The organism is Rhizobium sp. Root149 (genome assembly GCF_001427345.1).
Lineage (GTDB): Bacteria > Pseudomonadota > Alphaproteobacteria > Rhizobiales > Rhizobiaceae > Neorhizobium > Neorhizobium rhizoryzae.
Map to the genome: position 1 here is coordinate 633,130 of NZ_LMGD01000023.1, position 57,671 is coordinate 690,800.

The 57,671-nt window shown below is 58.8% G+C and carries 50 protein-coding genes (1 of these 50 running past the window's edge); 33 read left to right on the forward strand and 17 right to left on the reverse strand.

All coding sequences use genetic code 11. The features are described 5' to 3' along the window. On the forward strand, positions 1 to 994 hold the 3' portion of the coding sequence (locus ASD54_RS22710; protein WP_062556820.1) for a saccharopine dehydrogenase family protein. The gene continues 110 nt to the left of window position 1, outside the view; the window shows 994 of its 1,104 coding nt (coding positions 111-1,104); its start codon lies off the left edge, out of view; the stop codon is at positions 992 to 994. 127 nt (positions 995 to 1,121) lie between these two features. On the opposite strand, the gene ASD54_RS22715 is transcribed toward ASD54_RS22710, so the two are convergent. From ASD54_RS22715 to ASD54_RS22725, 3 genes are all read right to left on the reverse strand, one after another. Further along, complete coding sequence (locus tag ASD54_RS22715; RefSeq protein ID WP_062556821.1) at positions 1,122 to 1,697, reverse strand: DUF1349 domain-containing protein; 576 nt, start codon at positions 1,695 to 1,697, stop codon at positions 1,122 to 1,124. 84 nt (positions 1,698 to 1,781) lie between these two features. Continuing rightward, positions 1,782 to 4,187 (reverse strand): DUF2309 domain-containing protein, encoded by a 2,406-nt coding sequence (locus tag ASD54_RS22720; protein WP_062556822.1) that lies wholly within the window; start codon positions 4,185 to 4,187, stop codon positions 1,782 to 1,784. A gap of 4 nt (positions 4,188 to 4,191) precedes the next feature. Continuing rightward, the gene (locus ASD54_RS22725; RefSeq protein WP_062556823.1) at positions 4,192 to 5,775 is read right to left on the reverse strand and encodes a proton-conducting transporter membrane subunit; all 1,584 of its coding nucleotides are present in this window, start codon (positions 5,773 to 5,775) and stop codon (positions 4,192 to 4,194) included. A 124-nt stretch (positions 5,776 to 5,899) separates the two neighbouring features. On the opposite strand from ASD54_RS22725, the gene ASD54_RS22730 reads away from it, so the two are divergent. Further along, positions 5,900 to 6,775 (forward strand): LysR family transcriptional regulator, encoded by an 876-nt coding sequence (locus ASD54_RS22730; RefSeq protein WP_062556932.1) that lies wholly within the window; start codon positions 5,900 to 5,902, stop codon positions 6,773 to 6,775. 131 nt (positions 6,776 to 6,906) lie between these two features. Here the strand turns inward: ASD54_RS22730 and ASD54_RS22735 are convergent, their stop codons facing one another. The 10 genes from ASD54_RS22735 to ASD54_RS22780 form a co-directional block, all read right to left on the reverse strand. Further along, on the reverse strand, positions 6,907 to 8,166 hold the full coding sequence (locus ASD54_RS22735; RefSeq protein WP_062556824.1) for an MFS transporter: 1,260 nt from the start codon (positions 8,164 to 8,166) through the stop codon (positions 6,907 to 6,909). 78 nt (positions 8,167 to 8,244) lie between these two features. Further along, positions 8,245 to 9,021 carry an alpha/beta fold hydrolase gene (locus ASD54_RS22740; RefSeq protein WP_062556825.1) on the reverse strand — a complete coding sequence of 259 codons (777 nt, stop codon included), beginning with the start codon at positions 9,019 to 9,021 and terminating at the stop codon, positions 8,245 to 8,247. A 3-nt stretch (positions 9,022 to 9,024) separates the two neighbouring features. Further along, on the reverse strand, positions 9,025 to 10,149 hold the full coding sequence (locus ASD54_RS22745; protein ID WP_062556826.1) for an FAD-dependent monooxygenase: 1,125 nt from the start codon (positions 10,147 to 10,149) through the stop codon (positions 9,025 to 9,027). Continuing rightward, positions 10,142 to 10,996 carry a 2,3-dihydroxyphenylpropionate 1,2-dioxygenase gene (locus ASD54_RS22750; protein WP_062556827.1) on the reverse strand — a complete coding sequence of 285 codons (855 nt, stop codon included), beginning with the start codon at positions 10,994 to 10,996 and terminating at the stop codon, positions 10,142 to 10,144. Before ASD54_RS22750 ends, ASD54_RS22745 begins: the two co-directional genes overlap by 8 nt. Further along, entirely contained in the window at positions 10,984 to 11,295 is a 312-nt protein-coding gene (locus ASD54_RS22755; RefSeq protein ID WP_062556828.1) for a subunit of meta cleavage enzyme, read from the reverse strand. Before ASD54_RS22755 ends, ASD54_RS22750 begins: the two co-directional genes overlap by 13 nt. A 16-nt stretch (positions 11,296 to 11,311) precedes the next feature. Then, positions 11,312 to 12,454 carry an alpha/beta hydrolase gene (locus tag ASD54_RS22760; protein ID WP_062556933.1) on the reverse strand — a complete coding sequence of 381 codons (1,143 nt, stop codon included), beginning with the start codon at positions 12,452 to 12,454 and terminating at the stop codon, positions 11,312 to 11,314. Positions 12,455 to 12,489: 35 nt separating this feature from the next. Then, positions 12,490 to 13,344, reverse strand: coding sequence for a 3-keto-5-aminohexanoate cleavage protein (locus ASD54_RS22765; protein WP_062556829.1), 855 nt, complete (start codon positions 13,342 to 13,344; stop codon positions 12,490 to 12,492). A gap of 384 nt (positions 13,345 to 13,728) precedes the next feature. Further along, complete coding sequence (locus ASD54_RS22770) at positions 13,729 to 14,385, reverse strand: TetR/AcrR family transcriptional regulator (protein ID WP_062556830.1); 657 nt, start codon at positions 14,383 to 14,385, stop codon at positions 13,729 to 13,731. Positions 14,386 to 14,628: 243 nt separating this feature from the next. Next, complete coding sequence (locus tag ASD54_RS22775) at positions 14,629 to 15,528, reverse strand: transporter (RefSeq protein WP_062556831.1); 900 nt, start codon at positions 15,526 to 15,528, stop codon at positions 14,629 to 14,631. Between the two features lie 351 nt (positions 15,529 to 15,879). Continuing rightward, positions 15,880 to 16,806, reverse strand: a complete 927-nt coding sequence (locus tag ASD54_RS22780; protein WP_162249603.1) for a LysR substrate-binding domain-containing protein — start codon at positions 16,804 to 16,806, stop codon at positions 15,880 to 15,882. 184 nt (positions 16,807 to 16,990) lie between these two features. On the opposite strand from ASD54_RS22780, the gene ASD54_RS22785 reads away from it, so the two are divergent. The 9 genes from ASD54_RS22785 (at position 16,991) to ASD54_RS22825 (ending at position 25,246) form a co-directional block, all read left to right on the forward strand. Beyond that, the gene (locus tag ASD54_RS22785; protein WP_062556833.1) at positions 16,991 to 18,154 is read left to right on the forward strand and encodes a prolyl oligopeptidase family serine peptidase; all 1,164 of its coding nucleotides are present in this window, start codon (positions 16,991 to 16,993) and stop codon (positions 18,152 to 18,154) included. Positions 18,155 to 18,209: 55 nt separating this feature from the next. Beyond that, positions 18,210 to 19,157 carry a VOC family protein gene (locus ASD54_RS22790; RefSeq protein WP_062556834.1) on the forward strand — a complete coding sequence of 316 codons (948 nt, stop codon included), beginning with the start codon at positions 18,210 to 18,212 and terminating at the stop codon, positions 19,155 to 19,157. Positions 19,158 to 19,187: 30 nt separating this feature from the next. Next, positions 19,188 to 19,583, forward strand: coding sequence for a Rieske 2Fe-2S domain-containing protein (locus ASD54_RS22795; protein ID WP_062556835.1), 396 nt, complete (start codon positions 19,188 to 19,190; stop codon positions 19,581 to 19,583). Further along, positions 19,580 to 20,710 (forward strand): FAD-dependent oxidoreductase, encoded by a 1,131-nt coding sequence (locus tag ASD54_RS22800; RefSeq protein ID WP_062556836.1) that lies wholly within the window; start codon positions 19,580 to 19,582, stop codon positions 20,708 to 20,710. The genes ASD54_RS22795 and ASD54_RS22800 overlap by 4 nt, the downstream gene beginning before the upstream one ends. An 83-nt stretch (positions 20,711 to 20,793) precedes the next feature. After that, complete coding sequence (locus ASD54_RS22805; RefSeq protein ID WP_062556837.1) at positions 20,794 to 21,939, forward strand: MFS transporter; 1,146 nt, start codon at positions 20,794 to 20,796, stop codon at positions 21,937 to 21,939. Further along, positions 21,936 to 22,517, forward strand: coding sequence for a cupin domain-containing protein (locus ASD54_RS22810; protein WP_062556838.1), 582 nt, complete (start codon positions 21,936 to 21,938; stop codon positions 22,515 to 22,517). The genes ASD54_RS22805 and ASD54_RS22810 overlap by 4 nt, the downstream gene beginning before the upstream one ends. A 63-nt stretch (positions 22,518 to 22,580) precedes the next feature. Continuing rightward, positions 22,581 to 23,558 (forward strand): fumarylacetoacetate hydrolase family protein, encoded by a 978-nt coding sequence (locus ASD54_RS22815; protein WP_062556839.1) that lies wholly within the window; start codon positions 22,581 to 22,583, stop codon positions 23,556 to 23,558. Then, positions 23,558 to 24,475: an NAD-dependent epimerase/dehydratase family protein gene (locus ASD54_RS22820; protein WP_062556840.1), complete on the forward strand. Its 918-nt coding sequence runs from the start codon at positions 23,558 to 23,560 to the stop codon at positions 24,473 to 24,475. Before ASD54_RS22815 ends, ASD54_RS22820 begins: the two co-directional genes overlap by 1 nt. Positions 24,476 to 24,478: 3 nt before the next feature. Beyond that, positions 24,479 to 25,246 (forward strand): cyclase family protein, encoded by a 768-nt coding sequence (locus tag ASD54_RS22825; protein ID WP_062556841.1) that lies wholly within the window; start codon positions 24,479 to 24,481, stop codon positions 25,244 to 25,246. Between the two features lie 209 nt (positions 25,247 to 25,455). On the opposite strand, the gene ASD54_RS22830 is transcribed toward ASD54_RS22825, so the two are convergent. Both ASD54_RS22830 and ASD54_RS22835 read right to left on the reverse strand, forming a co-directional pair. Beyond that, positions 25,456 to 27,675: a methyl-accepting chemotaxis protein gene (locus ASD54_RS22830; RefSeq protein ID WP_062556842.1), complete on the reverse strand. Its 2,220-nt coding sequence runs from the start codon at positions 27,673 to 27,675 to the stop codon at positions 25,456 to 25,458. Between the two features lie 286 nt (positions 27,676 to 27,961). Further along, positions 27,962 to 28,888 carry a LysR family transcriptional regulator gene (locus tag ASD54_RS22835; RefSeq protein WP_062556843.1) on the reverse strand — a complete coding sequence of 309 codons (927 nt, stop codon included), beginning with the start codon at positions 28,886 to 28,888 and terminating at the stop codon, positions 27,962 to 27,964. A 131-nt stretch (positions 28,889 to 29,019) separates the two neighbouring features. Here ASD54_RS22835 and ASD54_RS22840 point away from each other — a divergent pair, with 131 nt between their 5' ends. From ASD54_RS22840 to ASD54_RS22870, 7 genes are all read left to right on the forward strand, one after another. Then, the gene (locus ASD54_RS22840; RefSeq protein WP_062556844.1) at positions 29,020 to 29,946 is read left to right on the forward strand and encodes an ABC transporter substrate-binding protein; all 927 of its coding nucleotides are present in this window, start codon (positions 29,020 to 29,022) and stop codon (positions 29,944 to 29,946) included. A gap of 58 nt (positions 29,947 to 30,004) precedes the next feature. Further along, positions 30,005 to 31,750 carry a thiamine pyrophosphate-binding protein gene (locus ASD54_RS22845; RefSeq protein WP_062556845.1) on the forward strand — a complete coding sequence of 582 codons (1,746 nt, stop codon included), beginning with the start codon at positions 30,005 to 30,007 and terminating at the stop codon, positions 31,748 to 31,750. Position 31,751: 1 nt separating this feature from the next. Beyond that, complete coding sequence (locus ASD54_RS22850) at positions 31,752 to 32,579, forward strand: ABC transporter ATP-binding protein (RefSeq protein ID WP_244484825.1); 828 nt, start codon at positions 31,752 to 31,754, stop codon at positions 32,577 to 32,579. Next, positions 32,576 to 33,346 carry an ABC transporter permease subunit gene (locus tag ASD54_RS22855; protein ID WP_062556846.1) on the forward strand — a complete coding sequence of 257 codons (771 nt, stop codon included), beginning with the start codon at positions 32,576 to 32,578 and terminating at the stop codon, positions 33,344 to 33,346. The genes ASD54_RS22850 and ASD54_RS22855 overlap by 4 nt, the downstream gene beginning before the upstream one ends. Further along, a complete protein-coding gene (locus tag ASD54_RS22860; RefSeq protein ID WP_062556847.1) occupies positions 33,343 to 34,110 on the forward strand; it encodes an ABC transporter permease in 768 nt (255 codons plus the stop codon). Before ASD54_RS22855 ends, ASD54_RS22860 begins: the two co-directional genes overlap by 4 nt. 27 nt (positions 34,111 to 34,137) lie before the next feature. Further along, on the forward strand, positions 34,138 to 34,575 hold the full coding sequence (locus ASD54_RS22865; RefSeq protein ID WP_062556848.1) for a heme-binding protein: 438 nt from the start codon (positions 34,138 to 34,140) through the stop codon (positions 34,573 to 34,575). Positions 34,576 to 34,642: 67 nt separating this feature from the next. Continuing rightward, on the forward strand, positions 34,643 to 35,587 hold the full coding sequence (locus ASD54_RS22870) for an alpha/beta hydrolase (protein WP_062556849.1): 945 nt from the start codon (positions 34,643 to 34,645) through the stop codon (positions 35,585 to 35,587). A gap of 13 nt (positions 35,588 to 35,600) precedes the next feature. On the opposite strand, the gene ASD54_RS22875 is transcribed toward ASD54_RS22870, so the two are convergent. After that, the gene (locus ASD54_RS22875) at positions 35,601 to 36,326 is read right to left on the reverse strand and encodes a GntR family transcriptional regulator (protein WP_062556850.1); all 726 of its coding nucleotides are present in this window, start codon (positions 36,324 to 36,326) and stop codon (positions 35,601 to 35,603) included. A gap of 121 nt (positions 36,327 to 36,447) precedes the next feature. Between ASD54_RS22875 and ASD54_RS22880 the strand changes: the two genes are divergently transcribed. The 9 genes from ASD54_RS22880 (at position 36,448) to ASD54_RS22920 (ending at position 45,986) form a co-directional block, all read left to right on the forward strand. After that, the gene (locus ASD54_RS22880; protein WP_062556851.1) at positions 36,448 to 37,497 is read left to right on the forward strand and encodes an amidohydrolase family protein; all 1,050 of its coding nucleotides are present in this window, start codon (positions 36,448 to 36,450) and stop codon (positions 37,495 to 37,497) included. Positions 37,498 to 37,499: 2 nt separating this feature from the next. Continuing rightward, the gene (locus ASD54_RS22885; RefSeq protein WP_062556935.1) at positions 37,500 to 38,393 is read left to right on the forward strand and encodes a VOC family protein; all 894 of its coding nucleotides are present in this window, start codon (positions 37,500 to 37,502) and stop codon (positions 38,391 to 38,393) included. A gap of 34 nt (positions 38,394 to 38,427) precedes the next feature. Continuing rightward, a complete protein-coding gene (locus tag ASD54_RS22890) occupies positions 38,428 to 40,005 on the forward strand; it encodes a bifunctional 3-(3-hydroxy-phenyl)propionate/3-hydroxycinnamic acid hydroxylase (protein WP_062556852.1) in 1,578 nt (525 codons plus the stop codon). Between the two features lie 41 nt (positions 40,006 to 40,046). Continuing rightward, entirely contained in the window at positions 40,047 to 40,892 is an 846-nt protein-coding gene (locus ASD54_RS22895; protein WP_062556853.1) for a fumarylacetoacetate hydrolase family protein, read from the forward strand. A 33-nt stretch (positions 40,893 to 40,925) separates the two neighbouring features. Then, positions 40,926 to 41,717 carry an alpha/beta hydrolase gene (locus ASD54_RS22900; protein WP_062556854.1) on the forward strand — a complete coding sequence of 264 codons (792 nt, stop codon included), beginning with the start codon at positions 40,926 to 40,928 and terminating at the stop codon, positions 41,715 to 41,717. 19 nt (positions 41,718 to 41,736) lie between these two features. Continuing rightward, the gene (locus ASD54_RS22905) at positions 41,737 to 42,747 is read left to right on the forward strand and encodes a quercetin 2,3-dioxygenase family protein (protein WP_062556855.1); all 1,011 of its coding nucleotides are present in this window, start codon (positions 41,737 to 41,739) and stop codon (positions 42,745 to 42,747) included. Positions 42,748 to 42,813: 66 nt separating this feature from the next. Then, on the forward strand, positions 42,814 to 43,800 hold the full coding sequence (locus ASD54_RS22910; RefSeq protein ID WP_062556856.1) for a tripartite tricarboxylate transporter substrate binding protein: 987 nt from the start codon (positions 42,814 to 42,816) through the stop codon (positions 43,798 to 43,800). A 33-nt stretch (positions 43,801 to 43,833) separates the two neighbouring features. Next, the gene (locus ASD54_RS22915; RefSeq protein ID WP_062556857.1) at positions 43,834 to 44,484 is read left to right on the forward strand and encodes a tripartite tricarboxylate transporter TctB family protein; all 651 of its coding nucleotides are present in this window, start codon (positions 43,834 to 43,836) and stop codon (positions 44,482 to 44,484) included. After that, on the forward strand, positions 44,484 to 45,986 hold the full coding sequence (locus ASD54_RS22920) for a tripartite tricarboxylate transporter permease (protein ID WP_062556858.1): 1,503 nt from the start codon (positions 44,484 to 44,486) through the stop codon (positions 45,984 to 45,986). The genes ASD54_RS22915 and ASD54_RS22920 overlap by 1 nt, the downstream gene beginning before the upstream one ends. 106 nt (positions 45,987 to 46,092) lie before the next feature. On the opposite strand, the gene ASD54_RS22925 is transcribed toward ASD54_RS22920, so the two are convergent. Next, positions 46,093 to 47,226, reverse strand: coding sequence for an ROK family transcriptional regulator (locus ASD54_RS22925; protein WP_062556859.1), 1,134 nt, complete (start codon positions 47,224 to 47,226; stop codon positions 46,093 to 46,095). A 264-nt stretch (positions 47,227 to 47,490) separates the two neighbouring features. Here ASD54_RS22925 and ASD54_RS22930 point away from each other — a divergent pair, with 264 nt between their 5' ends. From ASD54_RS22930 to ASD54_RS22955, 6 genes are all read left to right on the forward strand, one after another. Continuing rightward, the gene (locus tag ASD54_RS22930) at positions 47,491 to 48,582 is read left to right on the forward strand and encodes an ABC transporter ATP-binding protein (RefSeq protein ID WP_062556860.1); all 1,092 of its coding nucleotides are present in this window, start codon (positions 47,491 to 47,493) and stop codon (positions 48,580 to 48,582) included. Next, a complete protein-coding gene (locus ASD54_RS22935) occupies positions 48,579 to 49,439 on the forward strand; it encodes an ABC transporter permease (protein WP_062556861.1) in 861 nt (286 codons plus the stop codon). Before ASD54_RS22930 ends, ASD54_RS22935 begins: the two co-directional genes overlap by 4 nt. Positions 49,440 to 49,442: 3 nt before the next feature. After that, positions 49,443 to 50,285 carry an ABC transporter permease gene (locus tag ASD54_RS22940; protein WP_062556862.1) on the forward strand — a complete coding sequence of 281 codons (843 nt, stop codon included), beginning with the start codon at positions 49,443 to 49,445 and terminating at the stop codon, positions 50,283 to 50,285. Between the two features lie 44 nt (positions 50,286 to 50,329). Beyond that, complete coding sequence (locus ASD54_RS22945; protein WP_244484826.1) at positions 50,330 to 51,451, forward strand: extracellular solute-binding protein; 1,122 nt, start codon at positions 50,330 to 50,332, stop codon at positions 51,449 to 51,451. Between the two features lie 85 nt (positions 51,452 to 51,536). After that, positions 51,537 to 52,319, forward strand: a complete 783-nt coding sequence (locus ASD54_RS22950) for a glycerophosphodiester phosphodiesterase family protein (protein WP_200958481.1) — start codon at positions 51,537 to 51,539, stop codon at positions 52,317 to 52,319. A 45-nt stretch (positions 52,320 to 52,364) separates the two neighbouring features. Beyond that, a complete protein-coding gene (locus ASD54_RS22955; RefSeq protein WP_062556938.1) occupies positions 52,365 to 53,177 on the forward strand; it encodes an inositol monophosphatase in 813 nt (270 codons plus the stop codon). Positions 53,178 to 57,671 lie beyond the last annotated feature (4,494 nt).

Genomic DNA, 57,671 nt, shown 5'->3' on the forward strand with positions numbered 1-57,671 from the left:
GCTGGCAAACCTGGACAAGCATCCTGCGATTGCCCCGATTAGGCTCGACATTTCGGACCGGGCGGAACTTATAGGAGTTCTTACCGGCAAATTCGCTGTGCTCTCTGCCGCTCCTTTCAATCTCACGGGCTTGATCGCCGAGGCTGCCAAGGCGAGCGGCGTCCACTATCTCGACCTTACCGAAGACGTCGCCACGACAAAACGGGTGGAGCAACTGGCGCAAGACGCCGACGTCGCATTCATACCGCAATGCGGGCTCGCACCGGGTTTCATCTCCATCGTCGCAAATGACCTTGCGAAGAATTTCGATAGTCTGGACAGCGTACGCATGCGCGTTGGTGCGCTGCCACAATATCCTTCGAATGCGCTCAACTACAATCTTACCTGGAGCACGGACGGGCTGATCAACGAATATATCGAGCCTTGCGAAGCGATCGTCGAGGGTAAATTCGTCATGGTTCCCGCCATGGAGGAGCGCGAAGAGTTTTCCCTGGATGGCGTGACTTACGAAGCCTTCAATACATCCGGAGGGCTCGGCACACTCGCCAAAAGCCTCGAGGGACGCGTACGTACCATGAACTACCGGACGATACGGTATCCGGGTCACCAGGCGATCATCAAGGCGCTGCTCAACGACCTCAACCTGAAAAATCGACGCGATGTTCTGAAGGATCTTTTCGAGAATGCGCTGCCTGCCACAATGCAGGATGTGGTGGTGATTTTCGTGACTGTGTGCGGCTGGAAGGACGGAAGATATCTGCAAGAGAGCTATGCCAACAAGGTGTATGCTGGCGTCGTGGCCGGAAAGAGAATGAGTGCAATCCAGATCACGACCGCCGCCGGCATCACGACCGTCCTGGATCTGCTGGCGAATGGCAGGCTTCCTCAGCGAGGCTTCGTGCGCCAGGAAGAAATTTCGCTCGAGGATGTGCTCAATAATCGCTTTGGCCGCGCCTACGAACCGAAGACCATGGATTTGAAAAAGGCGGTCTGAACAGTTGAGCGCAGGACTAGCGGAGGGCGACTGCCCCTCCGCTGGCTCGGTCAGGCCATGTAGGAACGCCTCTGCTTCAAAATAATCGCTTCGACAGAACATGAAGCAGGGCTGACTGCAATCCTAGTCAGGTCAGATCGTGGAGATCCTTGCCGAGCGGCGGGCCGACCCGGAACTCGGAAAAGCTCACGTCCAGCCCTTCCCGCTCCGGCGTGCAACACATGGGGCCCACTGTGTATGAGCGAGCAAGGGGAAACGGGCACAGGCGCATCAACTGCCAGCGATGCCCATTATCCGACATCTGAAGCTTCAACACACCTGCATCAACGGTCACACGCAGATGTATGTCCGTGGCATCTCCGGCGTAGATCGCTGTCGACCAGTCCGACTGGTCGACAGTCAAGACGCTACCGATACACGCTGCTCCATCTGTCCATTCGATCCCGGCCTTGATCCAACGCGCTTCGTCGATGCGGACCATGATTCCTGCCTGATCGTAGAGAGACTCGTAGCGAGCCTTCACGCGCAATGAGGCGGAAAAGCTGCCCTCGCATGTGGCCCCGAAAAAATGCCCACTGTCACGCGTGAAGCCATAGTGCGTCTGCCGCCAGAAATCACTTTTGCTGTCAGTCGTTACGTGAAGCGTTTCTCCGGTGAGAGACCACACTTTCGGCTCGTTGAGCCACGTGCATGTGGTAAACATCAAGTGAATCCTTTCCGACCATCGGGGCGAGTTTTGCAAGATGTATCAGCAGCGGCAAGCCCCTTGATCCTCCGAGAATTCATCTCAACCGACCAGCCGTCGCTGCGAATGGCTGTCAACCTGCACCGAATTCCAGATCCCATCTCTCTCATAGCGCCAGCCGAGTTGACCTTGGTCGTCAATCGCAAAGAGAGAAAGCCAACCATTGTCGAAAAGCGCACGAACCTGTGGATGGCGACGCAGGATGTCGGAAATCGCTTCCTTTGGCGCCTCGACGGCAACGGTCAGCCGCAGTGGTTCGTGCACAAAACCTTCGCCATCATGCACCGACTGCCAGGGAAGGCCAGCGCGCAGATTGCCGCCATTGCCCTCGACGACACCGATTCCGCCGACGACATTGTGCAACAGTTTGTTTCCGGCGCCAAACAGCGAGGGGGCGACCGACGAACCGAAATACTGGAGGCTGATCCAGCTGGCCACGACGACCGGGGCCGTGAGGATAAGCTCAAGCACCTTGAAGCCTTCGTCCCTGCTCCAGACATAATCATGCAGGAAAGCCTGCCCCTCCAGCGACCGCCCAGCTGTACGCGCCCGGGGAGCGGCAATGAAGGCGCGGCACCCGGCTAGCCCGAGTTCAGGCCGAACTTCGGACCAGTCCTTTGCGCGTGCCATGACGTTTTCGGCTGTTGCCCGTGGAAGACGCCGCGCCCGCTCTGCCCGGGTCAGTTGGCCCGCTTGCCGCAGCCACTGCCGGATCCGCACCAGATCCTCGGCCCGGATATCGTGAGCCAGATCCTCCTCGAACAGCGTGATACTATCGGTCGTCGTATCGTGCAGTCCGCCGATGAAAACAGTGTCTGCCGGAACAGTGATACCCTTCTCGACAAGCTTCCGGCGAACCTCGGCGTCATTCAGGAGATCGGCAAGGAGGCGCGCATTGACATCCCCCGCATAGCCGCCGCAGGCGCCGCAATGCAGCGCGCTGGCATAGGGATTGTTGACCACATTGGCGCCGTGGCCCGAGATCAGAACATAACGCGCGAAACCCTCGGTCAGAGACATGGCCTTCAGCACCGTTTCGGCAAACACCGCCCGTGTATCAAGATCCAGACCCGCAGCAAAACGGGGCTTTGCCTTATCTGGCCCACGGCCTTTGCCAAAGCCCAGACCGTCGCGCAGGAGCTTGCCGGCATAGACAGGCCCCATGGCTTCGACAAAGGCGAAGGATGAGACGGCGGCAAGCTTGAACCGGCCCCATGCACGCACGGCGCGGGCACCAAACCGGGCTTGCCGATCGACCTCCTCATCGTGATCGACCGCGCTGCAGGTGAAGACGGACGGCTTCAGCAGGACCGGCAAGCGCTGCTCGGACACATCAGACGCAAAACCCTTGTGACTTGCGCCAAGCCCGAAGAAGCCAGCAAAGCCCAGCGTGCGGATTGCGGGATCAATGCTCTCAAGCGAACAGCGGAAGACCTCCGAACGCACATCGATGCAGAAGGCCGCCTGAAGCATGGGCCGCAGTTCCACAACCTTAGCAGCAGACGGTGCGGCCAGCGTGGCAGAAAGCCGCCGTTGAGCGGCACGCTCCGCAGCAAGCTGCAGAATGCCATCGATCACGGTGTTCCGTTCGATCAAAATCGGCTCGGCATGAATGCGGCGGATCCGCTGCCATTGTCCTTCGATGGCCGCCTTGTGACGGGCATAAAGTGCCTCTTCAAAAACGAGCCGGATCGCCAGCAGTTCGAGCGCCGTCGTATCCGTGCGACCTTCCACCTCTGCCTTGAAGTGGATATGACGGGCGTATTGCGCCCAGCCGCCGAGGGTTAGCAGTAATTGATGGAAATAGGTTCCCGGCTCAGCCCCAAGGCCGAGAGAGACGGCTGCCCGCTCGATCGCACCCTGCGGCGTTTCCGGCGTTTCATCGACATGGATGCTGAAGCCTTTCAAGCCAAGGATCTCCGGTGTCAGGTCATGGGTCGCAAAGGCGCGCCATGCGGCATAGAGACCATTGCGCCGCGACGCGGCCCAGAGCGCCTGTCCCTGATCGAAGAAACCGGCAGCAAAGGCGCCGATCCGCTCGCTCACCAGACCCGGCCAATCTTTCCCCGTTGCCTGTGCGGCAAGCTCGGCAATGGTGGGCAGCGATACAGCAGGTTGCGGCTCCGTTGTCAGCGCCAACTTGAGCGCCGACAGATCGAGCCCCTTGGCGGCAGCACTCGATTGCAGAGCCGCCATGAGATCTTCGTCCGTGATCTCTCCCTTGTTTATCTTTTCGGCATAATGGGCACGCGGCAGCGCAAGGCGCACGCCGCAAATGCGCGCCAGCCGCGCGGAGGTCTGCTCGAAGGTCTCACTGATCTGGCCGAGGAATGGATTGACGGCAACAGTCGCCGTCAGAGGCCAGGCCGGGGGGATGGCGCGGACAGCCTGATCTGCCGCCTTTGCAAGCGCTTCACCGTGGAGCGTATCAATTGTCGTCTCGGTCATCGGTTTATTCCTTGATGGCAGCAGGCGTTGCGGAAACAGGGCGAGTAAGGGTCCAGCCGCCGAGCAGGCGATCGAAAATGGCATTCACATAGAGGCCATTGGCAAGGTGGACACGCAGGCCCGCCGCTGCCGGATGATAGGCCCAGAGCGGAAACAGAGACTGGGCCACGGCCACAATGCCGAAGGTGACGACAGCGAGCAGCATCAGGGTCCACTCAAGCGGGCCGGGTTGGGGCGTTGCAGGCAGCGTGCCATGCATCATCTGGTCGGAGATGCGCTGTAGAGCGAAGTAGGCCGTGGCCGCGGACATGGAATAGAGCGATGTGCGCCAGGTGAGCGCCCAGGGTGCGGCATCTGCCAGACCCTGGGCGATCAGATAGGCGACGCCGAAGATGAGGATTGCGCCGAGCGCCAGTGCCTGCGGTGGCTTGTCCGCAAAGCCGAAGAGCACGCCAATCACCGCATAGATGGCAAGCGCCAGCAGGAAGGCCCGGCCCACGGCCTTCGCATTCGGGATCGCGACCGGCCCCGGCCGACGGATGGAAGCAACCGTTTCCACCGCCGAGCCGGACCCCAGGAAAGCATGGGCCTTGTAAAGCGAATGGGCGACAATGTGCAGGAGGGCGATGGGGAAGAGTGCCAGACCACATTGCAGGATCATGAAGCCCATCTGCGCCACCGTGGACCAGGCGAGCGATGTCTTGACCGCCGACTGGGTGAGCATGACCAGACTGCCGAAGAGCGCGGTGAAGCCGCCGACCATGACCAGAACTGCCAGCACGATTGGCGCCTGCAGCATGACATCCGCAAACCGGATCAGCAGGAAGCCACCGGCGTTGACGACGCCCGCATGCAGGAGAGCGGAGACGGGCGTGGGCGTTTCCATCACTTCCGTCAGCCAGCCATGCGTGGGGAATTGGGCGGACTTCAACAGTGCCGCCACGGCAAGGAGTGCAGCGCCAGCTACGGTCAGTGGCAGGCCAGCGCCTTCCCGCGCGGCAGCAAGGATGGTAGCTATGTCACCTGTCCCGAAGGAAATGGCGAGCAGGATGACCGCGCCGACCAAAGCGACATCGCCGATGCGGGAAATGATGAACTTCTTGCGCGCGGCACGACGGGCCGCAATGCGGTCCGGATAGAATAGGAGAAGCTGGTGCAGCAGCAGGCTGGTTCCGACCCAGCCGAGCACCAGTTGCAAAAGCGTGCCGGACTGGACAAGCAGCAGGACTACTGCAAGCGTTGCCGTCATCCAACCGGTAAAGGGCCCTTGCCTTTCCTCGCCATCGAGAAAGGTGCCAGCATAGCGCAACACCACCCAGCCGATGAAGGAGACAAGCAGCAGCATGACGAGGCTGACGAGATCGAGCCTGCTTGCCAGCGCAACATAGCCGTAACCGATCGCCGGACTGGTGCCGGGACCATAAGCGTAAAGCGCGACGCCAGACAGGATCGCAACCAGGATGGCGGCGAGAGCGGCAAGCTCGGCCAAACGAATGGCGCGGCGTGGACGAAGGCCGGGCGACCGGAAGGCATACCAGGAGGCACCGGCCAGAAAGAGCGGTGCGAGAAGCGGCAGAGCATGGATCATGGCATTTCTCCGATCGTTGCCCCCTGTTTGGGAGGTCACAGGGGCGGCTCACAGAGGAGTTATCAGGCACGTGATCGCAATAAAAATACATTGTTTCTTCATAAACGTTCTATAAAATAGAATGATGTCTGACCTGAACTATCATCACCTTCGCTATTTTCGTGCTGTCGCCCATGACGGCAACCTGACGCGCACAGCCGAGCGGCTGAACCTTTCCCAGTCGGCATTGTCAATTCAAATCAAGCAGTTGGAGGAAAGGCTCGGGCATGCGCTTTTCGAGCGGCGGGGGCGACAACTCTATCTTACAGAGGCAGGGCGCATCGCGCTTGACCGTGCCGACACCATTTTTGCGGCTGGCGAAGAACTGGTCGAGACGCTGAAAGAAACCGGCAGAAATCGCCGGGCCATCCGCATTGGCGCGTTGGCGACGCTCTCTCGCAACTTCCAGATCGAATTCCTTCGCCCGATTCTTGGACGTGCGGATGTCGATATGATCCTGCGTTCGGGAAGCACCGCAGAACTCTTGCGCGCACTGGAGACGCTGAACCTCGACATCGTACTTCTGAACCAGCCACCGATGGCCGATTCCGTCACGCCATTTATCGCGCAACACGTCTACCAGCAACGTATCGGCCTGATTGGCAAACCCTCCTACGGGCAACCGGGTGCAGGCCTGGCGGATCTGCTGGAAACACATCCCGTCATCCTGCCGACGCTGGAAAGCGGCGTCCGCGCACAGTTCGAAGCGCTTGTTGCGCGGCTTGGTATCACGCCGCAAATCGCCGCCGAAGTGGACGACATGGCAATGATGCGACTTCTGGCACGCGAGGGAGCAGGCCTTGCCGTACTGCCACCGATTGTCGTCAAGGGCGAGTTGGAGGCAGGCACGCTGGTGGAGTTCGATGCCTTGCCCGGAATGGTCGAATCCTTTTATGCCGTGACCATCAAGCGGCGCTTCCCCAATCCACTGATCCAGCCTTTGCTCAGCATACCGATTTAAGCCTTGTCCGATCCGTTGTTTCTCGCACGGTGACAAGATCGAACATTAGAGCGGCGGGCGACGCCCACCGCTCCTTGCCTGGTTAGAGAAACACCTACAGAACTATGCCCCTGCCAATCGCAACCGGACGGTCAGGCGACAGCCTTTTCAGAGCCGACACGATCCTTGAGGACAACGAACAGGATGCCGCTGAGAACAAGGACAGCGGCGTAGACCGCAAGGCCTGGACCATAACTCTGGAACTGCGTGCGGCTCAGCGGCAGGAGTGTGGCACCCAGAGCGGCGCCAAGCTGGAATACCGCGAAGATGGTGCCGTAGACGCGCCCGAAGGAGGCAAGACCAAAACTACGCTTGATGATGTAGCTTAACACATCGAACTCGGCACCATAAACCATGCCAATCAGGATGGCGCAGAGATAGACGATCGCACCCGCGGGACCCATGGCGTAAAGCAGGCAGGCGGCCGCGCCACCAATGCAGACCACGCTCATTAGGCGTTTGGCGGAAACATAATCCAGAAGAACGCCAGTCAGGAAGCGGCCGATCAACACGGCAAGTCCGAAGACGGCCTGCACGAAGGCGGCCTGTTGGGGAGTTGCACCACCATCGATCAGCAGCGAGATCTGATTGGTGACAAGACCGGTGTTGACAAAACCGAGGAAGAAGAAGGCAAGTGTCAGAACAATAAAGGTTTGAGTTTTGATCAGGCTCTTGAAGTCCTCGTTGGAAGCGCTCGCAACGCCGCGCGCCGGACGGGTTTCCGGAGATTCGTATAGCAGCAGGGCATTGATCGGCAACACGACCAGCAAAACGATCACACCCAGGCTGACATAGGCCCATTGCACCGAGCCATTCAGGATAATGTAAGTGAGAATGGGCGGCAGCATGGCGGCGCCAAGGCCAATACCGCCATTGGCAATCCCGATTGCGAGCCCCAGCCTCTTCTCGAACCATGTGGAGACGACGCGAAGATAGGATACAGGCCACAGCCCGATGGCCAACAGCGGCAGAAGGCCATACATGATGTAGAAGCTGCTGATATTGCTGCTCAGGAAATACATACCGCCCAGGCCCAATGCGAAGGCGAGGCAGGAGGATAGAACGATGGGTCGCGCCCCAAAGCGATCGATGAGATAACCCTGCAGGGGAGATACGACCATGATCATCAGTGAGACTATGGTCGCCGCAAAGAGAATGGAAGGCTTGGACCATCCAAAGGTCTTTGACAAAGGCTCGACAAACACCCCGAAGACGAAAAGCAGGAATGTGCTGGGCCCGAAGACAAGGCCCACGGTAGCAGCAAAGGTTGCACCAATCGCAGGACGGTTTGATGCGTCCAGAACACTAGGCGGCTTTTGGCCCGCCGCGGCAGCGACGATATTGTCGGTCATTTGTTTCCCTCCCGATGACCATGCATTCATCAATGTGCGGACCGGACAAGACGCCAGTCCGCGGTGAAAGTCTGCGGCTCAGCCTCCCTCGACCGAACCGCGCAAGATCGCATTCACTGCATTTGCCCGCTCAAAAAGCGGGATATGCGCAGCACCCTCGATGATCTCAAAACGCGCACCGACAATGGCTCCGGCCAAGGCTTGTGCAGCTTGCGGCGGCGTAGCCTCGTCAAACTCTCCCACCGCGACAGTGACAGTCATGGTGAGGCTTGCGGCGCAGGTACGACAATCGGCAAGCGCCAGTGCGTCACAACCGGCGGCATAGCCTTCGGATGGGGTTCGGGCGAGCATCATGGCGAGGCCTCGTCCCTCCTCGCTGCGCCTGCCCTGCGGCGTGGTCCAGCGTGAGAGAACCGCCTCCTCGATTGCGGCAAGTCCCTCGGCTCGAACCTTGGCAGCGCGATCTTTCCACATTTGGGGAGCGAGGCTGACAATGTTGGAATCCAGCAAAGTCAGAGTCCGCACCTCTTCCCGCAATGTTGCTGCCACTCGTTGCGCCACGAGCCCGCCGATCGATATTCCCGCCAGATCGAACCGGTTGACGCCGATCGCGGCAAGAATGGCAACCACGTCCTCCGCCAGAGCCTCGACAGTCACAGGTGTCCGTGAAACCTCGCTCAGACCGTGCCCCCTGAAATCGGGACAAATAACGAAATGCGACTTGCTGAAGGCCCTGATCTGGCGCTCCCAGACCGCGTGACAGGTTCCAAGCGAATGCAGGAGCACCAGCGCTGGATGGTTTTCTGAACCATAGAGGGCAACGTGCTGGCAATGACCATCAATATCGAGGAACATGGCTCAGAACTCCTCGCTAAGCGCGGCGAGCGCCTTTTCCACAATGGCGGTCTGTGCCTGCGGTGCTGCCCGCTCTCGCTCCAGCCGACTGATTTCGAGAGAGGAGTCCACCACCAGCTTGCAGCGGTCGTAGCGTCGACGCATGAAGTTTTGCAGCGCTGTCGGCACATGGTCGTGCCGTGCAATTTCCTCCCCGAGGACAAGCCCATCTTCAATGCCCATGCCTGCACCGGATGCCAGCTGCGGTGTGGTGGCATGGGCCGCATCGCCGATGAGTACGGCGTTGCCGAAAACCCAGCTTTCACCGGCCAACACTGTTTCCAGCGGACGGCAGATAATGTTGGAGGTCCGCGTCAACCCCTCCGCAATCTCCTGCAGCACACCGCCATAGCCTTGCATAAGTTCACGCAGAACCTCATGCAGGTTCTCCTCTTCGCGCCAGACCGGCTGCGCCTGGGCTTCCAGGTAGAACATGTACATCTGGTCCGGTGCGACCGGATTGAGCCCAACCTTCGCGGGGCCACCGAGAAAAAACGTCCGGCGCTTGATATCGGGATGGCGCGGCATCATGAGACGCCAACACATCTGGCCCGCGTAACGGGGAACCGGTGCGTCTTGGAACATCTGCTGCCGGGTACGCGAATAGATGCCATCGGCTCCGACGACGAGATCGTATGTCGCAGAGGCACCATTGCTGAAGCGCACAGTAGCAAGGTCGCCATGCCATTCTATCGAGTCCACGGTGACCCCCAGCATGACCGTGGGGGTCAGAGCCAGCAGGCGTTCCGACATGATCTTATGCAGGACCGGGCGCAGGATCCCACCGGCACTCGGTATCGCGCCAAGCGCCTTGCTACGGGTATCCAGTTGGAACAGAAGCCTGCCCTCTGCCGAACAGATGTCTATCCCGTCTGCCGCATAGCCCTGCTCGAGCACGGCGTTCAGGATGCCAAGCCGTCCCATCGCCCGCAGAGTAGGACCGGTAATCGTGATGCCCGCTCCGTAGACCCGCCAGTGCGGATCCTGATCGCAGAGGTGAACCTCCAGGCCGGCTTCGCGCAGGGCGATTGCAGCCGACATGCCCGCGATGCCGCCGCCGATGATGAGAGCCTTGCGACGATCAGCCATGACCGCCCGCCGATGCTGCCAGTTCGCTTTGGCCGAAATGACCGATACCGATACCCGTGTACCAATCATTGACCGCACGGTAGTAAGCGCGGCGGAATGGCAAGCCATTCGCGGCTCCCATTGCCGCCATCCACATACGGATTTCTTCAGCGCCATTTCCGGCCGTATGCACCTGCTCGGTAGCAAAGTTCACCACCGCATCCGGATCGCCTGCTTCCAGGAGCAGTAGCAGGTTTTCATCAAACTCCCGATTGACCATCCCCATACGAGGCGTTGCGATATCGTGGCTGATGCCGCCGGTGGCGAGGATTGCAACGCGCTCCACCCCGTCGTAACGGCGGATGGCATCACCCAAGAACTTGCCGAACTGGTAGCAGCGTCTCATGGTCGGCATCGGGGGCTGCACGCAGTTGAACAAGATTGGCACGATGGGCAAATCCGGATCGAGCCCTGCAAGCTCCAGCGGAGTCAGGGAACCGTGATCGAGCACCATTTCCATGGAAAAGCTCGGATCGAAATCAGCCTTGAGAGCTTCCTGGAGCAGATAGGCGCCGAAGGCCTGATTGCCGGCAAAGACGCGACGCTTCGCCTTCAGCCAATGCTCGATCGGGCTTTCATAGCTTTCGCCAACCCCGATGCAGAGGGCCGGGAAATTATCGAGAAAGAAGTTATGCAGGTGGTCGTTGGATAGCACCACCAGGGCATCCGGCTTTCCCGCCTCGAAATCGCGACCCATGGCCTCATAGGCACCGAATATTTCCGTCCGCAACTCGGCTGGAATCCGGTCCGGAAAGTTCAGCATCACAGGAGTATGACTTGCGGTGTAAATGCCCGTCAGTTCAGCCATTTGTCGTCTCCTTCTTTCATCAGGCTGCGAAGTGCCGCAAGCGATACGTCTTCGGGAATGCGCACGCCGATGCAGTGCGCGCGCAGCAGATATGGATTGACGCCTGCCTCATAGAGGCCAGCAACGTCGTTGCCGCTGATCTTCGCGGCCATGTCAGGGCTGAGGTTGAAGCGCGCCAGATAGGCAGCCTTGTCCTGATTGTAGGCCGCGAGATCATCAGGCTTGTGATGAAGTTCGTAGAGAACCTTATCGAGCAGATAGGCCTCGGTCGTCGGCATCATCAGCCGCCAGTTGCTCATGGGGTGTTCCTCCTCCTCAGGTCAGATGGTTGCGAACCCACGAGACAATCGTGGGGACGGTATGCGGGCCAAAGCCCATGTGTCCGCCGGGGAAAAGCCGGACGGACTTCGGGCTGCCGTGTTCGAGAAGCAAGTGGATATCGGCAATGGGGCACTGCTTGTCTTCCTTGCCATTGACCAGCAAAAGCGGCGCACAAGGCTTCGACAGCAGCTCTTGGTCGAGAAGCGACAGAGCCCGAAAACCCTCGACGTATTCGGCGTCGTTCTTCGCGCCCAGCATACGGCTGCGGGTTTCCACCAGTTCCATCAGATAGCTGTCTGGATAGCGGGAGGCCTCCACCCATTCCGGCTGAAACATGTAATGGACGCCACCGCCCCAGTTGACGGCGCAGCGCAACTGCTCCGGAATAAGATGGGCCAGCTTCGTTGCCCAATGCCCCCCGAAAGAGCGACCGATAAGGCCGATACGGTTGCCATCGAGGTCAGCGCTCGCTCGCACCCATTCGATGACCGGCAAGAACTGGATTTCGCCGTTCCGCCGAGCTTTCAACGGCGATTGACCGGTGCCGACATTGTCCATGGCGATCGTCGCGATGCCTTGGGCGACCAGTGCGTTGGAGAGTTCCGTCATCTCCTCCTTCCAGGCATCGACGCCGCCCCACATGATCAGGACCGGCGGCTTTTCCACACCCTCAGGTTTGCGAAGATAGAAGCGGATCTCGTTGGAAAGCGCGTTTTCCGCCTCGAACGGCACTACGACCGGCACGATTGGCGGCTCGGCAAGCGCGCCGAACTTCTCATAGGCCGCGAGTTCCAGGCGATAGGCCTCTTCCTTGGCGGGATGGTTCGGACAAGGAAAACGGCCCAGGAAAAAGAAACCGTAGGCCTGATAATAAGCGTCACGGGCCGCGGCCGTGTTTCCTTCCGCCATCTGCGTTTCGGCCTTCTCGAGAAAGCGATTGGCAGTACCGATCCAGGCGCTTGCCCAGCTGTCGCCGTCCAGACCACGCAGCGACTCAATGGTGTCGAGAGTCGCCTGCGGATCGGTCAATCCCAAGGGATGGATACGTTTGGCGAGACGATCGCGCATCCACTCCTTGGCGTTTTCCAATGATCGTGGTCCGGCAAGTTCTCCACCGGCCTGCACTGTGATCGGCATCGACAATTCTCCATTCGTTTCGGTTTTCGCCACCATCACCAGATCGCTTCCAAGGAGGCGCGCTGGCTTTCGGCCGTTTCGAGAGTGCGTCCAAGATGTTGCAACGCTCCCGCAACCGGGCGAAGCAAGTCCGCATTTTCAGCTGCGACCGTGCCATCTGGCAGGTGAAAGTTGTTCTCGAAGCCGACGCGGACGTGACCGCCCAGCAGCGCCGCCGCAACTGCGCAGGCCGCCTCGTCGCGACCGAAGGCGCAGACTGTCCAGTGCGCAAAGGGAGACTGCCGCGCCACTGCCATGAATTGGCGCAGATCTCCGGGTGCAGATTGCTGACCGGCCGTATAACGTCCGAGCACGAAGAGGACCGGGATATCAGACGCCGGAATGAGTCCTCTCTGGCGCATCCCCTGCAATCGAACCACATCGGTTGCATCGTACAAAATGATCTGCGGAAACACGCGCTCGCGTCGCATCCATTCCAGAAGCGATGCAAATCCAATTTCATGCGCCGCATCCGGGGCGATCTCCCGCAGAGCAATCGAACACGCCTCCGGCCGCAGGGTACGGATGAGTTCGATCTGGTCGACCGGCTGATACAAACCGAGGGATTCCGTTGTGATCTGGGTGATGAGCCGGTCGCCTACCCGCGTCCGCACCGCATCCAGCGCAGCCCTGTAGCGGTGAACGTCAAGACAATGCCTGCCCGCCTCGTTGCGCACATGAAGGTGGATCATGCTGGCTCCCGCGAGCAGGCAGGCCTGGGCACAGTCTGCAAGCTCCATCGGCGTGATGGGGAGCGCAGCATGATCTACTTTCATGTGCCGGCCACCGTTTGGCGCCACGGCGAGCGCAACGCCTCGCCGGCCATTGGCCGTCGTTAAAGTCTCGGTCATCGAATAGTCCTCCCGATGTCCGCGCAATGGAATCCACGGACGAAACCGGCCTCACATCCGGTTGCTCAGAGACTGACCTCCATCAGCAAATTGAGCATGATCAAAAATTGCATAGAGTGTACGCTATGTCAATTTGATCATGCTCAATTTTTTGCGTGCTGTTTGAAATTTCGTCCGCAGGATCTAGCGGGGCGATGGGCAGCGGCAAATTAGTGGGTCTTGTGGCAGATTACTGCCTGAAGGCGGCGCATTAGGGGACCGCCCGGACAGGTGACGTCCGGCAGAGCCTTTTCTGGCATCGGCTAATGTGTAAGCAGGCGTCGAGCGTCAGCTCGTTTCGGGAGACGCGCCCCCTGATGACGATGAAGAAGATTCAGCCCTGGATCACACCGGACCGAGCGCATCCGCGTTGATCACCAAGGCAATGGGTGCAGGAGAGAGACCGTTCAGGACGACCTCGATCTGACGCCTCAACCTGTCCCCTCCACTGTCCAGGTCCAGTTCCGCCTCAGAAAGCCAGATACGGAGGTCCACCTGGTAAATGGCGAAAATGACCTGGGCGATGATGTCCGCCGGCTCGGATGATGAAATGACTTTCGCTCTAAGGGCATCTTCTATCAGTTCGAACAGGAGATGACGCAGACTTTGCCTCGTCCTGTTGAACCGTTCCGCCTGCTTGCCGGATTGATAGAAGTACATCTCACGCAACGCCGCTCGCGACAATACCGGGTTCTCGGCGAAATAGTGATAGTGCCGCCTCAAGATTATCAGGAGATTGGTCAGCAGAGAGTTGTCAACGCTGATCCGGGCGCGAGAATCTTCGATGCATCGCTCGAGTCCATCGTTGACGATGAGAAACAGCAAGTCTCTCTTGGTCTCGGCATAGACGAATACGGTGCCCATGCCGACGCCAGCACGTGCCGCAATCTCGCGCGTTGTGGTATCGTCGAAGCCTTTGGACAGGAAGAGGTCGAAAGCGGCATTCTTGATGCGCAGCAGCTTGTCTTCCTTGTTTTTCTCCCGCAAGCTTTGACGCTTCATTGTCACTCTCGATTCCAGTCTCTGGCGGGGTTACCGCCTGACCAGTATGCGATCGTGCGCCGGATGATCAAGAGGGCGGGCAAAAAAGCGAGGGAGACACAGCCCGCCATCCCCAGCAGCTGTTTCTTGAAAATTGCTAAGCTGGTTCGTCCCAGCGCAGGATGCGAGGACCATACGGTTGTCTTGAGATCAGCTCAAGACGGATGCAGGCCCGGACAACGTCAACCGGGCCTGTCAAGAAAATCAGAACTTGGTCGCGAAGTTCAGCCAGATCGTATCACCCTGCGATCTGTTCTCCGCCACGATGTCATGCTGCCAGGATGCACTGATCTGCATTGCAGGATTGAACGTGTAGGTAATGGACGGGCCGATGGCAAAGCCCTTGCCTCTGTGACCGTCAGCGGCCGCACGAGGCCCCTTGTCGTCCGTCAACTGCTGCAGGTAGTAGCCGACAGCGCCAACCCGCCACTTATCGAAGTTCCAGCCAATCGCATAGTCCCAGACAAATTCGGTACCCGTCCGGTAATCCGTGCTTTCATTCTCAGTATTGAAAATGAGGCGAGCCGTCGTTCCAATTTCAAGACCCTGAGGATCGAGATAGTGATAGCCGATCGTTGGTTGGAACGACCAGTGGTTCAAACCGACGTTCGCGAGGTTCGAAGAGCTGTAGGGGCCTGTCGGCATGGCAACGTCGAGACCGATCAGGAAAGTATTGGCACGATCGAGATGCCAGGCAACACCGACCGTCGCGGTCATATCCGCAAGCGTGAAGGTCTTGTCACGACCGAACGGCAGCGTCAGATCGAGTCGAACCAGCGGAACGACCAACTGCCCCCAGACGTCACCACCGGCAATCTTGAGATCGCTGATGTAGAGAAAACGCATCGTCTCAGCGAGCGAATTGACCTTGAACTTGATCGGCACCTCGTTTCCATTGGAATCGTTTGTCCGGTCGGATGTGTAGTAACTGGTCTGGGACAGGAAATAGAGCCCCGGGAAGGGAGGAATACCACCGGCGTAAAACTGGGGCGAACCCGGTGCATACTGCGTATTACCATTCTCCGCCGCCTTCACCGCGCCGACCGCCGAACTCGACATCAGGGCAGCAAGGGCGAGGCATTTGAAGATATGTCTTTTGCTCATTCCATTCCTCCTCAACAAAACAATGGATGATCACGCCACGTAACTGCGTCGACAGTGGTAGACGCACTGACCATTCCGGCCACGAAAACGAAAAAGCGCATGATTGAACGCCGCAGCGCATAGCATTGCGCGCACGGCTCCAAGTCCTGTCATGACTTGCAAATCATGTTACCTTCACAGTTGCCACAAGCAACGATTCCGGCACCACTAAATTACGTCCCCGATACACATACAATTGAGAATCAGTACGTGCTCATCCCTCTACCTTGCCTATTTAATTTGGTATAAATTGTAAAATCCACATTTGTAATGCTTGGTATTTTTTAGATGAATACATTAATACTCTAATTTTCACCCTGTTCCATTTGCTCTTGCAGTCATGGCCTGTACTGCGGAATGCAGTTGTTCCCGCAACCAGACAAGAGCGGGATCGCGGGTTCGGTAACTGTGCCACTGCAAGGACTGTTGCAGTTTTGGGAGAGCGACAGGCGACGGCACGATCCTCACATCACCCATTGATGCGAACGCCTCACCCAGACGCCGTTGCACGATCGCAAATCGGCTGGAGCCAGCAACAAGCAGTGGAATCGACGCAAAGGAATAGGTGGATACCTCGACCCGGATCTTGATGCCGGCCTGCGTGCAGACGCGCTGCGCAAAGCTCTCGCCTCCGTTCGGCGGCTGCATCACCACCTGCCCCTGGCTCTGAAAAATCTCTTCCGTCAGATCAGCGGTGGCAAATGGACCATTGGTTGCGACCAGACACACAAGATCATCCTCGAGCAAAACCTCCGACGGATGGTTGGTCGAACAGAAAAGCGTCGGAGCGATCAGCAGGTCAGCCTCCCCCCGTTCGAGCAGCACATGAGGATAATTCTGCTGCGGCTTGAACTGAAACTGCATGAACGGCGCTGATCGGGATGCCAGTCTCAGGAATTCCGGTATGATGGTGCTGAGAGAATAATCCGAAACGATCAGGCTCATGATGCGCGTAGATTCACCCGCGACAAAGGATGGGGTGGAGACGACTGCAGCCTCTATCCTGACGATGATATCCCGCAACGGTTCCGCAAGCGACGTCGCCAATGGCGACAGTTCCATCGTGCGACCGACCTGTATCAACAACGGATCATCGAAGTAATCCCGAAGTCGTCCGAGAGCATTGCTCATGGCTGATTGGGTGATGAACATCTCTTCGGCAGCCCGGCTCACATTCCGGACCTGTATCAGCGTATCGAGTGCAACAAGCAGGTTTAGATCGAGATTCTTGAATCGCATGACGCCCTCCCAGACATTCACAACGTAAATACAAATCATTCAGAGAAGCAATTTTGTAAACAGTTTATTTTTCGCTACATCTCGGGCCGGGAGGATAAGTGGTCGCTGCGCTGCCGTGTGCATCGCGGCTCGACTGCCCTCCTGCAGATGGGTGCGCCGCACTTCGCGCTTTCGAGGAGATGATATGTTCAAGTACTTTCCGACCAATTACGTGTGGAACCTTTCGGTCAATCTTTCGATCGAGATGGGTGCCCGTATGGGAGAGATCGAAGAAATGTGCGCGCCGCTGCAGGAAGCAGCAAAGGCGCCTGATGCAGCCGGCACACAGGCCTTTCGCGAGACCTGGATCAAGATGGCCGACAAGCTCGTTTCCCTTGCGGAGGAGGACGAGGTACGCGGGCGACTGATCTCGGCCGGTGACAAGCTCATCCGCGCATCGAACTACATGCTGACCGCCGAACGACTTCTTGCCCATGGGACGGAGGGCCGTCTCGCCCTTTACCAGCGTTTCCTTGCCGCTTTCGAGAAGGGGCTCAAGCTGTCCGGGTCCACCTGTCGGCGCGTGGAAATTCCCTACGAAGGCAAGCATCTTTCAGCCCTCTATGTGCCTGCTGAAGGTGTGGAGGGGCCGCAGCCGCTGCTTGTCCAGGTCAACGGCCTCGACAGTACAAAGGAGATGAAACTCCTTGTGGGTCTTCCGGCCTGGCTGGCCAAGCGTGGCATTGCCTCTCTGATCGTGGATCAGCCGGGCACGGGCGAGGCCCTGCGTCTGCATGACATGACAGCGCGTTTCGACAGCGAACACTGGGCAAGCCGCGTGGTAGACTGGTTGGAGACCCGACCGGAAGTGGATGCCAAACGTATCGGCATGGAAGGCGTTTCCCTTGGCGGTTACTACTGCCCGCGCGCCGTGGCTTTCGAGCCCCGCTTCGCCTGTGGCGTCGTCTGGGGTGCCAACCACGACTGGCGAGATGTCCAGAAGAAGCGCCTTGCTCGCGAAGGCAATTTTCCTGTTCCGCATTACTGGAGCCACGTGATGTGGGTCTGGGGCGCAAAGGACATCGATGATTTCATGGCGATTGCCGAAAACGTGCACCTGCACGGGATTCTCGACCGGATCCGGGTGCCTTTCCTCGTCACCCATGGCGAAAAGGACAGCCAGATCCCGCTTCAGTGGGCGCACGCAACCTATGATCAGCTGGTCAACAGCCCAAAGCGCGAGTTGAAGATCTTCGATGAGCGGACCGGTGGCGTCCAGCATTCCAGCTTCGATAACTCAGCCAATGCCGGGGCCTACATCGCCGACTGGGTCGCGGAAGTCCTTGGCGGTTCCACGACCGCCGGCTGAGCATCTGCAACATCTACAGGGCGGACTTCAGGTCCGCCAACGGGGAGTGAGAAGAATGAATATTGTGGGTCCTGATTATCTGGTCTTCGGAGTCGACGACGTTGCAGCTGCCACCGAATTTCTGACGGCATGGGGATTGAAGCCGGTCGATGTGACCGAAAAGGGCGGGCTTTTTGAAACACTTGATGGCACCGGCGTCATTGTTCGGCATAAGTCTGACCCGTCATTGCCGCCACCACTTCCGACGTCCAACATGCTGCGCCAGCAGGTCTATGGCGTAAAGTCTACCGAAGATCTTGACGCCATCGAGGCAGAGCTTGGGAAGGATCGGCGCGTAACCCGACTGTCGAATGGATCTATCGAAGTAAAGGATGATCACGGCTTCGAGCTCAAGTTTCAGGTTACGGTCCGCCGCGAACTAGACATGCCTGCAGAGAAGATCAACGCACCCGGTGCGCCTGCGCAGCGCGGACCGAATGAACTGGGCGTCTGGGAAGAAATGCCGGCTCTCCCACGCACGCTAAGCCACGTCGTGTTGTTTGTACCGGATATTGAAATCGCTGAGAAATTCTACTGCGAGCGCCTGGGTTTCGTCGTGACGGACATTCTCACCGGCGCTGGCCCCTTCCTTCGACCAAAGGCAAATGATGACCATCACACACTCTTCTTCATCCGGACACCGGACTATATGAAGGGTTGCGAGCATCTCGCCTTCCACATGGGCGGTCCCACCGAGCTCATGGTGGCCGGTACGCGCTTCGTGAAGAAGGGTTTCCAAAGCTTCTGGGGTCCGGGGCGTCACAAGTTCGGATCGAACTGGTTCTGGTACTTCAACAGTCCGCTGGGCTGTCATTTCGAATACGACGCCGACATGGACAAGCACGACGATACCTGGGTTGCGCGCGAAGCCCAGAACGGAGCGGAGGCATCGCAGATCGTCCTGTTCGAATATCGTGAGAAATGGGCACCGGGCGGCGGCCCTCCTCCCGGTGCCAAGCTCTGAGCGGCACGAGAGGACAACGCGGGTATTTCCATGCCGATTGCCACGATCCAATCACAGGACACGCCCGAAGGCCTGCATCTTTGCAATTCAGCAGCGGTGCAGGAGGGGGAGGCAAAGGGCTTTGGTCCTTTGACGGGCTTCAGACGCAAGATCATCGTCGTGAGACGAAACGGAACCCTGCATGCCTGGCTTGACGCTTGCCCGCATTATTCCACCGGGACGCCCATGGCCTGGAAAATCGACGCATACCTGAATGGCGAGCGCACCCATCTCACCTGCCATTCTCACAACGCATTGTTCGAGATGGACACGGGAGAATGCATTCTGGGCCCATGTCTGGGACAGAGGCTGACACGCATTGAAATCGCGGTGGACCAGGCCGGTGACGTTTTCGTCATCCCGCCACGCGAAGGAGGAGAAACATGAATTCCGGAATCAAGAAGATACTGGTCATCGGCGGCGGTTTTGCCGGAATGACAGCCGCGCTGCAGCTGTCCCGTCACGGCTTCGAGGTCGATCTGGCCGAAATTGACGCTGGATGGCGTTCCTACGGCGCCGGCATCAGCCTTCACGGCTCGACCCTGCGTGTCCTTAAGGATCTTGGCCTGATCGAACGCTTCCTGGAGGAAGGCTATGCCAGCGATGGCCTCGCCATTTGGGGAGCCGATGATAGCGTTATCATGCGCATTCCGACCCCTCGCGTGGCCGGTGCGGATATTCCAGGCAGTGGCGGCATCATGCGTCCTGCGCTTGCCGGTATCCTTTCCGCAGCGGTCCGTTCATCATCGGTCAATGTCAGGCTCGGGGTAACCTTCACCGAGTTCAACCAGGATGACGATGGCGTTCAGGTCACTTTCAACGATGGGTCCGTGGGTCGCTACGATCTGGTAATCGGAGCAGACGGTCTGTACTCGGCAGTCCGCGCGAGACTCTTTGAAAATGCCCCGAAGCCGCGCTTCATCGGTCAATCCGTATGGCGCGCCGTTCTGCCGAAGCCGCCTGAGATCGATACGGTAACCATGTGGATGGGCCCGAAACTCAAGGTCGGCCTTAACGGGGTCAACAGGGACCAAGTCTATCTGTTCCTGACGGAAGACCGGGAAACAAACGATTTCGTGGCACCGGAGACCTTCGTGGAAACGCTGCGCGCGCTTCTGGAGCGGTTCCCATCGCCCCTCATTCGTAACATTGCAGCAGAACTTTCTTCGGAAAATCACATCATTTATCGGCCACTGGAGCAGATGCTGCTGCCGCGTCCATGGTCGAAAGGTCGGGTCGTGCTGATCGGTGACGCCGTTCACGCGACCACTCCGCACCTCGCAGCCGGTGCCTGTATCGGCATCGAGGACGCGATGGTGCTGGCGCAAGAATTGGGGCGCCACAACAATGCATTGTCTGCCCTGGAAGCCTTCGAAGCCCGCCGTTGGGAACGGTGTCGCATGGTAGTCGAAAATTCCGGCCGCCTCGCGGACATCGAAGTGAAGGGCGGCAGCCGTGAAGAGCATGCATCCATCATGCAAGTGTCGATGAAAACACTCGCAGAAGCAATTTGAGACAAATTTTACGCCGGTGCCGCGGCTGAGGAGACCGCGCGCCCAAGCCCCCCGGCGGATCATCATTGACTGGAGGAGTCATAATGTCAGGACAAAAATTCGGCGTTGCTGGAGCCACGGCACTCGTCATTGGCCACTGCGCAGGGATGCTTGATCTCGTTGCGCTGCCGGTTTGGGTTGGAGCGCTTGTCGAGCGTTTCGGTTTCAGCCCGCAGCAGTCAGGTACCCTCGCGACACTCTTCCTGCTGGGTGCCGTTGCTGCCAGCATGTTCACGGCAGCGCGCTTCAACGGTCTGAACCAGAAGGTGTTGACGGTGGGCGGATTCGCTGTAACGGCAGCCATCTTCCTCTATGCGTCCACCCAAACCTCATTCTCCACGCTGGCAATTGCGCACCTTGCAGCAGGCGTTTCCGTTGGGACCGCACTGTCCATGGTGCACGGCGTCATGGGACAGAGTGTTAATCCTCACCGCTTGTTTGCCATTGCCGGCATGGCACTTGGCCTGTTTGCAATCATCCTTCTCGCAGCAGTGCCGCAACTGCTCATCCTACGCGGCGGGCCGGTGCTGTTTCAGGTCTTCAGCGGCATCATGGCGGTCGCTGCAGTTGTAGCGGCGCTGTTCTTCCGGAACCCCACGAGCATTACCGAACACGAGAAGAAGCCGTTCAATCGCGTCATATGGCTGACGATCCTCGGTATCAGTATCATGACGTTCAATCAGGCCATGGTGTTTTCGTTCGTGGAAGTCATCGGCAAATCTCGTGGCTTTGAGGCGGCACATGTCCTTGGCGTACTGATTGCGCTTGGGTTCGTGAACTTCCTGTTCCCCGCACCGCTGGCGACATTCCTGCAGAACCGTGTGTCGGCACCGTTGGTGACGCAGATCGGTCCCGCGGTACAGGCTGTACTGGCTATCCTCGTCACCTCGGCGACAGCATTCCAGATCTGGGCACCAGCCGCAGCCGTTTTCGTTGCCGTGCAGATTTTCACGCATACCTTCGTCTTCGGCCTTCTGTCTCAGTTGGACCCGACGGGACGCGCGGCGGCGGCAACGCCTGCGATGCTGATGATTGGTGCCGCACTCGGTCCGATCGTCGGAGGTGTTCTGGGTGAAAACCTTGGCTTCGGTGCCCTGGGTGTTGCTGCGGTGCTCGTGGCGGCAAGTTCCATCACCTGCTTCACGCTTGCCCGGTCAGCAGGCGCAGCATTGAAGGTAAAGACGGCATGAGTGCATTCCCTTCGATCACCAGGATCGTCACCGGACATGCACCGGACGGCCGCTCGGTCATCTGGGAACAGGGTTCCCTGCCGACCGTAGTCGAGATTGCAGCCATCCCCGGCACGCTGTTTCATGAAGTCTGGGCCACGTCCGGGGCGCCTGCCCCGGTCGACAATGGTCCGGATCCAAGCCTTGGACCGCTGTCACTGCCACCACCGCCTGGTGGAACCCGGATTCGCTTTGTCGATATTCCTCCGGATACGGAAGAGTTTCTGAGAAACGGGGCCTCCCGGATGGAAGACGCTTTCGACCAGATTGGCGACAAGGCAGCGTCCACCGTCAAGGGCGATTCACCGCATCCCCTGATGCACCGGACGGAATCGATCGACTACGGCATCGTTATCGAGGGTGAAATGACCCTTGTTCTCGATGAGGGTGAAGTGCTGCTGAAGCCCGGTTCGGTCATCGTCCAGCGAGGCACCAATCATGCCTGGGCCAACCGTTCAGGCAAGCCTTGCCGTATGCTCTTCGTCCTTGTCGCTGGTTCCTACGACCCGGACCTCGCCGCAAAACTGGCAGATCAATGAAGCCGGTATGCCCGACTTGAAATCCTTCAAACCTTCAGCCGCTACAGCAGGATCTCGTTCGACATGAAGCTTGCGACATACCATGACGGAACACGCGACGGTCAACTTTGGGTCGTTTCGCGTGATCTCAATCGGGCCGTTCCGGCGACGGCCATCGCCGGTACCATGATTGATGCGATTGAAACGTGGGATGCAGTGCACCCAGCGCTACAGGCTTTGTCCGATCGCCTGAACGCGGGACAGGAACCGTTCGCAACGCCATTCGACGCCGGGCGTTGCCTTGCACCCTTGCCGCGTGCGCCGCAATGGCTCGATGCGTCAGCCTTCCTGAACCATGGGCGGTTGATGGACAAGGCCTTCGACAATCCTCACAATCCCGATTTTGAAACAATTCCCCTGATCTACCAGGGCGCCAGCGACGATCTGCGCGGTCCGCTCGGACCCATGCATTTCCCGGATGACGGGCTGGGCATCGACATGGAAGGGGAGTTCGGCGTCATTCTGTCGGATGTACCCATGGGAACACAGGCAGATGCGGCGCTTCAACACGTGCGGCTCCTTGTACAGATCAACGACTGGTCGCTCAGAGCGCTTGGTCCGCGGGAAATGCGTGCCGGCTTTGGCTTCCTTCAGGCAAAACCATCCACAGCCTTCGCGCCAGTGGCGATCACGCCGGACGAACTGGGGGACTATTGGTCCGATGGACGAATTCACCTCAGACTGGATGTCGAAATAAACGAGCGGAACGTCGGACGAGCAATCGGAAGCGAGATGCACTTTTCATTCGGCCAACTGATTGCGCACTGCGCACGCACACGGCGGCTGTCTGCCGGTACCATTCTGGGTTCCGGCACGGTTTCGAACGCGGATCGCGAAGCGGGTTCCTCCTGTATTTCGGAAATCAGGGTGATAGAGCTCTTTGATGAAGGTGCGTCACGAACGCCCTTCCTGACCTGGGGTGACCGGATACGCATGGAAGCTCGCCTGCCGGATGGCTCGGCACCCTTCGGCATAATTGACCAGACCGTGGCAAAAGGCTGATGCGTATTCTCGTGACAGGCGCCGACGGCTTTCTGGGGCGCGGACTGGTCAACGCGCTGGCGGCGAGAAACAATCGTGCAGACAAGATCACGCTGACTGACCTCGGGCGATCCGAAACTTGTCCGGATTTCATGGATTTCAAGCCTGGAGATCTCGGAGATCCATCGTTTCTGGATGAACTCACTCAATCCGGCTTCGATCTGGTTTTTCATCTCGCAAGCATTCCCGGAAGCCGGGCCGAGCAGGATCAGGCACTCGGCCATCGCGTCAATCTGATGGCGCCCCTGTCTTTGGCAGACAGGCTGGCGGCGGGGAACGCTGGCACCCGATTTGTGTTTGCGTCTTCCATCGCGGTCTATGGAGATCTTGCGTCCCGCACCGTCAATCCCGATACCCCATGTCATCCGCAGCTGACCTACGGCGCACACAAGCTGATGACAGAGATCCTGCTGTCGGACATGACGAGACGCGGCGCACTGTCCACCATAAGCATCCGTTTTCCCGGGATTGTAGCCCGACCGCAGTCGGAGAGCGGGCATGGCTCTGCCTTCATGAGCCAGCTTTTCCACAGGATCCGGGCCAACGAGCCTTTCGAATGCCCGGTGCCAGCAGAGAGCACCTGCTGGTGGATGTCGAGAGACGCGGCAGTGGGTACTCTTCTGCACGCCGCAGGACTGGCGGCCACCGAGGGATGCATCATCCAGCCGCCTGCCCTCAGGGCGACTGTCGCAGAGGTTGTCGAGGCCGCAATGCGCGTCGCTGGCCGCCGGCCACTCGTTTCCTACGGCAGGAATGATGCTCTCCAGCGGATTTTCGGCAGTATGCCTCATCTTGATGCGAGCCAGGCATTCTCACGCGGCTTTCACGCCGATGCCAACGTAGACACGCTGGCGCAGGCCGCATTTTCAGGAGTTTGATCAATGAAGATACTTGACCTGTCTGTAGCCATTGAAAATGATGTTCCGGCGGATCCGCCGGGCCTCGGCCCCCGGATCGACTATACCGGTCACGCACAAGGCAGCGCCGAAGTTCTTCGCTTCTTTCCAGGCCTCAATATTGCCGATGTACCCGGTGGCGAGGGTTGGGCGGTCGAGCAACTCAATCTGACCGCTCATGCAGGGACGCATCTCGACGCACCCTGGCATTTCGCATCGACCATGAACAACGGCGAGAAAGCCTGGACCATCGATGAAGTACCACTCGACTGGTGTATTCGCCCTGGCGTCAAGCTTGATCTGCGTGATCTGCCCGATGGCTATGTGGCGACCGCACAGGATATCGAGGCTGCCGTCAAGGCAAGCGGCCATGACCTGCAGCCCTTCGATATCGTTCTGATCAACACAGCGGCGGGCGCAGCCTATGGACGTCCGGATTTTCTGGGTCGTGGATGCGGCATCGGACGGGCTGCGACGCACTGGCTGATGGACAAGGGCATTCACATTGCGGGAACGGATGCATGGTCGTGGGATGCGCCCTTCCCCGTAACCGCGAAGCGCTTCGCTGAAACCGGGGATGCCGGACTGATATGGGAAGGCCACAAAGCGGCGCGGGAAGGCATTTTCATGCACATGGAAAAGCTGACACGGCTGGAGGAATTGCCGCCATCCGGCTTTACGGTCTCCTGTCTCCCCGTCAAGATCAAGGGCGGATCTGCTGGTTGGTGCCGTGCTGTCGCAATCCTGTCGTAGACCGCGATCGAAAGCGCAAACAGGTTTCCATTTTTCGAGTTTCAACACATCGAGTGAAGGGAGCTTTGAAAGTTTCCATCGACTACTGAAGTGCTTTCGAGCTTCATCTGGCAGGACATGATCCGGGGCCGCATTGGACGAAATCTATGCCGGAGACCACAAGTGGCTCCGGCATAAAACGATGCAAGAACTTCATATCTCAGAGGGTCTTAGCGACCGGTTCCGGTCCGATAGCGAGTTCCACCCGCCCCTTCGGATCCGTACCGCAGCTGCCCGGCAACCTGTTGCAACTGCTGGACGGAATGGCCAAGCTGGAAGCGAGAGAGAAGATCACTGAGTTTGAAGCTTTCCTGAGCGAGGCCTGCGCCGGCCGCATTCATCTCCTCCACCATCGCGGCATTCTGCTGGGTGGCCTGATCCATGTGATTGACCGCTGTATTGACTTCCGCCAGACCGGAAGACTGCTCTTGCGCGGCGGTTGCGATCGCTTCCATGTGACTGTTGATCACCTGAACCAGCTGTTCGATGGCGCCAAGGCCCTCCCCGGTATCGGAGACAAGCTTGACGCCTTCCGATACGGCGGCGGTCGAATTGCTGATCAGGGTCTTGATCTCCTTCGCCGCATTGGCCGAACGCTGCGCCAGTTCCCGAACTTCCTGCGCGACAACGGCAAACCCCTTGCCCGCTTCGCCAGCACGTGCGGCCTCTACCCCGGCGTTCAGCGCAAGGAGATTGGTCTGGAAGGCGATCTCGTCGATGACCGAGATGATCTGGTTGATCTGATGCGAGGCCTGCTCGATCCGCTCCATTGCAGATACGGCATTGCGCACAACTGTACCGGACTGATCGGCTTGCGCACGCGCATCCCGGACGACATTGCGGGCTTCGGCAGCGCGCTTGGATGTAGAGATGACGTTGGCCGTGATCTCTTCGAGGGCTGCTGCGGTTTCCTCCAGTGATGCTGCCTGCTGCTCTGTCCGCTTGGCGAGATTGTCGGAAGCGTCCGAGATTTCTCGCGATCCGTTCGTGACCATGGACGCGGAACCGTTGACACTCAGGAGTGCCGTCCGCAACTGCTCAACCGAGAGATTGAAATCGCTGCGCAAGGTTTCGAATTGCGGCGACAATGGTGACTGGATTTCGCAGAGCATATCACCGGACGCCAGACGGCGGATTGCCTGGGCAAAGGCAGCGGTAGCCTCGTTGAGATGGGCCTCCGCTTCGGCTTCGGCGCGCGCCTGCATTTCGGCCCGTTCAGCTTCAGCGCGCTGGCGGTTGGCCACTGCATCCGCTTCGAGTTGCAGATTCCGGATGGCTGCCTGCCGGAAGATGTCAACCGAACGCGCCATTTCGCCGATCTCATCCTTGCGGTGCGTATACGGGATAGAACTGGTCGTGTCCCCCTCCGCCAAGCCGGTGGTCGAACGCGTGATCCGCCGAATGCTCGTCGACAGGGCGCGCGAGATGCCCGTACTCAAGGCAATGACCAGCAGGACGAACACAGAAAGACCGACCATGATCGCAATCATCGACGTGCGCGCTGTATCCAACCGGTCCTTGGCTCCACTCAAGAGAATCTGACCGTTTTCACGCAGCAGATCGGCGACATAATCCCGTCGGACAGCCATGGCCTTGACGAAGGCAGCGAGATCTTCGGGCTTTCCGGCGAAGTCCTGCAAGCTCTCCATCGCCTTGATCATGTCGACGATGGCTTTCCCTTCCGGCGTACTGAAAAAGGCATCATAACGGCTCACCAGGGCCGGAGAAACCAGTTCGCGGAAGGGCTGCTCATTCAGTCGAACCTGTGCAATAGCGGCATCGAAGCGGGCTTGCTCGGGTTTCCCGAGACTACCTTTCTGGCCAAAGACCTGGCCCATGCGGTTGAGCACCAGATAGCCTTCGTTCACCTTCATCCAGGCCTGGTAGCCGCGAATATCACGGGCAAGCGCCACATCATCGGTCAGCGCGCTGGCGCGAGAAGACAAGTCAAGCGCAGCAGTCGCGATGGGCTGCACGTATCGCAGCGGCATCAGCGGATCCGTATTGCCAGCGTCCACCTGTTGGCGAAATTCGCCGATCTTCGCGTATGTTGCTTCAAACTTGGACCGAAGGGACTGCGTCAGAGGATCGTCATAGCCCAGCGTCTTCAACGTATCGAGTTGCCCAGTGATCTCCTTGTACAAACCGTCAGCCTTGGCCCGGATCTTTGGACGATCCGCTGGCGGCACTGCGCCTTCCATCGGCATCGTCATCATCATTTCGCCGCCCGCATGCGCAAGCTTCGCCATGAATTCCGCGCGGCTCAGACTATCGTACTGTTGATAGGTGTTGAAACAGACGACCGCGCCCAGGCCGACAACCGCCGCCAGTGGCACCAGGACCAGGGTTGAGATCGATTTTCGAAACGATAGGTTTTCAAGCGAAAGCAAATATACTTCCTCCCCAAAAGAATAAGCCTCCAGTCGAACGACTTTAGGATCCAACGTGAAGTTGATCCCGATTTATTGAGGAATCGTTTAATCTCTTTCATAGTAAAAAATAATAATCTTTATATATGATATATGGTCGCAAACAGGTCCTCGGCTACCGCGACGACGTGTTTTGAGCACCGACTGGCGCATCGCCTCAGGCGCCCCTTGGACTGAGAGAGAAAATTTCTCTGGAATAACAGATGCTTGGAAAATCAGCTGACGAGATCGAAGCGCTCGCCGGGTTTCAAGCGGGTTGATGACCCAGATAGTCACCCTTCCAACGCCCGGACTGTAGATTGGCAAATGTCAAGGTTTTGATCATGTCCACAAGACAGCGCGCCGCAAGCGTCCTCTCGGATGCGCCCAGCAAAGCGATGACCCATGTTACCTTGAGACCATCAATCGGCGCCCATTCGAACTGTGTCAGCGGAGAATCCACCATGCCGCAGAAGGGCATGATCGCATACCCCACGTTGCGTCGGATAAGATCATCCATGGGGGCATATTCGGTCTCGACTGCAACCTTGACCCTGCGGCCGATACGGGCGAACTCCGCCTCGATCAAGGTGCGCAGTCCATCCGGACGCGGTGTCAGGATAAGCTTGCGATCGGCGACGCCATCAAGGCTAATCGGCCGATCTGAACGCAAGCCACAGCCGACTGGTCCAACGAGGTAAAGTTGTTCTTCCAGCAGCGGTTCGATCAGGAGATCGGGTTCAGTCAAAGGAGCGGCAAGGATGCCGACATCGATATCTCGAAAGAAGATGGCTTCACGCAGTTGAAGCGAATGCGCGCCGCGTACCCGAAGACGCACATGGGGATAGGTCTCAAGAAAATCCGCCACCAGCTTGCCAGTCAGCATGCGGCCCATGAAGGGAGGCGCGCCAAAAGCCAGCCGCCCGGATGGCGTGTTGGCCGCATGCACAACCTCTTCAGGAACCCGAGCAATCTCTTCCAGGATCCCCTCGGCGCGGCTGCGAAAGACTTCACCCGCCGGAGTAAGCGTCAAACCACGGCCAGTTCGGTGAAACAGGGAGGCGCCCACCTCCTGCTCAAGTGCCGCAATCTGTCGGCTGAGTGCTGGCTGTGAGATATTCAGCTTCTCTGCAACGCGGGAAAGATTTCCCAGTTCTGCAGCCTTCAGGAAATACTCCCATTTGCGAAGGTTCATCCATATCCCTTGATGTCGCCTGATATGCATTTCAAGTTATATCTGAACTGCCGTTCTGTCTATTGATGAAAGTCAATGCGGCTGGAATAGTTGCGACAAGGGTTGAGGAGCCCGCACAGGAGGAGGAAAAAATGTTCAAGCGCGCATTCATGATCGCGGGTGCACTGGCCGTCGCAGCGGTTCCGGCTTTTGCCCAGACGAAGATTGCAATTGGCACACCGCCGATTGCCGAAGTCGAGGCCGCCTTCGTGGCTAAGGATGAAGGTCTCTTCGAGAAGAACGGCCTTCAAGTCGAGTTCCTGCCGACGGGATCAAACCAGACGCTCGTCGCTGCACTCGTGGCGGGCTCGCATCAGATCGTTGCCGTCTCGCCGACTGTGATGCTGCAGGCGGTAGAAAGCGGAATTGACCTTGTGGTCGTCGCCAATTGCGGCGTGACCTCGCCTCGCACGGCCAAGAACGTCGGCCTCGCCGTTCGCGAAGGTGTTGCCATCGACAAACCGGAAGATCTGCTTGGCAAGAAGATCGGCACTCCGAGCATCGGTGGAACGCTCGATATTCTGTTTCGCCAGTGGCTGAAGCAGAAGAAGGTTTCGGACAAAGGCATTACCTTCATAGAAGTCCCTATTCCGAATACTGCTGACGTCCTGAAGGGTGGAACCATCGACGCCATCATTGCGGGACAACCTTCCCTCGGACGCGCCGTCGCCCAGTCAAATGGCAAGATTGCCTTCCACTTCATGTCGGATCTTCCGGCAGATATTCCCTACACGACCTTCGTAACGACCCGGGAGTGGGCAAAGGCAAACGCGGCCACAATCGCTGCCTTCCGCACATCCTTCGGACAGGCTGCTGACTTCATTGGCAAGAATCAGGTTAAGACGCGGGAGATCGTCTCCAAGTATACCCGCCTGCCGCTCGAAGTTCTAAGCAAGATCGAACTTCCGGAATGCAAGCCGGTGCCGACCGTCGCAGCCATCGACTACCTCGACAAGGCAATGCGCGAAGGCGGCATGCTGAAGAGCAAGATCGACACTGCCGGTTTGATTGCCCCATGAGGCTTGGCGCGGGCGCTGATCCAAGCGCCCGCTTTTCTACCCATTCACAGGTGACATCATGACCCAGATGACCGGCGCGGAAGCGCTGACCCGTTTGCTTGTTCCGGAATCCGTTCCGTTCGTCTTCGGTATTGCGGGAGGAAAGCTGAACCCCCTGCTGCATGCCATCTCGCGCGAGCCATCCATCCGATATCTCGGCGTGCGTCACGAAGCCTCGGGGCCTCTGATGGGGGCGGCCATTGCGGCGGCCAGCGGGAGAATCTGTGTCGCACTTGGCGAGATGGGACCGGGTTCGGCCAATCTGGTCGGCGGGCTTGGCACGGCATTCAACAATAATCTTCCCCTTCTACTGATCACGTCCAACAATCATCTGGCCGCGTCCTATCCGAACCGTGGCATGTTCATGGACCTGGATACGCACGCGCTTTTGAAGCCGCTGACCAAATGGAGCGCGGTGGTGCATGATGGGCGCCGGCTGCCGGATCTGGTGCGAGACGCGTTTCGCCATGCGTTGACAGGTCGAAGGGGACCCGTTCACCTGGATATACCGCAGGAAATTCTCAGCGGCCGTTTCGATTTTGACGAAGATGCGCTCGCAGTCCCACCACAGCAGTACCGAGCTATTGAGGGACCTCGCCCATCGGCGACCCAGATCAGTCAGGCAGCGGAGCTTCTGGCAAATGCAAGGCGACCGCTGCTCATTGCTGGCGGCGGTGTCGTATCAGCCGGGGCGGGCGAGCAATTCCGTGACCTTATGAAGCTTATGAAGGCCCCTGCTCTTGCGACGCAGATGGGTATCGGCACCGTTCCATCGACCTCGCCCTACTTCATCGGCCATGGCGGAATCATCGGCGGCGATGCCATACCGGCCGCATTCCGGGAAGCGGATGTTGTTCTTGCTGTCGGGTGCCGTTTCTCATCCTGGCTATGGAACGAAGGGGGCGCCCTGACCAAGGGCGACGCGCATCTCATCAACATTAACATCGACCCGATGAGCCTCGGCGCAAATACGCCACACGCAGTCGGCATTTGGGCCGATGCCGCAAGCGCACTCGATGACCTAACGGCGGCCTTGCGCGCGCGCAACCTTGCAGATTGCTCGGACTGGCTTCACCGGATGCGCTCCGTATATGGCGGCTACAGGCAGAAGCTTGAACATTTGAAGACGGATGATGGCGCGGTTATGCATCCAGCGCGGCTTGGTTTCGCCCTTGGCAGCCTGCTGCCAGATGATGCGCTGATCGTCTATGATGGTGGACATACATCCTTCTGGAGCAATGATCTGACGCCAGCGCTTGCTGAAAGAACGCGGTTCCACGAACCGGGCATGTGCCAGCTGGGATTTGGGACGCCTTATGCGGTTGCGCTCAAATTGCTGCATCCCGATCGACCCGTCTTCAACATCTGCGGCGACGGTGCCTTCGGTTTCACGCTCTCGGAGCTCGATACCGCCCGTCGTGCCGGCTTGCCGATCATCAACATCATCCATAACAATGCGTCCTGGGGTGTCATCAAGATGGGTCAGCGAAGGAGCTTCGACTTTTCCTTCGGGACCGACCTGGATGGAACGGATTATGCCGAGATCGCTCGTGGTTTTGGCTGCCATGGCGAGGTTGTCAGCTCGGTGGAAGAAATAGAACCGGCGCTGCAGCGTGCGATCGCCTCCGGTCTTCCAGCGGTTCTGGATTGCCGTGTCCGCTTCGAAGCCCATCCCAGCATGCCGTATTTTGCAAAGATGAATGCCTATGGCTTTCAGAAAGGCACAGCCGCCGGACCCCATGCTGCGCTGGTGAAAGGAGCCTGACATGATTGCGATGCAAAGCCAGTCCACTGCTTCCAAGAAGACCGTGCCCGATTCCGAGATGAGCACGCTTGAGCCACGCATCAGGATTAGCGATGTGACGCTCTCCTATGGTGCCTTGCAGATCATCGGCGGGATCAGCGTGGACATCGCTCCGGGCGAAACGATTTCCGTCATTGGCCCGTCAGGGTGCGGCAAAACCACACTTCTTCGCATGCTGGCGGGCCTTGCTCGCCCGACATCCGGCAGTGTGGAGCTCGATGGGGCGGTCCTCGGCGGACCGGATCGCTCCATCGCCATCGTTTTTCAGGATTACGGCAAAGCGCTTCTGCCTTGGCGGACGGCAGCGGGCAACGTATCCCTTGCGCTCGAAGCTCGAGGCTGCCCTGCCAAGGAGCGGCCGGCCATCATTCAGGATCTTCTACAGAAGATAGGTCTTGGACGGCACGCCGACAAATATCCCTCTGAAATGTCCGGCGGCATGCAGCAGCGCCTTCAGATTGCCCGATGCCTTGCGCAGGAACCGAAGGTTCTTCTCATGGACGAGCCATTCGGTGCGCTGGATGCCATGACGCGACAAGCGTTGCAGGACGAGGTTCTGGGGCTTGTCGCAACCACCGGCGCAACGATGGTTTTCGTCACGCATGATCTGGAGGAAGCCATCTATCTCGGTGACCGGATCGTATGCCTCCAGCCAAACCCAGGGCGTATAGGGCGCATTGTCGATGTGCGCCTTGCCCGCCCGCGCGATCAGTTGCTGACCCGCGAGGATCCGGAATTCCTGCGCTTGCGGCGTGAACTCTACGACCTGATCAAGGACGACCACCAATGATTGCCGCATTCGGGAAAAGTTGGCGGGCAGCCCTTCTGCCATTGGGCGTGATCGCCGTCGCGCAAATCACTGCGACGGCAACAAGACTGGAAAGCGATAGTCTCGCCAGTCCGGCCGCCATTGTGCTCGCCCTGTTCAGCGTAATTGCGGATGGTTCCCTCTTGCGCGCAACCTTCGATACTCTGACAGCCGCTTTCTTCGGCTGTATCATCGGGGTCGGGTTGGGATCGCTGATCGGCATCGTGCTGGGCCTTTTTCGTCTCGCAGACGATCTGCTCGACCTGACCATCGAATTGCTGCGTCCGGTCCCGGTCGTTGCGCTCATTCCTGTCGTGATGATGCTTCTGGGCTTTGGCGCCGGCATGGAAGTCGTCATCATCTCGCTCGGACTTCTCTGGCCTTCCGTCGTCCTTGCGCGTGCTGCCGTTAAAGAAGTTGAGCCGAGACTGATGGAGGTGTCGGCTGTACTCCAGCTCGGCTTTTCGGCAAGGCTGCGCAAGGTCGTGCTTCCCGCGATCCTGCCGCAGCTCTTCATGTCGTTGAAACTCGCGGCGGGCTACGCGCTCGTCGTGGCGGTCACGGTAGAGATCACCGCCAATCCGTTCGGCCTCGGCTATGGAATCATGATGGCACAGCAGGCCCTTCGTCCGGCGGAGATGTTTGCCTACCTCGTCTGGATCGGCACGATTGGATGGGTGATCAGCATGGGTCTCAATGCAGTACAACGCATCTTCTTTCCAGCCTATGCGAAGGGAGAACGCCAATGACGGGATTCTCATTCAGAAAATTCGGACTTGGTTTGTCGGGCCTCGCAGCATTCCTCCTGATCTGGAAACTTGTCACCGACGCGAAGATCGTTTCGCCGATCTTTCTGCCCGGACCGGAGCGCACATTCACCGCGCTCATGAATGGGCTGGCCGGCGGCCCTCTTCTGGGACAGACGGTTGAGACAGTAGAGCGCATGCTACTGGGCTGGCTGCTCGCTTCTCTTGTCGGCATTCTGCTAGGCGCGCTCATCGGCGTATCGCGACGCGCTCGAACATATATCGCACCGACCCTCGAATTGCTGCGCCCGTTGCCAGCCTCGGCCATGATCCCGATTGCCATCGCGTTTCTTGGCTTCTCGGACCAGATGGTTCTCGTGGTGATCGCCTTTGGCGCTCTATGGCCGATGCTTCTCGCAACGATCCATGGCTTTGCCGCTATGGAGCCTCGTCTTTATGAGGTAAGCGCAGTCCTCGGGCTCAACCGCCTTCAGGTCATCTGGAAGCTCGCTCTGCCCAGCGCCATGCCCATGGTTCTCGCCAGCCTTCGGCTCGGGCTCACCATCTCCCTTATTCTCGCCGTCGTCGGAGAGATGCTGGCCAGCCGGGAAGGATTGGGCCAAAGTATTCTGCTCGCCAGTCGAAGCTTCCGCTCGGCCGATCTTTTCGCCGGTATCGTCATTCTGGGCGCCATCGGCCTGATAGGCAGCCGCCTTCTATCGATGGCCGAACGCCGGTTGCTGCGCTGGCAGGCCTCTTCCCGCTAATCCAACCTAACTTATTGAAAGTGTCCCATGTTCAAACTCGCTGACGCAACGACTATCATCGATGCAGCTCTGACCGAAGCACGCGTCCGCTCTCTTGCGCCGCTCGCCGTCGCAGTCCTCGACGCAGGCGGGCATCTCATTGCCTACAAACGCGAAGACGGTGCCGGTATCGTCCGTTTCGACATCGCCTTTGGCAAGGCCTGGGGCTCTCTGGGCATGGGGTTCGGAACCCGAGAGTTGACCGAACGCGCCGCCAAGAACCCCACCTTCATCACCATCCTCGCCTCGGTGAGCGGTGGGCGCATGGTGCCCTCTCCGGGTGGTGTCCTGGTTGTCGATCAGGCGGGTGAAGTGATCGGAGCCGTCGGCATATCAGGCGATATCGGCGACAATGATGAGGTTTGCGCGATTGTCGGCATAGAGCGCGCCGGTTTCCGCGCTGCGCCAAAGGGCTTGACGGACTAAACCCGTCAACACCGCGGAGGATGGCCGGGATAAAAACCCGGTCGAAAGAGGAGAGAGGGAGGAAGTCATGCAGTCGATCCGTTTTCTGGCTGCGCTTGCGGCATGTCTGGTGCAAGCCTTGCCCGCGCAGGCGCAAATGTCTGCCAATCCGCCGGAGATCGGCGAAGGTGTGCGTGCCTTCGGCGACAAACTCGGGCCAGACGTCGTGAAGGGCGTCACAACACTATATCGACCCCTGCACGAGGTAGCGTCGAAGGAAGGAGTGAAGGTCGAGAAGGATCTCGCCTATGGTAACGGTGAGCGCCAGAAGCTCGACCTCTACATCCCGTCCACCCTTCCTGAAGGAGCAAAGCCGCCTGTCCTTGTCTTCGCCCATGGCGGCGGCTTTGTGCGTGGCGATAAAAAGGACGTGTCGCACTTCGGCTATTACTTTGCCCAGCACGGGATTGTGACAGCACTGATCAACTACGGCTTCGCGCCCCAGGCGCGTTTTCCGGCAGGTGGGGAAGATGTCGGCAAGGCCGTTGCCTGGCTGCGAACCAATTCGTCAGCCCATCCGGGCGATACCAGGTCGATTTTCGTTTCCGGGAATTCGGCGGGTGCAACCCATGCCGCGACGTTCGGCTTCGTCACCTCCGCCTCAAGCCAGGACGACGGTGTGCGAGGCCTCATCCTGATCTCGATTCCGACCGCCGATGCAGAGGATCTCGCGGCACAGGACAAGGTCTATTACGGTGAGGACGCAAGCCAGTATCCGCAAATGTCGATCATACGGCGTATTGCTGATCGCAAGCTGCCCGTGTTCCTCGCAGTTGCCGAGAACGACATGCCGTCCATCCAGCGCCAGAACAAGAAACTGGTGGATGCGCTGTTCAATCGCGACAGCCGTCTGCCCGTCTACAAGACAGCACTTGGCCACAATCATATCTCGATCATCGAACACTTCGGAACTGCGGACGAAAGCCTCGGTCCGGACATCCTAGAATTCATCCGTCAGAACCGGACGAAATAGATCGAAATCCTCATCAAGGCGAAGCTGGTGGCATCATGCTGCCAGCTTCGCCCGTTTCGAGATCTGCGCGAATAATGTCTGCCGTCTGCTCATAGTGCCGCTGCAGAAGCCGCACGGCCTCATCGCTGTTCTTGTCCAGCACGACCTGCAGGATCTCGCTGTGCTCCTGACTGACCTTGCGCACCCGATACGCCTTTCGAATGGACAATGCACGGTAGCGGTTCAACCGATCCGCAAGCTGCTCGCAGAAACCGATCAGCGGGCGTGAACCGCAGCCGTCGATCAATCGGTCGTGGAAGGCCCTGTGAAGCCGCTCCCATTCAGGGTTGCTCTCGAAACGTTCTGAATTGAGCGAACGCGGCGCGCGCTCCAGCCGGTGATGAGCGACCAAAAGTGCCTCTTCCCAGGCCGCAGTCGCGTTCGCAATGGATTCGCGCAAAGCAAGGCCCTCGACCCAGCAGCGTGTTTTCGTGAGTTCTCCAAGCTCTTCAAGGCTGATCGGCTTTACGAAGAAGCCTCGCTGCTCTTTGCCTATGACCAGATCCTCTGTCGTCAAACGGTTGAGCGCCTCCCGCAGGGGCGTCTGGCCCGCATCATAGGTTTCCATGAGAAACCGCAACTGAAGCTTGCGGCCGGGCTCCAGCGTTGCGGATAGGATATCAGCCTTCAAGCGCTCGTAGATGCTGCTGGTCAGCGTTGCGGGGCTCTCGCCCGCTTTCGACTGCATTTCGATATTCATGCCACCCCACCGCGATTTGTGTGATTTTATATACAATCAAGCGATCAAAGTAAAATATATAAATTTTTGCTTTATGGACTAAATTTTGTATATTACCACACTGGCAGCGGAGGAGCAGGGAATGAGCCAGATACAAGCAAGTCGCTTCAGAAGCGGGTGCACCTGCCGCGGCATTGACGTTCACTGCCATGTCGTACCGTCCAGCTTTCCGGGAGCGCCTGGAGGCGAAACGCTTCCCGGCTGGCCGTCCATGACACCCGTTGAGAACTGCCACGCGACAGTCGTCATTAATGACAAGCCCTATCGAACCGTGAGTGATGCCTGCTGGCTTGCAGAGCGTCGGATCGAAGAAATGGATCGCGCAGGCATCGCGGTACAGGCGCTCTCTCCCATGCCGGAACTGTTCGGCTACTGGATTGACGCGGCAGCGGCAGCGATCCTCATCCGGCATGTCAATGATGTGATCGCAGGTATGGTCAGTGAGGGGGCGGGCCGGTTCGTCGGGTTGGGCGGACTACCGCTGCAGGATATCAATCTTGCCATTGCTGAACTGCATCGCGTGGTTTCGGAGCTCGGCTTCCGTGGCGTCGAAATTGGCAGCAACATAAATGGCGTACCGATCGGAGATCCCCGCTTTCATCCGTTCTTTGCGGAGGCAGAGCGTCTTGGAGCCGCGGTATTCGTACACGCCGTAAGGCCCGCCGGGATGGATCGTCTGGTTGGCCCCGCTCCCCTGCAGCAGGTTCTCGCCTACCCGACGGATGTGGGTCTTGCCGCGGCTTCCGTCATCACCAGCGGTTTGTTGCAGAAGTTTCCGGGCCTGCGCATCGCCTTCAGCCATGGCGGCGGGACACTTGCATCCCTGCTTCCCCGTTTGCAGCAGGGGTACCAGACATTTCCGGCACTGAAAGACAGCCTGTCGCAGCCGCCCGTCGAGCAGGCGCGCAAGCTCTATGTCGATTCCCTTGTATTCGACGCGGATATGCTCTCGCACATCGTATCCGTCTTTGGCGAAGACCGGGTGATGATCGGCACCGATTACCCATTCAATTTCCGCGAGAAAGAACCAGTCAGGCGCATCGAGCAGATTTCTGCCGATCCGACCCTGAGCGAACGCCTGACGTTCCGCAATGCGCTCGCCTTTCTCGGGATGGACGAGGAGACTTTATGACGATGAACAATTTCCCTGTGATCGGGCTTCGAAGCGTCGAGCTCGGGACGCCCGATCTTGCCACCTCCGTCGATTTCTACACGCGGGTCTGGGGGCTGCAGACTGTGGCCGAAGTGGGCGACAAGGTGTTTCTTGCTGCCACAGGTGACGATTTCCACGTCCTCGAGCTCAAACAGAGCAAGCAATCGGAACTGCGCAAGATCACGTTCCGCGTCCGCTCCGCCGACGATCTTGCGGACCTTTTTGCGAAGGCAGTGGCGTTTGGCTGCACAGTCCTGCGCGAACCCGGAACGGCCGATGCACCGTCTGGTGGGCAGCGTTTCGTCATCCGGGAACCGCAAGGTTCAGTGCTCGAATTCGTTCACGACGATCATCGCAAGCCCGCGAATACGGTGGCGAACCGCGTGGAGCGGCTGGCGCATGTGAACATCAATACATCGGACATCGAAGCCCTGTCTGCGTTCTACCGCGATGTTCTCGGCTTCCGGCTGACCGACCGATCCAAGATGATGGCCTTCCTGTGCTGCAACAGCGACCATCACGCGGTGGTGCTGGCAGAAGCCCCCGTGAACGGTCTCAACCACATCGCCTTCCTGATGCCCGATCTGGAATCGGTGATGCGTGGCTCCGGCCTCGTCGTTGACAAGGGTGTGCCGATCGGCTGGGGCGTGGGGCGGCATGGCCCCGGCGACAATGTCTTTGCCTATTTCGTCGATCCCCTTGGCGTCGTCATCGAATACACCGCAGAGGTGCTGCAAGTGGACGAGAATTACCGGGTGAAAGGGCCTGACGAGTGGGTCTGGCCTCCTGGTCGCACAGATCATTGGGGCATTGCACCACCCAAAAGCGATGCCTGCAAGAAGGCCCAGGTTTCCATCGGTTTTTCCGGCGCATAACGCCGCCCGTCTTCAGCTTATCAGAGGCTCATCCGTGACGAACGAGATTTCATTTTCACATCATTACGACGTCCTGATTGTCGGATTTGGTCCCGCCGGTGCCGTCGCTGCCGGCATGTTGGGCGCGCGCGGTCACTCCACACTTGTCGTCGACCGACTGACAGACATCTACGACAAGCCGCGCGCCATTGCCATTGACCACGAGATCCTGCGCCACTTTGACAATATGGGCATTGCTGAAGAGGTGATGCCCTACATCGAACCGTTCACAGCGTCCCAGCATTTCGGCGCCAAAGGCCAGCTCATCCGTCGGATCGACATGGTGCCGGAGCCCTACCCGCTCGGCTATACACCAAGCATGGTTTTCACGCAGCCACCCGTCGAGGCGGTTCTGCGCAAGCATGCCGCTGGTTTCGATTGCGTCACCGTTTCGCTGGGCGTCGAGATGATCGACCTCGACAATCGCGAAAACGAGGTCGTGGCAAAGCTGAAGGACGCCTCTGGCAAGGTGCACACGGTTACCGCACGTTATGTAATCGGATGCGATGGCGCCTCCAGCCGCGTACGCGATCTCGCTGGCATAAAACTGGAAGATCTGGTGTTCGATGAGCCATGGCTCGTGATCGATGTGCTCGCCAATGAGGCGGGACTGGCCAAGCTACCCCAGACATCGGCGCAGTTTTGCGATCCTGCCCGGCCTGCCAGCTTCATCATAGGGCCGCAGAACCACCGTCGGTGGGAAATCATGCTGCTTCCAGGGGAAGACCCCCAGCAGATGACGCAGCCGGATAATGTCTGGCGCCTGCTGTCTCCATGGCTTGACGAAGCTGATGGTGAACTTTGGCGCGCCGCCGCCTATCGCTTCCATGCGTTGGTGGCAGACGACTGGAAGAAGGGGCGCATCATGATTGCCGGCGATGCCGCGCATCAGCAGCCGCCCTTCATCGGCCAGGGCATGTGCCAGGGTTTGCGTGATGTCTCCAATCTTATCTGGCGTCTGGATCGTGTTCTGAAGGGTCAATCGGGCAAAACCCTGTTTGCCACCTACACACAGGAGCGCAAGCGCCATGTGCAGACGCTGACCGGCCGGATCAAGACGATTGGACAAGCCATCTGCGAACGGGATCCTCAGGCCGCGGAAGCGCGCGATGCCCGCATCCTCGCAGAAGGCGGCGGCCAGCCGCTTGTCATCACGCGCCAGGAGATCGTTCCCCCGATCGAAGAAGGACTGATCGCGAAAGAAGGCACGCCGGCACGCGGCCTGCTCTTCCCGCAACCGGCGATCATCAGCGATGGCGAAATCAGGCTGCTCGACCAGATCACGGGTCCAACCTGGCGTCTTGTCCTTGATGGTCGGCGCGTCGCGCAGACTGAGGGAGAACCTCTGGCCAAAGAACTCGATGGCCTCGACGTCGTCGCAATCGCTCCGGTCGTCGATGCATCGGCAGACGGTACAATGCTTTGCGAAAAGGACGGCGTACTTGCCAACTGGTTTGATCGCCACGGCGCTGTCGGCGCGATTGTCCGACCCGATCATTACGTCTTTGCAGCCGCCGCCGACCTTGACGGCCTTCGCCAACAGATACGGGACCTTGCCACGCGGCTCGCCTGAAAGCCCGATGTCCTACGTTCCATTTCCAAGGAGTTATCCCTATGAGACTTTCTACCGTGAAGATTGCCGGTCGCACCACCTGGGGCGTTGTTGAAGGCGAAACGTTTCGTGATGCGGGCGCCATCTTGGCAGACCGCTATGCGGATCTGAAAGCGGCAATCACGGCGGGCCTGGCCGGTGTTGCGGAAGCGGCGGCAAAGGCACCCTCGTTCGAATTGTCGCAACTTGAATGGCTGCCGGTCATCCCCAACCCCGACAAGATCCTCTGCGTCGGCCTGAACTACGAAATGCACCGGAAGGAAACCGGTCGCGCCGAAGTGGACAATCCAACCATATTCGGCCGGTTCGCCAACAGCCAGACGGGTCACCTGAAGCCGATCCTGCGTCCGAAGGTTTCGACGGAACTGGATTATGAAGGCGAACTCGCCGTCATCATCGGCAAGCCAGGCCGGTATATCACCCGTGAAGACGCGCTTGGACACATTGCGGGTTTTGCCTGCTACAACGACGGCAGCGTGCGCGACTATCAGCGCCATACGCATCAGTTCACGCCTGGCAAGAACTTCCCCGAGACTGGTGCTTTCGGCCCGTGGATGATGACGCCGGACGAACTCGGACCACTTGATGACCTTCGCATTCAGACCCGATTGAACGGTCAGGTGGTGCAGGACGCGACCTTCAGCCAGATGATCTTCGATATCGCCCGGCAGATTGAATATTGCTCCAGCTTCACGCGTCTTGAAGCCGGTGACGTTATCGCTTCCGGCACCCCTGGTGGCGTCGGTGCAAAGCGTAATCCGCCGCTCTGGATGAAGCCGGGCGACGTCGTCGAGGTTGAGATCGACCGCCTCGGCATCCTGCGCAACCCGATCGTACAGGAAGCATAAATCTCAGCGCTGATCAGAACCAGGGACCGGCTCATGAAGACGATCGAGTATTCAAGCACCGACGGGCAGGCACTCAAGGCAGATCTGTTTATGCCTGATGAGTCTGGTCCCTTTCCGTTGATTGTTGCGGTACCGGGAGGTGGCTGGATCCGCGGCCATCGTTCGGCGCTGCGGTCCTGGGGCGAGTTATTCGCAAAGAACGGCTTTGCTTTCGCCAGCGTCGACTATCGCCGCGCAAGTGCAGGTGCGCCTGCGTTTCCTGGAAATCTTCAGGACGTCGAAGCGTCTCTGCACCACTTCGCGGCCATGGCATCAACCTATGGCATTGATGGCGAACGCATCGGCATTCTGGGAGCTTCTGCAGGTGGCCATCTGGCAGCACTCGCCAGTCTTTCGTCCATTGATTGCCCGGCGCCAAAGGCGCTTGCAGGGATCTATGGCGTCTATGATCTTATGGCGCACTGGCAGGCGGATCGCGCCATCAATAGCGTGACGGCGCCAGACAAGACCGAACTGCTGCTGGGCGCTTCACCCTTTTCCGAACCGCTGCTTTACCATCAGGCGTCGCCCCTGAGGCAGATCAGCCATCAACGCCGCATGCCGGTCTTCCTGTGCTGGGGCCATCTGGACCGGGAGGTTTCGCCCCAGCAATCGGCCCATTTCGCCGAAACACTTCGTCAGGCGGGATATCCGGTCACCGCACTCGAGCTGCCGGATGCCGCGCATCTCTGGTTCTCCGAAGAAGATCCCGAAATGGCCGGCACCCATTCGGCCCGGCTGGCGGCGCCGCTGCTTCGTTTCTTCGAACGCAGCCTGAAACAGTAGAATTTTGAGGAGAACATTTATGTCGGGATCACTTCGTACCCTACCGGGAAAATCAGTTGCTTATGTCCTGCGCCAGGGAGAAGGCGACGCATTCAACGTTGCCGGTCAGATTATCACGGTCCTGGCAGGAACCGATGAGACTGCGGGTGGCTATGGAGCGGTCGTCTGCGAAGCAACGCTCGACCGGCAGCCTATCCCGCTTCATTACCATGAGCGAGAATATGACACTTGGTTCTGCACACGAGGCCGACTCCGCATCTGGGCGGAGAACAGCTCCCGTATCCTGACCGAGGGCGATTTCGCATTCGTACCGCCGAACGCGGTTCATGCCTATCAATCGGTTGCTCCGCGCACGCAGTTCTTTGGAATCGTAGCGCCCGGCGGCTGGGAAGGTTTCTTCGAAGGTGCCGGCAGCGTCTGGCTCGAACCGGGACTGCCAGCATCCAATCACCCGTTCGATTTCTCACGCATGGGTCCCGCAATGCAGCGTTTTGGCGTTATGCGTATGCCGGAAGCGGTCTACGCCGAGGTCACCGATGGCAATGAGACAGACCGCCAGTTGCCGCAGCAGCGTCAGTCTTTCGTCCTTCAGTCCGGATATGGACCGCGCCACCGTCTGGCTGGCCATCTTGCCACAACGGTGCTGCCAGCAAGCCTTTGCGATGACAGGATGGAGATCCGCACAATCGAGGCCGGTCTCGGGGCAAGCATACCGCCAATCCGGCACGCCGAGACGCATGTCAATCTCTACCTTCTGTCAGGCGCATTGTCGCTTGTTCTCGATGGCGAAGCCTATGTGATGGGCGCTGGTGACTTTGCCAACATCCCGGCGGACACGGTTTATTCGACACAGGTCCTCAGCGGGTCGGCACGCTGGCTTTTGTCATCCGCAAACGGCACCGGCCTCGCCTTCTGGGACAGCCAGGGCGTAGAGACACAGGAATTCACTTTTCAGGCTGCTCGCGATCAGGATTTGCGGCAGATCCTGAGCCCTACGTCAAATCTTGTCGATGTGACGTTGGCGGCCTGATGCGCAGGGCCGCCCGGAGGAGGGCGGCCCTGTACCTGATTTTGATTTGAACCTTGGGAGGTAAGAATGTTCAAAATTTCTAGACGCATGTTCATCGCTGGCGCAGCGGGCGCAGCCCTTGCTGCCCCGACCTTGGCAACGGCAGCGGACTGGCCGCAACGGCCTGTAACCGTCATCGTGCCGCAGGCAGCTGGCAACAGCCCCGACGTGCTGTGCCGCATAATCACCGACAAGCTCTCACGCGCCCTGGGCCAGCAGTTCATCGTTGAAAACCGTCCAGGCGCCGCCAATGTCGTCGGAATGCAGGCGGCAGCGCGCGCCACCAATGACGGATACACCTTCGTCTTCGCAACGTCGGCAGCGTTGGTAACGAACCCCTACACGATCAAGAATCTGTCCTACGATCCGCTGAAAGACTTCGTGCCGATTGCCATGGTTGCGCGCAGCCATCACATCCTGCTTGTCAATCCGGACGTGAAAGCAAACAGTCTTGCAGAGCTCATCGCCCTCGAAAAGGCTGATCCCGGTTCTCTCAGCATCGCCGTGGATGGGCCGCGTAACATTTCCGGCTTGATCGCGCAGGCTATCAACAAGCAGGCCGGAACCAAGATGGCACTGGTTCCCTACAACACGATCTCGAACGCGGTGCAGGACAGCATCAGTGGTCGTACACCCGTGACCATTCAGTCTGCATCGGTCGTCGAGGCCTTCATCAAGGACGGATCGCTGCGTCCGATTGCAGTCGCCGGCAAGGAGCGGATCGCCACGCTTCCCAATGTGCCAGCCATTGCTGAAACGCTCAAAAACATGGAGCTACAGGGTTGGTTTATGATCATGGCTCCGGCTGGAACGCCGGATGCGATCGTCGAAACCATGAGCAAGGCCGTCGCCAAGGCAATTGCCGAACCAGACGTTCTGGAACGGGCTCCCACGCTCGGCTTCGAGATGGAAAAGGGTGAAAACGTGGCTCCGGCTGGCGCGAAGAAATTTCTAGCAGCCCAGCATGCCTATACCGGTCAGGTCCTGAAGGATCTGGGTATCGAACCGAACTGACATCTTTAGGGCATGACTGCAGGGAGGCTGCGAATGAATGAGATCGAACCCCGTCAGCGGGATGCCGGGCGGGCCATCAAGGCGCCTCAGAACTTTGCCGGCGGGCTGGCTCTGGCCGGTGTCGCCGGCCTGGCGCTGTGGTTGCTGAGTGACCTCAATGCAGGTTCGCTCTCCGAAATGGGTTCGGCGCTTCTGCCCCGTGCCCTGGCCATCGGTTTGGGTAGCCTTGGTCTCATCATCGCTGGCATCGCCCTCGTGCGTCATGGTTCGGCGATCGAGAAAACGGAGCTTCGCGGCACCGTTTTCGTTCTCCTGTCCATTGGCTTCTTCGCTGCGATCATCAGTTCATGGCGCATTGGCCCGGTCAACGTTCCGGGACTGGGCCTGATGGTATCAGCCCCCTTTGCAATCATAATTGCCGGATTTGCGACGCCAGAGGCACGCCTGCGCGAGCTTCTGGCGCTGGCATTCGGATTGACGCCGGTCTGCATGCTGATGTTTGGAGATCTGCTGAACTTGCCGATCCCGATCCTGCCGGCCTTTCTCATCGACAGCCTTCCCGAGGGCTGGTCGCAAAAACTGGTGCTGCGGGTCACAGCCGCTGTGATGCTTTGCATCTCCGCAGGCTTGTTCGCTACAGAGAGGCATCTCTCAAATTCGACGGTTGATGGAAAGCAGGACTGATGGATACGCTTGTTTCAAACCTGTCGCTGGGATTTTCGGTCGCGCTTGGCCTGCAAAACCTGGCGCTTGCTTTCCTTGGCTGCCTCGTAGGCACGCTGATCGGCGTTCTTCCGGGTGTTGGCCCTGTCGCGACCATTGCCATGCTTCTGCCGATTACGTTCAGCCTTGATCCGACTGGCGCGCTGATCATGCTCGCCGGCATCTACTACGGAGCGCAATATGGTGGTTCGACGACTGCCATTCTGGTGAACATTCCCGGTGAAGCAACATCTGTCGTTACCGCCCTTGATGGTCATGCCATGGCTCGTCGGGGTCGGGCCGGAGCGGCTTTGGGCATCGCGGCACTTGGCTCCTTCTTCGCCGGCACCGTTGCAACGATCTTCATTGCAGCACTCGGTGCCCCGCTGACACGCGTCGCTCTTCTGTTCGGACCGACCGAATACTTCGCGCTGATGGTCATGGGCCTCGTGTTCGCCGTCGTTCTGGCGGGCGGCTCGATCATCAAGGCGATTGCCATGATCATGCTTGGCCTGCTGCTTTCCACGGTTGGCACCGATCTGGAAACAGGCGACCAGCGCATGACCTTCGGCCAACCCTTCCTATGGGATGGGATCGATTTCGCCGTGCTGGCAATGGGTGTGTTCGGTGTATCGGAAATTCTGCGCAATCTCGGCCAACCGGAAGAGCGCGATGTCGTGCGGGGAGCAATCGGCAGGCTGCTGCCAAACCGGGAGGAACTACGCCAGTCGATCGCGCCGGTTTTGCGCGGAACGCTTTTGGGATCCGCCTTCGGCATTCTGCCCGGGAACGGCGCAATTCTGGCTCCCTTCGCGTCGTACGCGATGGAAAAGAAGCTTTCGAAAGACCCCTCTCGCTTCGGCAAGGGTGCCGTCGAAGGTGTGGCAGGGCCAGAGTCGGCAAACAACGCCGGTGCCCAGACATCTTTCATCCCGCTTCTGACGCTCGGCATTCCCGCCAATGCCGTCATGGCGTTGATGGTCGGCGCGATGACCATCCATGGCATTATTCCAGGTCCACAGGTCATGACGGGCAAACCCTCACTTTTCTGGGGTATGATTGCTTCGATGTGGATCGGCAACCTGATGTTGCTCATCATCAATCTGCCGCTGGTCGGCGTCTGGGTGAAGCTGCTCAAGGTGCCATACCGGTTGCTATTTCCGGCCATCCTCGTCTTCTGCTGTATCGGCATCTACTCGATCAACTCACAGGCGACGGATGTCCTTCTGATCGGCCTCTTCGGTTTCGTGGGCTATCTGCTGACCCGGTTCGGCTTCGAGCCAGCACCCATGCTGCTCGGTTTCGTGCTTGGCAAACTTCTGGAAGAAAACCTGCGCAGGGCGCTCATCCTGTCACGCGGCTCCCTGTCCACCTTCGTAACCGAGCCCATCAGCGCCGGACTCATCATCCTGTCTGCCCTTTTGCTGATCGTTGCAATCATTCCGAATATCCGCAGAGGTCGTGACGAAGTGTTTGCGGAGTAGCAGGCAGGGACACCCGCTTTGGTCTCTCTGTGATCATGCGCATCATTTTTGCGACGAGGGCCGTCGTTCTCGAAACGACGGTCTTTCAGGGGAACAACACACATCTTCACGGCTTTGGAAGCGACCAGGCAAAATACTGATCCATCAGCGGAATGAGCGCTGCGCCCAGAATTGCGGGATCCGATTGAATGGGGCTTAGCAGCCGGTGCGGATAAGGGGCTTCCAGACCATATCGCGGCTTTGTGGACGAAGGGGGGATGGCAATCAGCATTTCACCCAGGGCGGGTGGAAGTTCACCACCGAAGACAATCGCCTCTGGATCGATGACAGCGCGCAGCATGTCGATCGCCCTGTTGAGTGTGGGCGCAACCTCCTCGACCCATTCGGAAACCTGCGGCCAGGTCGGGTCGAAGCGTTGTCGCAACTCACGAATATTCGCGATCGCGATGCCTGAACGATCGAGCCGCTTGAGCAATTCGCCAAGAGCCGGCCGCGAAGGTCCCTCCTCCAGAGTGAAGACCCGGCTAAGTTCCCCTGCGTTACCGAAAGCGCCGAAGAATGGCTTGCCGTCCAGAACGATGCCTCCACCAAAACCGTAGTTGAAGGAAAGGTAGCCAAAGGTAGAAAAGTTTCGGCCTGCGCCAACGGCAGACTCCCCTATAGTGCCTGTCGTACCGTTGTTTTCGGTCCAGACCGGAAGATCGAAGAGCGTTTCCAGTTCCTTGCGTAAATCTACCAGCGACCAGTCACGCAGGAGTTCCGGCGCATTGAAATATCGCTCGGGGCCAATAAAGAAACCCGCCATGGAAAATCCTATGCCAGCGAGCTTGTCCTGTATAACTCCCCGCTCCGCCAGAACCGCGCGCAGCCGTTCTTTCAAAACGAAAAGCGTATCACGCCTGTTGGTCGGCGCGACCTCCAGCATTTCCTCGTAAACGATACGGCAGGCAAAATCGCACAATCCGAACGCTATGCTGTCGGTATTGACGGAAATACCAATCGTAAAACGTGCTTCAGCGTTCAGCTTAAGCGAAGGGCTCGGCTTGCCCCGCCCGTGAATGACCGGATCGCCCAGGGTGAGCAGTCCCATCTCCAGAAGCTGATCGATGATTCTGTGCACCGAAGGCTGTGTGAGATTGGTGGCAGGCGCAACGGCAGACCGCAGAATATTGGGTGCCCTGCGCACGATCTCGAGAATCATTCGCTCGTTTCCCGAGAGATCGCTCACCTTCTCAGACATCTCAGCCTTTACCTCTCAGTCCGGACATACAACCCCTAGAGGCTTTTAACGCCCTCGGCAATACGTACACAGGGCTCCTATAAAAATTATGCAATAAACATAAAAACATAAGGTCACAACCTGTGTTCTCTACCATTCAAAGAGCTTTTTACCGATGGTGCCGCTATTTACAACAGTCAAAAACCTGTCATAAATATTATACACAAAGCATGATAAATCAAGCTCAACGTCAGAATTGAGCTCGTCTACAGGGAGGGTAACACCGTGGCACAAGCGTCGACCGCTTTGTCCGTTCGCAGCGCAAGTCTGCGTTACGGCACATTCCAGGCCTTGAGCGAAGTCAGTTTCGAAGCATCGCAAGGACATTTGGTTACGCTGCTGGGCCCTTCCGGCTGCGGCAAGACGACACTTCTGAAAGCAATTGCCGGCTTCATTCCGCTTGATGGCGGGACGATTGAGATCAAAGGTCAGAACATGCAGGACGTGCCGCCAGAAAAGCGCGACACGGCCATGTGCTTTCAGTCCTATGCTCTCTTCCCGCATCTGACAGTTGCCGACAACATCGGGTTCGGGCTTCGCCAGCGCAGGCTTGGCGCACAGGACATTGCCGCGCGGGTTGCCGCAGTCGCAGAGCAGGTCGGCCTATCCTCGCAACTGGCCAAGCTGCCGGGGCAACTTTCCGGCGGGCAGCAGCAACGCGTGGCGCTTGCGCGCGCCATGGCAGTCCGCCCGGGGGTCATGCTCTTCGATGAGCCGCTGTCCAACCTCGATGCGAAGCTGCGGGATCATGTGCGCATGGAGATACGGGCGCTGCAGCGCGAGCACGGGTTCACCGCCGTCTACGTCACCCACGATCAGGCAGAAGCGCTTGCCATGTCCGATCTCGTCATCGTCATGCGGGCGGGCGTCATCGAGCAGATGGGACGTCCGGAAGACATATATCGCAACCCCGCCAACCGCTTCGTGGCAGATTTCATCGGCACGGCCAACATCATGCCGCTGCGTATTCTGGACGTTGATCGCACCCAGGGCGAATACAAGGTCAGTTGCCCCCTGGGCGAAGCAGTTGTCCGTTCGGACACCCCGCCGGTCTCAGATCATGTCTATGCCTGCTGGCGACCGGAGGACGCGCACGTCACGAAGCCCACTGCAGACGCACAGAACCGCTTTGACGTCAAAGTCACCACCCGTACCTTCCTGGGAAGCCAATGCGACCTTTCCGTCCATCCGCTTGGTGACGCGACAAGCCGCTATCGCATTCAGACCCACGGGTTTGCTCCTGTTTCCGAAGGTGAGACCATCGGCGTCGTGATTGCGCCTGATGCCATCCGATTTCTCGCCGAGGCTGTCCGATGAAACGGCAGCGTATCACTCCCTACCTTCTCTTGCTTCCCGGGCTTTTTCCCATCGTCGCCTTCATGTCGCTCGTGGTGGGAATGGCCGTGTCGCAGTCGATCGGATATTTCAATTTCGCGGGTGATGACCGTTTCTCGCTGGAATTCTGGGAAGGCATGCTGTCGCAAAGCCAGTTCTGGCGCGTGTTCTGGTACTCGGCGCGTATCGCGATCCTGAGTTCTCTGATCTCGGTCATGCTCGCTTATCCGGTGGCGCTGTGGCTCAGGCGCCCCTTTCCAGGCTCCGATCTGATCAGCGCCATGATCAAGGCGCCGCTCCTCGTCCACGGTCTGGTGGCCGCCTTCCTGTTCGTCAACTTCATTTCCTTTCAGGGTTTCCTGAATGTCGCACTGGTCAAGCTCGGCCTCATCGACCGGCCAATCCGGATGCAGAACGACAGCTATGCCATTGGCGTGGTGATCTTGCAGGTCTGGAAGAACATGCCCCTGGCGTTTCTCGTCATCACCGGCTCCGTTCGCTCAATCGGTGACGACATTCTGGATGCAGCCCGGGATCTGGGTGCAGGAAGTCTTGCACGACTTCGGCGGGTCATCTTGCCGCTGACGCTGCGTGCCTTGCAGGCGGCGCTCATTCTGATCTTTATCGGCGCAGCAGGCGACTGGTCATTCCAGGTGGTGGCGGGGCCGACCAATATTCAGTCCATGGCGCAGTTCATGCACCGCGTTCAGTCCGACAATGCAGCGCATGGGTGGAATGAGGCGGCGGTCGTGGCCGTCATGCTGATGGCACTCTCGCTTTTCGGCTCACTCATCCTTGCAGGCCTGATGCAACTTCTTGTTCGTCGGGTGGGGAGATAATCGATGACCACACTCTCCCGCTCAACACTCTTCTGGCAGCGTCAACTGCTCATCCTGCTTGCTCTTGCCGTCTTCTTCGTCGCCCTGGTTCTTCTCTTCTGCATGGCAGTTCTTTGGTCTCTGGTGGACCCATCAACCCCATGGGCCTATCCTGCCGTGCTTCCGCCGGTACTTTCCTTGCGCCGCTGGGTGGAAATCTGGACGACGAGCGCACTGCCGCAAGCGATGTACAATAGCTACACGCTGGCGGCGTGCGTCTCATTCCTGACCCTGCTGCTGGCCACGCCAACAGCCTATGCCTTTGGCCGCATGGAATTTCCCGGCAAGGCGGCTGCGCAGATGCTGACACTGGTCCCGTTGGTTCTGCCCGGCTTTGTCAGCGCCATCTTTTTCTCGGCGCTACTGATCGAGCTTGGCCTCTATTCGCGATTTCTCGGAATCCTGATCGGCCATACGGTGGGCCTGCTGCCCTATGCTATCCGACTGCTCAGCGTGTCCTTCTCCATGGTGCGGCAGGACCTTATCGATGCGGCCCGCGATCTGGGTGCATCTCGTGTTACCGTCTTCCGTACGGCCTATCTGCCGGTCCTGAAGCCGGGGCTCCTCGCTGCGTTGATCATCGTTTTCATCCTGTCCATAGAAGAGTTCGCGATCTCCTACATCGTCGGCGCACCGGATTTCACCACGGTCCCGACCATTCTCTACTCCTATCTCGGCTACAACTTCATCCGGCCCAATGCTGCGGCCGTTTCCCTGATCCTCGTCGTCCCCAACGTACTCCTGATGCTGATCGCCGAACGGCTTCTCAAAAGCGCGGACCCCGCAGTCGTGACCGGCAAGGGATGATGTCGATGTTTCTGTTCACTCACGAAAACCAAGGAATTGATGCCATGCTTAGAAAAGTAGCATTTCTTGCGCTCGCAACCGTTCTGCCGCTGGCCGGCATCCAGACTGAGGCGGCGGCCAAGGACCTTATCCAGATGAGTTGGGACGAGATCGTGGCCCAGGCAAAGAAAGAAGGGCAGATCAACTGGTTCCACTGGTACTCGCAGCCTGCCATGCGCGAGCAAGTAAAGACCTTCGAGGCCCAGTACGGCATCAAGGTCACCATTCCAGATGGTGACGCCAAGACCAATATCGACAAGATGCTCGCCGAACGCAGCCGTGCTCAGGCAGATATCGACGTCATCTCGCTCGGCGGCTCGACACCGCAGAATTTCAAGGCAGAGGAACTTCTGTTCGGACCTCTGAAGCCCTTGCTGCCGGAAGGTGCCAAGCTTCGCTACGTCATGGAAGGTACGGACAACAAGGGCTATGCGCCTGCATTCTGGGGTAACCAGACAGCCATTGCCTACAATCCGGCCCGGGTTTCGCAGTCCGAACTGCCGCATACGCTGGACGAATTCGTGGCCTTCATGAAAAAGAATCCGGGAGAGCTGGGCTTCAACGTGGAAAATGGCGGTTCTGGCCCGGCCCTCATCGAGAGCATCACGCGCGCTGTCGTAACCGATATCGACTATTCGCAAGGCGCGTCCACGCCGGAAAAAATCGCCAAACTGGCACCGGCCTGGAAGTGGTTCAAGGACAACCGTCAGGGTTACATCATTACCGCGTCGAATGCGGACAGCATTACGCGTCTCAATGGGGGCGAGTTCAAGATCATTGCCGCCTGGGAGGACCAACTGGCAGCGCTTCAGCGCAAGGGCGAGATCTCCAAGGATATCAAGATGTACATACCGTCCTTCGGCTTTCCCGGCGGCGGCAACGTCATCGCCATTCCGGCCAATGCAAAAAACAAGGCCGCTGCACTCGTGCTGATCAATTGGCTGACCAGTGCAAAGACACAGACCGAATTCGCCAAGTCCTTCGGTATTGCGCCACAGCATCCCGAAGCCGATAGCGCCGTCGCCCTGATCCCGGCAGCCGATCGCAAATACTCGACCGTTTGGGCGGCCAAACCTTTCGGCGATGAGATCAAGAAGGGTTTCATCAACCAGGTGACCCAGAACTGAGTGCATCGATGCCTCAGGCGCCGCGGTTGGCCCGATCGCGGCGCACCCTCTCATTTTCTATCAATCAAAAAGAAAGAATTGACACGTGTATCTGACAGACCCGAGACCTGACGCAACCATCGCCCGTCGTGACGTAGCCGTTCCGGATGCCTTGATCGCACATCGCGGCGCTCCGCTTCTGGCGCCCGAAAACACCATTCCAGCAATTCGCGCCGCTGCCGCAAAAGGGGCGCGTTGGGTGGAGATCGATGTCAAGCTCACCCGTGACATGCAACCGGTCATCATTCATGACGATCGCGTTGACCGGACCACCAACGGAACCGGCTTTGTGGGGAACATGACCCTCGAAGAGATTCGCACACTGGATGCCGGCGCCTATTTTGCACCGGAATTCGCCGGCACCAAGGTTCCGACTTTGGAAGAACTTGTGGAGACCGTGCTTGATCTCGGCATCAATCTCCAGCTGGAGTTGAAGCCGACACCCGGCGATGACATCGAGACCGCGGAAGTGGCTCTGGCGCTGATGAAGGATCTTTGGCCTGCCAATCACGAAGGACTGTTCCTTGCCAGCTTTTCCATCCGCTCTATCCATGCTGCGGCTCGGCTGATGCCAAACGTTCCGCGGGCTTACGCCGTGGTCATCCCACCAAAGAAGCCAAAGGCACTTCTTGAAGAGACCCAATGCCAGATCCTCCATCTGCAGCGGGACTTTCTCCCGGAGGATTCGTTGAAGATCCTGGCCGATAGCGGCATCGAATTTGCCGTTGCCACCATCAACGAGGCAGACGTGGCGCAGCATTTCTTCGATTGCGGCGCGCAGACGATCCTGTCCGACATTCCGGATCTCTTTGCACAAAAGTCCGCGTAATCAGTCCAAACAGGTATGGGACTGTTCGGCAGTCCGGAGGCCGTTATGAGCAGCACTACTCTCGACGAGCGCGAAAACGCCCTTCACGGCATCATCCGGGATGCCGGACTACTAGCGCTTGATTGCTATCGCAAACGGCGCGCGGGCGAGTTCAGCCTCAAGGGCCGCCAGGATTTCCTGACAGAGGCCGACGGTCTCGTTGAGGCACGCGTGTTTGCGCAGTTGAAAGCTCGTTTCCCGGAGGATAGCCTGCTCGGTGAGGAAACCGGCGGCGGATCGGGCGGCTCCAGATTATGGGTCGTCGATCCGATCGATGGGACAGCGAACTTTGCTCGTGGGATCGATCATTTCTGCGTGGCTATCGCCTATGTGGAGGACGGTCAAACCGAACTGGCAGCGACCTATAATCCCGTTACCGGCGAACTTTATACGGCGCGGCGGGGACGCGGCGCGGCAAAGAATGGTGTCCCACTAAGGGTTGCAGCGACATCCACGCTGGAAACCGCCAGCATTGAACTCGGTTGGTCGCACCATACGCCCGAGGGTGAGTACATCTCGCTTTTCACCGCTGTCTTTTCCGGAGGCGCCTCTGTTCGTCGTGGCGCATCCGGGGCTCTTGCCCTAGCCTGGGTTGCGGAAGGCCGCACCGATGGTTACGTCGAATACTTCATGAATGCTTGGGATTGTCTCGGCGGCCTCCTGATGGTGCGGGAGGCTGGCGGCTGTACCGGAACATTTTCCGTCACGTCAGCGGATCTTGTCATGGGCGGCCCCGTGCTTGCGGCCGCTCCAGGCGTAGCGGGCCATCTGGCCGAAGTGACTGGTCTTCCTCTCATGACCAGGGAAAATTCGACCTGATCGAACTTTCCTGTGACCTCGATCTTTGTCGATCAAGGATTTACAGCACGGACATCTGGTTCGACTCCGTGTTGAAAGTCGAACCCGGTAGAACTGCGCGCTAGAACCTACCACCGATCCGCGCGCGGGCGCCGGGTGACCTCTCGCCATCATTGTCAATATTGAAAAGCAGATCGAAATCGAGCGTCCAGGCGGCCTCTGCATTCAAAGAGAGACCCGCTGAAACCTGCCCGAACGCGCCCGAACCGTCGAGCCCGGAATAGCCCCCGGTGACCCCGATCCTCGGCGTCAGAACCATTCCGTTCTCCAAATGAATATCCCTCGACAGGTCGACACCAAGGCTCACCCGCAACTGTTCGGTCGTGAAACCCTTGATGTTCAGTCTGTCACCCTGCGCATTGTTGACGGCATAATCCTTTACCGTTTCAGACAGATAAACCGCGCGCAGTTTCGGAACCAGAACAGTGTCAGCGTCCAGCCGCCATTCACCGTTGATGGAGCTATCGAACAGCCAGCGACTGGTATCGAAATCGCCGTCCCAGAACTCGGTCTCGATATCATTTACCGATCCGCCGTAGAGAACATTGGCATTCCAGAAAACGCCCTTGGCGATTTCCATTGAGGCGTAAGGCCCTGCCAGCCAGCCGTTTCCGGTCAGTTCGGCGTCTTTGTCAGTGGGGTCCGTCATCCGGTCATAGTGGAAGGATAGACCTAGCAGCAGTTTGTCCGTGACGAGATAATCTGCTCCGGTGGAGATCATGGCGAAGCTTCCCCAACGATCGCCGTTCTGCTCGCGATTATGGGCCATGAAGGTGCCGTCGATCCAGATATTGAACGGGGAAAGAGATCCACCGGAACCGCGGGTTCCTTTGCTGCCTGCCGACTCCATCTGCACAAGGCTGGTGGAGAAACCCAAGGTCACGCCGCTGGCCGAAGGCTGTATGCGCGTCGTCACAGGGTCTTTGGCCGTCTCCAACCGCCGGCGCTTCATCAGGTCTGGCACCTTGATCGTTGAGGCGAGGAGGTTTTGTCGGGCTCGAACGAAATCCTCAACAAGACCATTTATCTCGTCGGTGACCTTCTTCTTGTCGAAAGCGATTGTGTAGGTCACCGTTCCGGTATTCGATACCCCGAGCGCGCTCGTCAACCGGAAGCCCACCCTCACCTGACCCGCATAGCTGGGATTTGGGGTGAACTGAAGGTACCAGCCAACGGGCGTCGTCGTCGTCGCCTGGGCGAACTGGCCGCGGATAATTGTTGCTGTGCCAGCGTTCGGCGGTTCGACAAAAGTTTTCTCCGCCGTAACGAAAGGACCACCCGTCGCTCCCCGGTGAAGCGGAACGTCAGCGGGCGTCGATCCCGCCTGAACCTCGATCTGCTTGTCGGTCACCGTCACGCTTCGCGGCGCCACCTTCAGGCTATAGGAACCGCTTCCGAGGTTACCCGTGCTATCGCGAGCCTGGAGAACGAAGCTGTAGTCTCCCTCCGATCCGATTTCGAGCGGACCTGTCAGTTCGCCTGTTGAAAGGTTCAGGCTCATCCCCTTCGGCAAGGTGCCCGATACCAGGCTGAAGGTCGTTGCTCCGACGCCGCCCGTCGCCGTAATTGGCTGGCTATATTGTTCGCCTGCCATGCCTTTCGCCAGCTCGCCTCCGTTCGGTGAAAGCTTGATGGCGGCTGCGACAATCGCGAGGCTATAGGTTCCCGACGCGGTGATCCTGTCCGCATCCGTTACCGTCACGGTAAAACTCGCATTCGCCGCTGCCGTCGGCGTACCAGACAGGGCACCATTACTCGAAAGGCTCAAGCCTGTGGGTAACGTCCCACTGACTGCGAAGCTGTAGGGCGCCTTGCCGCCTGTGGCACTAAACCCCTGGCTATAAGGTGTTCCGACTATCCCGGAGGACAGAGACCCTGCCCCTGGCGACAGGATGATCTGTCCCTCGATCAAAAGCGTGTAGACGGCGCTGCCCGTCGTGCCGTCCGCGTCTTTCGCGGTGACGGTAAAGCTGCTTTCGCCCGCCACCATGGGTATTCCGGTGATGGCTCCGGCGGCCGATAAAGTCAGTCCCGCAGGCAGCGATCCGGTCACAGAAAATGTGTAGGGACCAGAGGCTGATGTTCCTCCGGTTGCAGAAATGTTTTGGCTATAGGTTTGCCCGATGTTGCCGGAAGCCAGCGCACCGCCCTGCGGTATCAGAGCCACAGGCGCCGCCCGTGTCACCGTTACCGTATAGGTCTTCGTCGTCGTGCCATCCTGCGCCGTCACAACCGTGGTGATYGTGTTCGTGCCGACGCTGAGGTTGATGGAGCCGGAGGCCGTACCAGACGTGACCGTCGTGCCGTTGACTGTGACCGTCGCCGTCGCATCGCTCACCGTCGGCGTCACCGTANACGCTGAGGTTGATGGAGCCGGAGGCCGTACCAGACGTGACCGTCGTGCCGTTGACTGTGACCGTCGCCGTCGCATCGCTCACCGTCGGCGTCACCGTCAGAGAGGTCACGCCGTTGGCCACCGAGGCGGTGTAACTGGTCGTGCCGCTCGCGAAACTCGGTGACAGCGTGCCGGAGGACAACGAGAGGTTGGCGAGGTTTGCATCCGTCGAGACCGCCGCCGCCCGTGTCACCGTTACCGTATAGGTCTTSGTCGTCGAACCATCCTGCGCCGTCACCACCGTGGTGATCGTGTTCGTGCCGACGCTGAGGTTGATCGAACCCGAGGCCGTGCCGGAAGTCACCGTCGTGCCATTGACCTTCACCGTCGCGGTGGCATCGCTCACGATCGGCGTTACTGTCACAGAGGTCACGCCATTGGCCACCGAGGCGGTGTAGCTCGTCGTACCGCTCGCAAAACTTGGCGAAAGCGTGCCGGACGACAGCGAGAGGTTCGAAAGGCTTGCATCCGTCGAGACCGCCGCCGCCCGTGTTACCGTCACCGTATAGGTCTTGGTCGTCGAACCATCCTGCGCCGTCACAACCGTGGTGATTGTGTTGGTGCCGACGCTGAGGTTGATSGARCCYGASGCCGTGCCGGAAGTCACCGTCGTGCCATTGACTGYGACCGTCGCGGTCGCGTCGCTGACCGTCGGCGTCACCGTAATCGTGCTCACRCCATTGGCGACAGAGGCCGTGTAGCTCGTCGTGCCGCTCGCRAAACTTGGCGAAAGCGTGCCGGAGGACAACGAGAGGTTGGCGAGGTTCGCATCCGTCGAGACAGCCGCCGCACGCGTCACGGTCACCGTATAGGTCTTSGTCGTCGWRCYRTCCTGCGCCGTCACAACCGTGGTGATTGTGTTGGTGCCGACGCTGAGGTTGATGGAGCCGGAGGCCGTACCAGACGTGACCGTCGTGCCGTTGACTGTGACCGTCGCSGTCGCRTCGCTCACCGTCGGCGTGACGCTGAGGTTGATGGAGCCGGAGGCCGTACCAGACGTGACCGTCGTGCCGTTGACTGTGACCGTCGCSGTCGCRTCGCTSACCGTCGGCGTCACCGTAATCGTGCTCACACCATTGGCCACCGAGGCGGTGTAACTGGTCGTGCCGCTCGCGAAACTTGGCGAAAGCGTGCCGGAGGACAACGAGAGGTTGGCGAGGTTTGCATCCGTCGAGACAGCCGCCGCACGCGTCACGGTCACCGTATAGGTCTTGGTCGTCGAACCATCCTGCGCCGTCACAACCGTGGTGATCGTGTTGGTACCGACGCTGAGGTTGATGGAGCCCGAGGCCGTGCCGGAAGTCACCGTCGTGCCGTTCACCTTCACAGTTGCGGTCGCGTCGCTGACCGTCGGCGTCACCGTAATCGTGCTCACACCATTGGCGACAGAGGCCGTGTAGCTCGTCGTGCCGCTCGCAAAACTTGGCGAAAGCGTGCCGGATGACAGGGAGAGGTTCGAAAGGTTGGCATTTGTCGATGCGGTAGCGGCACTGCAAGAGGCGGTCAGTGTAACGGAAGCGCCGGAGGTCTCGGTATTATTTCTGTTAACTTCCAAATCCATATAGATGTCCTCCCCACCACTCGCAGCAGTGTAGGTTCCTGACCGGGAAAACGAACCAGTCGATGTATCGGCATCGGCATATGGGTCAGTGGTATCGGTGAAGATTCGTAAAAGCGCCCAAGTATTGCCACTGCCATCCTGAGTACCCGCCGATTGCCAGGTTACTTTTTCTCCCGCGTTCAGTGAATATGACCAGGATTGAACCCGGTTCGTTGATCCGCCAGGAATATCTGCCACGGTGAGCGTGCGCCCACTCCCAAGATCAGTATTGACATCCTGACAAGTCGCCGCCGCGGCATGCGTAGCGGTCAGCAATATCGCTGCGAGAACAAGGCAAAGCCGCATCAACAACGGCAACACACGTTGAAGCGAGGCAGACATCGCTGGGAAACGATTGAATACTGCAGTTGGTCCCGGTTGGCTGGTTGATTCACCCGCTACTTCCGCTCTGCAGTAAAATCCTTTAACGGCGGGCTTCGCCCCGCCCAATCTGCCTTGC

What these genes read in the sequence shown, in the direction of transcription:
- ASD54_RS22745 (WP_062556826.1), bottom strand. Translation starts at nt 10,149, where the DNA reads ATGGCTGATCGTCGCAAGGCTCTCATCATCGGCGGCGGCATCGCGGGC.
- ASD54_RS22725 (WP_062556823.1), bottom strand. Translation starts at nt 5,775, where the DNA reads ATGATCCATGCTCTGCCGCTTCTCGCACCGCTCTTTCTGGCCGGTGCC.
- ASD54_RS22795 (WP_062556835.1), top strand. Translation starts at nt 19,188, where the DNA reads ATGCCGATTGCCACGATCCAATCACAGGACACGCCCGAAGGCCTGCAT.
- ASD54_RS22760 (WP_062556933.1), bottom strand. Translation starts at nt 12,454, where the DNA reads ATGCCGATCACAGTGCAGGCCGGTGGAGAACTTGCCGGACCACGATCA.
- ASD54_RS22935 (WP_062556861.1), top strand. Translation starts at nt 48,579, where the DNA reads ATGAAACGGCAGCGTATCACTCCCTACCTTCTCTTGCTTCCCGGGCTT.
- ASD54_RS22755 (WP_062556828.1), bottom strand. Translation starts at nt 11,295, where the DNA reads ATGAGCAACTGGCGGCTGATGATGCCGACGACCGAGGCCTATCTGCTC.
- ASD54_RS22820 (WP_062556840.1), top strand. Translation starts at nt 23,558, where the DNA reads ATGCGTATTCTCGTGACAGGCGCCGACGGCTTTCTGGGGCGCGGACTG.
- ASD54_RS22900 (WP_062556854.1), top strand. Translation starts at nt 40,926, where the DNA reads ATGAAGACGATCGAGTATTCAAGCACCGACGGGCAGGCACTCAAGGCA.
- ASD54_RS22860 (WP_062556847.1), top strand. Translation starts at nt 33,343, where the DNA reads ATGACGGGATTCTCATTCAGAAAATTCGGACTTGGTTTGTCGGGCCTC.
- ASD54_RS22865 (WP_062556848.1), top strand. Translation starts at nt 34,138, where the DNA reads ATGTTCAAACTCGCTGACGCAACGACTATCATCGATGCAGCTCTGACC.
- ASD54_RS22925 (WP_062556859.1), bottom strand. Translation starts at nt 47,226, where the DNA reads ATGTCTGAGAAGGTGAGCGATCTCTCGGGAAACGAGCGAATGATTCTC.
- ASD54_RS22785 (WP_062556833.1), top strand. Translation starts at nt 16,991, where the DNA reads ATGTTCAAGTACTTTCCGACCAATTACGTGTGGAACCTTTCGGTCAAT.
- ASD54_RS22765 (WP_062556829.1), bottom strand. Translation starts at nt 13,344, where the DNA reads ATGACCGAGACTTTAACGACGGCCAATGGCCGGCGAGGCGTTGCGCTC.
- ASD54_RS22870 (WP_062556849.1), top strand. Translation starts at nt 34,643, where the DNA reads ATGCAGTCGATCCGTTTTCTGGCTGCGCTTGCGGCATGTCTGGTGCAA.
- ASD54_RS22920 (WP_062556858.1), top strand. Translation starts at nt 44,484, where the DNA reads ATGGATACGCTTGTTTCAAACCTGTCGCTGGGATTTTCGGTCGCGCTT.
- ASD54_RS22855 (WP_062556846.1), top strand. Translation starts at nt 32,576, where the DNA reads ATGATTGCCGCATTCGGGAAAAGTTGGCGGGCAGCCCTTCTGCCATTG.
- ASD54_RS22780 (WP_162249603.1), bottom strand. Translation starts at nt 16,806, where the DNA reads ATGCGATTCAAGAATCTCGATCTAAACCTGCTTGTTGCACTCGATACG.
- ASD54_RS22775 (WP_062556831.1), bottom strand. Translation starts at nt 15,528, where the DNA reads ATGAGCAAAAGACATATCTTCAAATGCCTCGCCCTTGCTGCCCTGATG.
- ASD54_RS22940 (WP_062556862.1), top strand. Translation starts at nt 49,443, where the DNA reads ATGACCACACTCTCCCGCTCAACACTCTTCTGGCAGCGTCAACTGCTC.
- ASD54_RS22810 (WP_062556838.1), top strand. Translation starts at nt 21,936, where the DNA reads ATGAGTGCATTCCCTTCGATCACCAGGATCGTCACCGGACATGCACCG.
- ASD54_RS22850 (WP_244484825.1), top strand. Translation starts at nt 31,752, where the DNA reads ATGATTGCGATGCAAAGCCAGTCCACTGCTTCCAAGAAGACCGTGCCC.
- ASD54_RS22730 (WP_062556932.1), top strand. Translation starts at nt 5,900, where the DNA reads ATGTCTGACCTGAACTATCATCACCTTCGCTATTTTCGTGCTGTCGCC.
- ASD54_RS22835 (WP_062556843.1), bottom strand. Translation starts at nt 28,888, where the DNA reads ATGAACCTTCGCAAATGGGAGTATTTCCTGAAGGCTGCAGAACTGGGA.
- ASD54_RS22715 (WP_062556821.1), bottom strand. Translation starts at nt 1,697, where the DNA reads ATGTTTACCACATGCACGTGGCTCAACGAGCCGAAAGTGTGGTCTCTC.
- ASD54_RS22790 (WP_062556834.1), top strand. Translation starts at nt 18,210, where the DNA reads ATGAATATTGTGGGTCCTGATTATCTGGTCTTCGGAGTCGACGACGTT.
- ASD54_RS22885 (WP_062556935.1), top strand. Translation starts at nt 37,500, where the DNA reads ATGAACAATTTCCCTGTGATCGGGCTTCGAAGCGTCGAGCTCGGGACG.
- ASD54_RS22740 (WP_062556825.1), bottom strand. Translation starts at nt 9,021, where the DNA reads ATGTTCCTCGATATTGATGGTCATTGCCAGCACGTTGCCCTCTATGGT.
- ASD54_RS22735 (WP_062556824.1), bottom strand. Translation starts at nt 8,166, where the DNA reads ATGACCGACAATATCGTCGCTGCCGCGGCGGGCCAAAAGCCGCCTAGT.
- ASD54_RS22770 (WP_062556830.1), bottom strand. Translation starts at nt 14,385, where the DNA reads ATGAAGCGTCAAAGCTTGCGGGAGAAAAACAAGGAAGACAAGCTGCTG.
- ASD54_RS22815 (WP_062556839.1), top strand. Translation starts at nt 22,581, where the DNA reads ATGAAGCTTGCGACATACCATGACGGAACACGCGACGGTCAACTTTGG.
- ASD54_RS22910 (WP_062556856.1), top strand. Translation starts at nt 42,814, where the DNA reads ATGTTCAAAATTTCTAGACGCATGTTCATCGCTGGCGCAGCGGGCGCA.
- ASD54_RS22750 (WP_062556827.1), bottom strand. Translation starts at nt 10,996, where the DNA reads ATGGCTGAACTGACGGGCATTTACACCGCAAGTCATACTCCTGTGATG.
- ASD54_RS22805 (WP_062556837.1), top strand. Translation starts at nt 20,794, where the DNA reads ATGTCAGGACAAAAATTCGGCGTTGCTGGAGCCACGGCACTCGTCATT.
- ASD54_RS22720 (WP_062556822.1), bottom strand. Translation starts at nt 4,187, where the DNA reads ATGACCGAGACGACAATTGATACGCTCCACGGTGAAGCGCTTGCAAAG.
- ASD54_RS22955 (WP_062556938.1), top strand. Translation starts at nt 52,365, where the DNA reads ATGAGCAGCACTACTCTCGACGAGCGCGAAAACGCCCTTCACGGCATC.
- ASD54_RS22845 (WP_062556845.1), top strand. Translation starts at nt 30,005, where the DNA reads ATGACCCAGATGACCGGCGCGGAAGCGCTGACCCGTTTGCTTGTTCCG.
- ASD54_RS22880 (WP_062556851.1), top strand. Translation starts at nt 36,448, where the DNA reads ATGAGCCAGATACAAGCAAGTCGCTTCAGAAGCGGGTGCACCTGCCGC.
- ASD54_RS22905 (WP_062556855.1), top strand. Translation starts at nt 41,737, where the DNA reads ATGTCGGGATCACTTCGTACCCTACCGGGAAAATCAGTTGCTTATGTC.
- ASD54_RS22875 (WP_062556850.1), bottom strand. Translation starts at nt 36,326, where the DNA reads ATGAATATCGAAATGCAGTCGAAAGCGGGCGAGAGCCCCGCAACGCTG.
- ASD54_RS22895 (WP_062556853.1), top strand. Translation starts at nt 40,047, where the DNA reads ATGAGACTTTCTACCGTGAAGATTGCCGGTCGCACCACCTGGGGCGTT.
- ASD54_RS22800 (WP_062556836.1), top strand. Translation starts at nt 19,580, where the DNA reads ATGAATTCCGGAATCAAGAAGATACTGGTCATCGGCGGCGGTTTTGCC.
- ASD54_RS22915 (WP_062556857.1), top strand. Translation starts at nt 43,834, where the DNA reads ATGAATGAGATCGAACCCCGTCAGCGGGATGCCGGGCGGGCCATCAAG.
- ASD54_RS22840 (WP_062556844.1), top strand. Translation starts at nt 29,020, where the DNA reads ATGTTCAAGCGCGCATTCATGATCGCGGGTGCACTGGCCGTCGCAGCG.
- ASD54_RS22945 (WP_244484826.1), top strand. Translation starts at nt 50,330, where the DNA reads ATGCTTAGAAAAGTAGCATTTCTTGCGCTCGCAACCGTTCTGCCGCTG.
- ASD54_RS22825 (WP_062556841.1), top strand. Translation starts at nt 24,479, where the DNA reads ATGAAGATACTTGACCTGTCTGTAGCCATTGAAAATGATGTTCCGGCG.